At 61.5% G+C, this 51,456-nt stretch carries 46 protein-coding genes and 2 tRNA genes; 23 read left to right on the forward strand and 25 right to left on the reverse strand.

Annotation, left to right across the window (positions count from 1 at the left end; genetic code table 11):
- Window positions 1-8 precede the first annotated feature (8 nt).
- The 4 genes from MB824_RS00835 (at window position 9) to MB824_RS11605 (ending at window position 2,105) form a co-directional block, all read left to right on the forward strand.
- Window positions 9-85 (forward strand) — tRNA-Gln (locus tag MB824_RS00835).
- A gap of 199 nt (window positions 86-284) precedes the next feature.
- Window positions 285-1,271, forward strand: a complete 987-nt coding sequence (locus MB824_RS00840; protein ID WP_238745121.1) for a ribose-phosphate pyrophosphokinase — start codon at window positions 285-287, stop codon at window positions 1,269-1,271.
- A gap of 120 nt (window positions 1,272-1,391) precedes the next feature.
- A complete protein-coding gene (locus tag MB824_RS00845; protein ID WP_238745029.1) occupies window positions 1,392-1,964 on the forward strand; it encodes a 50S ribosomal protein L25/general stress protein Ctc in 573 nt (190 codons plus the stop codon).
- Between the two features lie 18 nt (window positions 1,965-1,982).
- On the forward strand, window positions 1,983-2,105 hold the full coding sequence (locus tag MB824_RS11605; RefSeq protein ID WP_255778155.1) for a hypothetical protein: 123 nt from the start codon (window positions 1,983-1,985) through the stop codon (window positions 2,103-2,105).
- 28 nt (window positions 2,106-2,133) lie between these two features.
- Here the strand turns inward: MB824_RS11605 and MB824_RS00850 are convergent, their stop codons facing one another.
- A complete protein-coding gene (locus MB824_RS00850; protein ID WP_238745031.1) occupies window positions 2,134-2,934 on the reverse strand; it encodes an SDR family NAD(P)-dependent oxidoreductase in 801 nt (266 codons plus the stop codon).
- A gap of 273 nt (window positions 2,935-3,207) precedes the next feature.
- Complete coding sequence (locus MB824_RS00855) at window positions 3,208-4,275, reverse strand: patatin-like phospholipase family protein (RefSeq protein ID WP_238745033.1); 1,068 nt, start codon at window positions 4,273-4,275, stop codon at window positions 3,208-3,210.
- A 149-nt stretch (window positions 4,276-4,424) separates the two neighbouring features.
- On the opposite strand from MB824_RS00855, the gene MB824_RS00860 reads away from it, so the two are divergent.
- Window positions 4,425-4,886, forward strand: coding sequence for a Fur family transcriptional regulator (locus MB824_RS00860; RefSeq protein WP_238745035.1), 462 nt, complete (start codon window positions 4,425-4,427; stop codon window positions 4,884-4,886).
- Window positions 4,877-5,821 carry a CobW family GTP-binding protein gene (locus MB824_RS00865; protein ID WP_238745037.1) on the forward strand — a complete coding sequence of 315 codons (945 nt, stop codon included), beginning with the start codon at window positions 4,877-4,879 and terminating at the stop codon, window positions 5,819-5,821. The genes MB824_RS00860 and MB824_RS00865 overlap by 10 nt, the downstream gene beginning before the upstream one ends.
- A 354-nt stretch (window positions 5,822-6,175) precedes the next feature.
- Here MB824_RS00865 and MB824_RS00870 read toward each other — a convergent pair whose 3' ends face one another.
- Window positions 6,176-6,631: a surface-adhesin E family protein gene (locus MB824_RS00870; RefSeq protein WP_238745039.1), complete on the reverse strand. Its 456-nt coding sequence runs from the start codon at window positions 6,629-6,631 to the stop codon at window positions 6,176-6,178.
- 112 nt (window positions 6,632-6,743) lie between these two features.
- On the opposite strand from MB824_RS00870, the gene recQ reads away from it, so the two are divergent.
- Entirely contained in the window at window positions 6,744-9,113 is a 2,370-nt protein-coding gene (recQ, locus tag MB824_RS00875; protein WP_238745040.1) for a DNA helicase RecQ, read from the forward strand.
- Between the two features lie 95 nt (window positions 9,114-9,208).
- On the opposite strand, the gene MB824_RS00880 is transcribed toward recQ, so the two are convergent.
- Window positions 9,209-10,630 carry an SLC13 family permease gene (locus MB824_RS00880; RefSeq protein ID WP_238745041.1) on the reverse strand — a complete coding sequence of 474 codons (1,422 nt, stop codon included), beginning with the start codon at window positions 10,628-10,630 and terminating at the stop codon, window positions 9,209-9,211.
- A gap of 319 nt (window positions 10,631-10,949) precedes the next feature.
- Here MB824_RS00880 and MB824_RS00885 point away from each other — a divergent pair, with 319 nt between their 5' ends.
- Window positions 10,950-11,657 (forward strand): hypothetical protein, encoded by a 708-nt coding sequence (locus tag MB824_RS00885; RefSeq protein ID WP_238745042.1) that lies wholly within the window; start codon window positions 10,950-10,952, stop codon window positions 11,655-11,657.
- A 66-nt stretch (window positions 11,658-11,723) separates the two neighbouring features.
- Here the strand turns inward: MB824_RS00885 and hemL are convergent, their stop codons facing one another.
- Window positions 11,724-13,007, reverse strand: coding sequence for a glutamate-1-semialdehyde 2,1-aminomutase (hemL, locus tag MB824_RS00890; protein ID WP_238745043.1), 1,284 nt, complete (start codon window positions 13,005-13,007; stop codon window positions 11,724-11,726).
- Between the two features lie 194 nt (window positions 13,008-13,201).
- Between hemL and MB824_RS00895 the strand changes: the two genes are divergently transcribed.
- On the forward strand, window positions 13,202-14,158 hold the full coding sequence (locus MB824_RS00895; RefSeq protein ID WP_238745044.1) for a LysR family transcriptional regulator: 957 nt from the start codon (window positions 13,202-13,204) through the stop codon (window positions 14,156-14,158).
- 67 nt (window positions 14,159-14,225) lie between these two features.
- Window positions 14,226-14,960, forward strand: coding sequence for an LOG family protein (locus MB824_RS00900; protein WP_238745046.1), 735 nt, complete (start codon window positions 14,226-14,228; stop codon window positions 14,958-14,960).
- A 105-nt stretch (window positions 14,961-15,065) separates the two neighbouring features.
- Here the strand turns inward: MB824_RS00900 and MB824_RS00905 are convergent, their stop codons facing one another.
- The 6 genes from MB824_RS00905 to MB824_RS00930 all read right to left on the reverse strand — a co-directional run bounded on the left by MB824_RS00905 (window position 15,066) and on the right by MB824_RS00930 (window position 21,641).
- Window positions 15,066-15,419 (reverse strand): hypothetical protein, encoded by a 354-nt coding sequence (locus MB824_RS00905; protein ID WP_238745048.1) that lies wholly within the window; start codon window positions 15,417-15,419, stop codon window positions 15,066-15,068.
- A gap of 81 nt (window positions 15,420-15,500) precedes the next feature.
- On the reverse strand, window positions 15,501-15,863 hold the full coding sequence (locus MB824_RS00910) for a hypothetical protein (protein WP_238745050.1): 363 nt from the start codon (window positions 15,861-15,863) through the stop codon (window positions 15,501-15,503).
- Between the two features lie 123 nt (window positions 15,864-15,986).
- Complete coding sequence (gene ppk1, locus MB824_RS00915) at window positions 15,987-18,044, reverse strand: polyphosphate kinase 1 (RefSeq protein ID WP_238745052.1); 2,058 nt, start codon at window positions 18,042-18,044, stop codon at window positions 15,987-15,989.
- 134 nt (window positions 18,045-18,178) lie between these two features.
- Window positions 18,179-19,441, reverse strand: coding sequence for a glutamate-5-semialdehyde dehydrogenase (locus MB824_RS00920; RefSeq protein ID WP_238745054.1), 1,263 nt, complete (start codon window positions 19,439-19,441; stop codon window positions 18,179-18,181).
- Window positions 19,442-19,526: 85 nt separating this feature from the next.
- A complete protein-coding gene (gene proB, locus MB824_RS00925) occupies window positions 19,527-20,639 on the reverse strand; it encodes a glutamate 5-kinase (RefSeq protein WP_238745056.1) in 1,113 nt (370 codons plus the stop codon).
- 99 nt (window positions 20,640-20,738) lie between these two features.
- Complete coding sequence (locus MB824_RS00930) at window positions 20,739-21,641, reverse strand: LysR family transcriptional regulator (RefSeq protein ID WP_238745058.1); 903 nt, start codon at window positions 21,639-21,641, stop codon at window positions 20,739-20,741.
- Window positions 21,642-21,759: 118 nt separating this feature from the next.
- Between MB824_RS00930 and MB824_RS00935 the strand changes: the two genes are divergently transcribed.
- The 3 genes from MB824_RS00935 to MB824_RS00945 all read left to right on the forward strand — a co-directional run bounded on the left by MB824_RS00935 (window position 21,760) and on the right by MB824_RS00945 (window position 23,862).
- The gene (locus tag MB824_RS00935; protein ID WP_238745060.1) at window positions 21,760-22,416 is read left to right on the forward strand and encodes an NAD(P)-dependent oxidoreductase; all 657 of its coding nucleotides are present in this window, start codon (window positions 21,760-21,762) and stop codon (window positions 22,414-22,416) included.
- Between the two features lie 76 nt (window positions 22,417-22,492).
- Window positions 22,493-22,948: a nuclear transport factor 2 family protein gene (locus MB824_RS00940; protein ID WP_238745062.1), complete on the forward strand. Its 456-nt coding sequence runs from the start codon at window positions 22,493-22,495 to the stop codon at window positions 22,946-22,948.
- Between the two features lie 275 nt (window positions 22,949-23,223).
- A complete protein-coding gene (locus tag MB824_RS00945; protein WP_238745064.1) occupies window positions 23,224-23,862 on the forward strand; it encodes a glutathione S-transferase family protein in 639 nt (212 codons plus the stop codon).
- 118 nt (window positions 23,863-23,980) lie between these two features.
- Here the strand turns inward: MB824_RS00945 and MB824_RS00950 are convergent, their stop codons facing one another.
- On the reverse strand, window positions 23,981-26,029 hold the full coding sequence (locus MB824_RS00950) for a M3 family metallopeptidase (RefSeq protein WP_238745123.1): 2,049 nt from the start codon (window positions 26,027-26,029) through the stop codon (window positions 23,981-23,983).
- A 234-nt stretch (window positions 26,030-26,263) separates the two neighbouring features.
- Here MB824_RS00950 and thiL point away from each other — a divergent pair, with 234 nt between their 5' ends.
- The 9 genes from thiL to MB824_RS00995 all read left to right on the forward strand — a co-directional run bounded on the left by thiL (window position 26,264) and on the right by MB824_RS00995 (window position 37,679).
- The gene (gene thiL, locus MB824_RS00955) at window positions 26,264-27,232 is read left to right on the forward strand and encodes a thiamine-phosphate kinase (RefSeq protein ID WP_238745066.1); all 969 of its coding nucleotides are present in this window, start codon (window positions 26,264-26,266) and stop codon (window positions 27,230-27,232) included.
- A 123-nt stretch (window positions 27,233-27,355) separates the two neighbouring features.
- Window positions 27,356-28,999 (forward strand): ABC transporter substrate-binding protein, encoded by a 1,644-nt coding sequence (locus MB824_RS00960; protein ID WP_238745068.1) that lies wholly within the window; start codon window positions 27,356-27,358, stop codon window positions 28,997-28,999.
- Between the two features lie 255 nt (window positions 29,000-29,254).
- Window positions 29,255-30,637, forward strand: a complete 1,383-nt coding sequence (locus MB824_RS00965) for an OmpP1/FadL family transporter (protein WP_238745070.1) — start codon at window positions 29,255-29,257, stop codon at window positions 30,635-30,637.
- A 265-nt stretch (window positions 30,638-30,902) separates the two neighbouring features.
- Window positions 30,903-32,147 (forward strand): lipid-A-disaccharide synthase, encoded by a 1,245-nt coding sequence (lpxB, locus tag MB824_RS00970; RefSeq protein ID WP_238745072.1) that lies wholly within the window; start codon window positions 30,903-30,905, stop codon window positions 32,145-32,147.
- A complete protein-coding gene (locus tag MB824_RS00975) occupies window positions 32,144-32,950 on the forward strand; it encodes a carbon-nitrogen hydrolase family protein (RefSeq protein ID WP_238745074.1) in 807 nt (268 codons plus the stop codon). Before lpxB ends, MB824_RS00975 begins: the two co-directional genes overlap by 4 nt.
- A gap of 73 nt (window positions 32,951-33,023) precedes the next feature.
- Window positions 33,024-34,100: a DNA polymerase IV gene (dinB, locus tag MB824_RS00980; protein WP_238745076.1), complete on the forward strand. Its 1,077-nt coding sequence runs from the start codon at window positions 33,024-33,026 to the stop codon at window positions 34,098-34,100.
- Window positions 34,101-34,178: 78 nt separating this feature from the next.
- Complete coding sequence (locus tag MB824_RS00985; RefSeq protein ID WP_238745078.1) at window positions 34,179-34,895, forward strand: tetratricopeptide repeat protein; 717 nt, start codon at window positions 34,179-34,181, stop codon at window positions 34,893-34,895.
- A 118-nt stretch (window positions 34,896-35,013) separates the two neighbouring features.
- On the forward strand, window positions 35,014-35,667 hold the full coding sequence (locus tag MB824_RS00990; RefSeq protein ID WP_238745080.1) for a tetratricopeptide repeat protein: 654 nt from the start codon (window positions 35,014-35,016) through the stop codon (window positions 35,665-35,667).
- Window positions 35,668-35,864: 197 nt separating this feature from the next.
- Window positions 35,865-37,679: a monovalent cation:proton antiporter-2 (CPA2) family protein gene (locus tag MB824_RS00995; protein ID WP_238745082.1), complete on the forward strand. Its 1,815-nt coding sequence runs from the start codon at window positions 35,865-35,867 to the stop codon at window positions 37,677-37,679.
- A 95-nt stretch (window positions 37,680-37,774) separates the two neighbouring features.
- Here MB824_RS00995 and nrdD read toward each other — a convergent pair whose 3' ends face one another.
- From nrdD to MB824_RS01045, 10 genes are all read right to left on the reverse strand, one after another.
- Complete coding sequence (nrdD, locus tag MB824_RS01000) at window positions 37,775-39,577, reverse strand: anaerobic ribonucleoside-triphosphate reductase (protein ID WP_238745084.1); 1,803 nt, start codon at window positions 39,575-39,577, stop codon at window positions 37,775-37,777.
- 90 nt (window positions 39,578-39,667) lie between these two features.
- Window positions 39,668-40,231: an anaerobic ribonucleoside-triphosphate reductase activating protein gene (gene nrdG / locus MB824_RS01005; protein ID WP_238745086.1), complete on the reverse strand. Its 564-nt coding sequence runs from the start codon at window positions 40,229-40,231 to the stop codon at window positions 39,668-39,670.
- 406 nt (window positions 40,232-40,637) lie between these two features.
- Complete coding sequence (locus tag MB824_RS01010) at window positions 40,638-41,183, reverse strand: thermonuclease family protein (RefSeq protein ID WP_238745088.1); 546 nt, start codon at window positions 41,181-41,183, stop codon at window positions 40,638-40,640.
- A gap of 103 nt (window positions 41,184-41,286) precedes the next feature.
- Window positions 41,287-41,871, reverse strand: a complete 585-nt coding sequence (gene ampD / locus MB824_RS01015) for a 1,6-anhydro-N-acetylmuramyl-L-alanine amidase AmpD (protein WP_238745090.1) — start codon at window positions 41,869-41,871, stop codon at window positions 41,287-41,289.
- A 68-nt stretch (window positions 41,872-41,939) separates the two neighbouring features.
- A complete protein-coding gene (locus MB824_RS01020) occupies window positions 41,940-43,682 on the reverse strand; it encodes a bifunctional alpha/beta hydrolase/class I SAM-dependent methyltransferase (RefSeq protein ID WP_238745092.1) in 1,743 nt (580 codons plus the stop codon).
- Window positions 43,683-43,784: 102 nt separating this feature from the next.
- Window positions 43,785-44,198: a hypothetical protein gene (locus MB824_RS01025; RefSeq protein ID WP_238745094.1), complete on the reverse strand. Its 414-nt coding sequence runs from the start codon at window positions 44,196-44,198 to the stop codon at window positions 43,785-43,787.
- A gap of 33 nt (window positions 44,199-44,231) precedes the next feature.
- Window positions 44,232-44,876: a DUF2238 domain-containing protein gene (locus MB824_RS01030; protein WP_238745096.1), complete on the reverse strand. Its 645-nt coding sequence runs from the start codon at window positions 44,874-44,876 to the stop codon at window positions 44,232-44,234.
- Between the two features lie 174 nt (window positions 44,877-45,050).
- Window positions 45,051-45,650 (reverse strand): CDP-alcohol phosphatidyltransferase family protein, encoded by a 600-nt coding sequence (locus tag MB824_RS01035; protein ID WP_238745098.1) that lies wholly within the window; start codon window positions 45,648-45,650, stop codon window positions 45,051-45,053.
- Between the two features lie 145 nt (window positions 45,651-45,795).
- The gene (locus MB824_RS01040) at window positions 45,796-46,797 is read right to left on the reverse strand and encodes a L,D-transpeptidase (RefSeq protein ID WP_238745100.1); all 1,002 of its coding nucleotides are present in this window, start codon (window positions 46,795-46,797) and stop codon (window positions 45,796-45,798) included.
- Window positions 46,798-47,185: 388 nt separating this feature from the next.
- On the reverse strand, window positions 47,186-47,485 hold the full coding sequence (locus MB824_RS01045) for a GIY-YIG nuclease family protein (protein WP_238745103.1): 300 nt from the start codon (window positions 47,483-47,485) through the stop codon (window positions 47,186-47,188).
- 97 nt (window positions 47,486-47,582) lie between these two features.
- On the opposite strand from MB824_RS01045, the gene MB824_RS01050 reads away from it, so the two are divergent.
- Window positions 47,583-48,266 (forward strand): 2,3-diphosphoglycerate-dependent phosphoglycerate mutase, encoded by a 684-nt coding sequence (locus tag MB824_RS01050; protein WP_238745105.1) that lies wholly within the window; start codon window positions 47,583-47,585, stop codon window positions 48,264-48,266.
- Between the two features lie 132 nt (window positions 48,267-48,398).
- On the opposite strand, the gene MB824_RS01055 is transcribed toward MB824_RS01050, so the two are convergent.
- From MB824_RS01055 to MB824_RS01065, 3 genes are all read right to left on the reverse strand, one after another.
- On the reverse strand, window positions 48,399-50,246 hold the full coding sequence (locus MB824_RS01055) for an ABC transporter ATP-binding protein (protein WP_238745125.1): 1,848 nt from the start codon (window positions 50,244-50,246) through the stop codon (window positions 48,399-48,401).
- A gap of 166 nt (window positions 50,247-50,412) precedes the next feature.
- Complete coding sequence (locus MB824_RS01060; protein ID WP_238745107.1) at window positions 50,413-51,204, reverse strand: class I SAM-dependent methyltransferase; 792 nt, start codon at window positions 51,202-51,204, stop codon at window positions 50,413-50,415.
- Between the two features lie 98 nt (window positions 51,205-51,302).
- A tRNA-Asp gene (locus MB824_RS01065) sits at window positions 51,303-51,379 on the reverse strand.
- Between the last annotated feature and the right edge of the window lie 77 nt (window positions 51,380-51,456).

The raw sequence follows: 51,456 nt of genomic DNA on the forward strand, positions 1-51,456 counted from the left end.
GCGTTTCTTGGGGATTCGCCAAGCTGGTTAAGGCATCGGACTCTGACTCCGACATTCGTAGGTTCGAATCCTACATCCCCAGCCAAACCTAAGCGCGTATGCAAGCCATACGCGCTTGTTTTATTGAAGCAAAACCGGCAAAATCCCTTTTCAGGCAGCCTGAAACTTTGCTTTGATGCGCCGCCGCTATCGGCGTATAATCCGCGGCTTTTGGGCGAGTGGCCCGCATAAGGCAAGGAAGCGGTATGTTTCCCCGAGTAAAATCCTTTTCAAGTGACGAAGACATGGCAGCACACGACAATCTGATGGTGTTTACCGGCAACGCCAATCCCGAACTGGCCTACCGCGTGGTCAAACATCTGGACACCACGCTGGGCAACGCTTCGGTAAACAAATTTTCCGACGGCGAAATCGCAATCGAGCTTCTGGAAAACGTGCGCGGCCGCGACGTCTTCATCCTGCAGCCCACCTGCGCGCCCACCAACGACAACCTGATGGAAGTGCTGACCATGGTCGATGCGCTCAAACGTGCTTCCGCCGGCCGCATCACCGCCGCCATCCCCTACTTCGGCTACGCCCGCCAAGACCGCCGCCCGCGTTCCGCCCGCGTGCCGATTTCCGCCAAGCTGGTGGCCAATATGCTGGTTTCCGCCGGCGTTGACCGCATTCTCACCGTCGATCTGCACGCCGACCAAATCCAGGGCTTTTTCGATATTCCGGTGGACAATATCTACGCCACGCCGATCCTGATTCACGACATCCAGCAGCAGCGTCTGGAAAACCTGACCGTGGTCAGCCCCGACATCGGCGGCGTCGTCCGCGCCCGCGCCGTTGCCAAAGTGCTCAACGCCGATCTGGCGATTATCGACAAGCGCCGCCCCAAAGCCAACGTTGCCGAAGTAATGAACGTCATCGGCGACATCCAAGGCCGCACCTGTATTCTGGTGGACGACATGATCGACACCGCCAACACCCTGTGCAAAGCCGCATCCGCCCTGAAAGAGCGCGGCGCCGAGCGCGTCCTGGCCTACGCCACCCATCCGGTTTTCTCCGGCGAAGCCATCAGCCGGCTGGGCGAATCTGATATCGACCAAGTAGTGGTAACCGACACCATCCCGCTCTCCGATGCCGCCAAAAACTGCGGCCGCATCCGCCAGGTAACCATTGCCGGCCTGCTGGCCGAAACCGTGCGCCGCATCAGCAACGAAGAATCGGTGTCCTATTTGTTTAACGAAGATTTGGTTCAGCCCGGCGCGCTGTTTCTGCCCTAGCCGAACCGAACAGGCAGCCTGAAAAGCGTTTTTGCCCTTTTCAGGCTGCCTGAACAGCCTGCCGCAGGGTTGGTCGCAGCCCGGAAGCGGTATTTTCATTTCCCACTTTAAGGAAAAACCATGTCTAACGAAATCCAAGCAACGATCCGCAGCGAACAAGGTACTGGTGCGAGCCGCCGCCTGCGCAAAAGCGGACAAGTTCCCGCCGTTGTTTACGGCGACAAACAAGAAGCCCAAGCCATCGCCGTAGACCACAAAGAAATGTTCTACGCGCTGGAAAAAGAGTCCTTCTTCAACCGCATTCTCACCCTGAACATCGACGGCAAAAGCCAAGACGTTATCGTGCGCGACTACCAGATGCACCCCTTCAAACGCCAAGTGCTGCACATCGACTTCCAAGCGGTAAACAGCAACGAACCCCTGCGCATGCGCCTGCCGGTTCACATCGTCAACGCCGAAAACTCACAGGCCGTGAAGCTGCAAAGCGGCCGCGTATCGCTGCTGAGCAACACCGTTGACGTGATTCTGGATCCGAAAAACATCCCCGAAGCACTGATTCTGGACTGCGCCAACGTCCAAGCCGGCGACATCCTGCACTTGTCCGACATCCAATACCCCGAAGGCGTGCAGAGCGTGGCGCTCAAACGCGACAGCAACCTGGCGATCGCTACCGTAACCGGTAAAAAACGCTAAACCGCCCGCAAAAACCGGATGCCCGCGCATCCGGTTTTTTTTTCAGGCTGCCTGCCCGCTCGCTACCCAGACGGCGGCAACAGGCAGCCTGAAAACGGCGAACAGCATGACAAACGCAAAAGCAGCCTGAAAACCGAATAATGGTTTTCAGGCTGCTTTTTTTGCGCCGCTATTGTTTGCCGCCGGCGGGCGGGCGGTGCAGCACTTTTTTATCGAGCTTGCGGCGCATCGCCCATGCCAGCAGCGGTTTGGGCAGCAGCGCGCATAGCGCCAGCAGCAGGCGCATGCGGCGGGGGAAGACCAGCGTGTCGCGGCCGGCGGAGAGTGCGGCGAGAATCTCGGCAACCGCCCGCTCTTCGCTGACCAGAAACGGCTTGTGGCGGGCGTCGCCGCCATTGAGCGCGCGCAGGGCGGCGGTATCGACATAGCCGGGGGCGACGGCCAGCACCCGTATGCTGAAAGGCGCAAGCGCGGTGCGGTAGGCATCGGCGCAGGCCAGCATCGCCCGCTTGCATTGGGCGTACAGGCTGGCATAGGGATAATCGAGCAGGCCGGCCGACGAAGCGATGCACACCATTTCGCCGCCGGCGCCGCCGTTTTGCAGATGCGCTGCCGCCCAGGCAAAGCTCTCGGCAAAAGCCTGCAGATTGACCGCCAGCAGCGCCGCGCTGTCGTCGCGGTTTAATGTAAACACCCGCTCGTTGAGATAGCGGCCGGCGGCATACACCACCCGCCGGTAGCGCAGGCCGGCGGCGTCGATGTCGGCAAGCAGCCGCTGCCTTGCTTCCGCATCGCGCAAGTCGGCAGCGAAAGTCTGCCACGCCGGAAACTCGGCGCGTATGCTCTCGAGCTTGGCGGCGCTGCTGCCGGCCACCGCCACCCGCCAGCCTTCGGCCGCGTGCCGCCGTGCCAGCGCCAGCCCGATGCCGCTGCTGCCGCCGATAATCAGAATGGCGGGTTGGGATTCCATATCGGCTCCTTTGCTGGGAACGGTTGAACGGGCAAGACAGCCTGAAAACGCGGCGCCCGCGGTAAAAACAGTGGCATTGTAGCGGAAAGCGCAAAGGCGTTTCAGGCTGCCCTACCCCTAAAAGCAGCCTGAAAGCCGTTCCAGGCTGTTTTTTTGCGTTTGAAGTGCCATCTGCCGTTTTCAGGCTGCTTTGCAAAATGCCCAAAGCAGCCTGAAAGCAATCAATGCCGCCATTCGGATAAGGTTCTGGCTTTGCCAAGCCTTTCAGGCTGCCTACTCCAGCATCTGCTGCGCCCGCCGGTAGCCGTAGTCCCACTGCGCGGCCATTTGCGCGGCGAAAGCGGCATACGGCACGGCCTGCGGTTCGATGCGGCCGCTGCGCAGGCTGAAGCGGCGGCTCGGGCAGTGCCCGCGCAGCGCGGTGCGGATGTCGGCAAACGGCAGGCGCAGGATGCGGCCGGCGGGGGCGGCAAAAGCGGCAGCCTGAAGGCGGCGCGCTTCGGCGTCGAAACCCAGCACGCGGGCGATGGCGGGCAGGGCAAGGGCGCGGCCGTAGGGCGGTTTGTGCTCGGCGTACACGGTGCCGGCCAGCGCCGCCGCCTGCTCGATAGGCAGCAGATCGACCACACCGCCCAGATACACGCCGCCCTCGGGCGCGGGCAGCGGCGCCAGATAATACATATCGCTGATGGTGGCATACAGCGCCGCCTGCCAATCCTGAAGCGGCCGTATTTCGACGGCAGCGGCAATCCGCGGCGACAGCGCGGCGGTGGCGCAGTCCGGCACCGCCGGCAGCGGCGCCTGAGCGCTCGGGGCGAACAGCAACTGGCGCAGCCGCGGCCGGCCGTTTTCGTTTTCCAGCCGCGCGGCAGAGATCAGCAGCGCGGGCGCATCCGCCCGAATGCCGCCGGCAGCCTGAAACAGCGGATCGAGCCAGTTGTGCGCGTTTTCGCCGTCGGCCAGCGCAAACAGCGCCAGCCGCGCCAGTTCGTCCGTCAGATGATCGAAGCCCTCCGCCGCCAGATAACGCGCCAGCCGCTGCGGCGAACGGTACAGATACCAGCGATAAGCAGCCTGAAAAAGCGTCTGCCGGCGCGGCGCCGACGATGCGCGCGCCAGCATCAGCACGCGGTGCATCGCCGGCGAACACAGCAGGCGGCGGGCATCTTCCGGCTGCGGCGCCAGCGCCACCGTGAGCGCGGCAAAACCGCCGCCGCAGGATGCCAGCAGCGCGTCGGGGCGGCGGCCGCGCTCGCACAAAGCGGCATAAGCGCCCAAATAGGCACCGAAGCGCATGCCGCCGCCGCACATCATCAAAAGCGAAGAAAAGGGCTGGTTCATCGTGTGTTGTTCCGGCTTTAAGGCAGCCTGAAAGGCTTTCAGGCTGCCGGCGGCACGCAGTATAGCGGCAAAACGCTGCCGCGGCCGCGGCAGCCTGAAAAGCCGCGCGTTTCCCTATATAATGGTGCATCTTTTTCAGGCAGCACATTATGGAAACCAAACAAAAAATCCTCGACCAATGCCGCAAAAGCGGCCTGCAGATTACCCCCCTGCGCGAGCAGGTGCTCGACATCGTGCTTGAGTTCGACGGCGTGATCAAAGCCTATACCGTGCTGGCGCAGATGCAGCGCAGCAGCGCCTCGGTAGTCGCCCCGCCCACCGCCTACCGCGCGCTCGACTTTTGGGCGGAACACGGCGTGCTGCACAAAATCCCCGCCGTCAACGGCTATGTGCTGTGCACCCACGCCCGCCACGACTGCGACAGCCACTGCCACGCCGGCGCCCAAGAACACAACAGCAGCTTCATTTTGGTCTGCACCGAATGCGGCGCGGTGGACGAGCAAAGCCTGACCGCCGAATGGGCGGCGCTGCGCTCGGCCGTTGCCGCCGGCGGCTTCAATCTCAACGAAGAACACGTCGTTCTCACCGGAATCTGCGCCAAATGTCATTAAAAACCAAAGTCCACCTGTTTTCCGGCTTTCTCGGCACCGGCAAAACCACCGCCCTGCGCCGCCTGCTGCAGCAAAAAAGCCCCGCCGAACAATGGCTGCTGATCGTCAACGAATTCGGCGAAATCGGCATCGACGGCGCGGTACTGGCCGACAACGGCATTCCGGTGGCCGAAATCTCCGGCGGCTGCCTGTGCTGCACCGCCGGCGGCCAGATGGGCGACACCGTGCGCAAAATGCTCGCCAAGCGCCGCCCCGAGCGCATCCTGATCGAAGCCAGCGGGCTGGCGCATGCCGCCGGCGTAATCGACGAACTCAAATCTCCCGAGTTTGCCGACGCGCTGGAAATCGCCGCCGTCTTCACCCTTGTCGATCCGCGCCAGTTCACCAATCCCGACTACGCCGCCAACCCGCTCTACAAAGACCAAGTCGGCGTGTGCGACGTTTTGGTCGCCAACAAAACCGACCTGTGCGATGCCGCCACGCTCGAGACCTTCCGCAAGCAGGCCGCCGCGCTGTTTCCGCCGAAAACGCTGGTGGCCGAAGTGCAAAACGCCGAAATCGACATCGCCTGGCTCGATCTGCCGGTGGCGGAAAAATCGCGCTACCGCGTCAAAGTGCTGCCGGAAAACACCCTCGGCTTCCAGTCGCAAGGCTACACCTTCCCCGCTGGCCGCAATTTCGACGGCGAGCGGCTCACCCGCTTTTTCGACGAACTGCCCGCGCTCGCCGACGGCCTGGTGCGCGCCAAAGGCGTATTCCAAGTGCTCGGCACCTGGGTCTGGCTCAACTGGACCGACGGCCAATGGGGCGCCAACCAAGTCGCCTGGCGCCGCGACAGCCGCTTCGAGCTGATCGCCAAATCCTTCGACGCCGACCGCATCGAAGCCGCCCTGCAGGCAGCGCTGGAAGACGAAGACGAAACGCCGGCAGCCTGAAAACCGCCGCCAAACGCAAAACGGTGCGCGGGGCGCACCCTACAGCAGGATTGCGGCGGGATGGCACAAGTAGGGTGCGCCCCGCGCACCAAAAACCAGCGCCGATTCCACCCCGTCCCAAATCCAAAAAGCAGCCTGAAAACCGATAACAAAGTTTTCAGGCTACCTTTATGCTGTTTTCAGCAGGATGTAGCTTGGGTTGCCAAACCCAACATCCGCAAGGGTGTTCTACCATGTTGGGTCTCGACCCAAGCTACAATACTGTACCGTTTCCACCCTATCCAAACCCCAAAAAGCAGCCTGAAAACCGCCAATACGGTTTTCAGGCTGCTTTTGCCTTTTTCAGACGGACATTTAAGAGCCGCAGGCCAGCTCGAGCTGTTTGAGTGCCGGGCTGTTGGGCACTACCGGGCGGGCAGGCGCTTGGGCGGCGGTGTATTTGCGGTGCGATACCAGTTTTTTGTTTTCGTCCCACAGGTGGATTTCCAGCAGGCGGAAGGTGCGTTTTTTGCAGTCCAATTCCCATTCGCCGATGGCGGTTTGGAAACGCGGCGTGTTGTGGTAGCTCTCTTTTTCCGGCTTGAGCACGATTTTGCGGTCGCGCAGGCGCACGGTGTCGCCGCTGCGTTTGATGCTGCCGGTGTCGTAGGCGGCGCGGATGTTTCCGTCGCGGATGTCGCCCAGGTCTTTCCAGATGCCGAGCGCTTTGGCGGCGGGGTCGTCGGGCAGTTTGGACTGTACCGGCCCGTCGCCCGCGCAGGCGGACAGCAGCAGGGCGGTGGCGAGAATGGCGGGCAGTAGTGGCTTCATGGGCGCTCTCCAGCGGTTGCGCTTTCAGGCAGCCTGAAAACAGCTTCTTCAGGCTGCCTGAAATGTTAAAATCGCGATTTTGCCACGAACCTGCCCCGAAGGTAAGCCCGCCATGCCCCATTCCAGCGCCCTGCAGATCCTGCGCGACGTTTTCGGCTATCCCGAATTCCGCGGCCGCCAGGCCGAGATTGTCGATACGCTTGCCGGCGGCGGCAGCGCGCTGGTGCTGATGCCCACCGGCGGCGGCAAGTCTCTGTGCTATCAGATTCCGGCGCTGCTGCGCGAAGGCACGGCGGTGGTGGTGTCGCCGCTGATTGCGCTGATGGACGACCAAGTAGCCGCGCTGCGTGCGGCCGGCGTGCATGCGGCGGCGGTGCACAGCGGCACGCCGCCGCAAACGGTGCGCGATCTGGCCGACGACATCCGCGAAGGCAGCCTGAAACTGCTGTACGTTGCCCCCGAGCGGCTGGTTTCCGAGCGTTTTCTGCGTTTTCTCGACCATACCGCCGTCAGCCTGTTTGCCATCGACGAAGCCCACTGCGTGAGCCAGTGGGGGCACGACTTTCGCCCCGAATACCGCGCATTGGGGCTACTGGCCGAGCGTTATCCGGCCGTGCCGCGCATCGCACTCACCGCCACCGCCGACGCCGAAACCCGCGCCGACATCAAACACTATCTGCACCTGCAGTCCGCCCCCGAGTTCGTCTCGAGCTTCGATCGGCCGAACATCTACTACCAAATCATCGAAAAAAACAACGGCAAAAAGCAGCTTTTGGACTTTCTCAAGCGCCGTCCCGCCGGCGACAGCGGCATCGTGTACTGCTTAAGCCGCAAAAGCGTGGAAGACGTGGCCGCCTTTCTCTGCGAAAACGGCTTCAACGCCCTGCCCTACCACGCCGGCCTGAGCATGGACACCCGCAGCGCCAACCAAAGCCGCTTTATCCGCGAAGACAGCATCATCATCGTCGCCACCGTCGCCTTCGGCATGGGCATCGACAAACCCGACGTGCGCTTTGTCTGCCATCTCGACATGCCGCAGAGCATCGAACACTTCTATCAGGAAAGCGGCCGCGCCGGCCGCGACGGCCTGCCCGCCGCCAGCTGGCTGTGCTACGGCATGAACAATCTCGTACTCCTGAAAGAGCGCATTCAGGAAAGCGGCGCCGACGACTGGCAAAAGCAAATCGAAATCCAAAAGCTCAACGCCATGTTCGACGTCTGCGAAACCGCCGGCTGCCGCCGCCAGCTCTTGCTGCGCCACTTCGGCGAAACGTCCGAACCCTGCGGCAACTGCGACAACTGCCTGCACCCGCCCGAGCGCTTCGACGCCACCGAAGACGTGCAAAAGCTGCTGAGCTGCGTGTACCGCGTCGGCCAGAGCTTTGCCGCCGGCTATGTGATCAACGTGCTGCGCGGCAAAGACGACGACTGGATCCGCCGCAACGGCCACCACACACTCTCCACCTTCGCCATCGGCGCCAAACGCAGCGACAAAGACTGGCGCGCCATCGTCCGCCAGTGCATCGGCCTGGGGCTGCTCGACAACGACACCGCCAACCACCAGGCACTGCTGCTCACCCCCGCCGCCCGCGCCGTACTCAAAGGCGAACAGCACGTGATGCTGCGCACGCTCAAACGCGAAAAATCCGCCACCCAAGTACCGCAAAAAAGCGAATGGCTGCGCACCGAGCGCGAAGAGCGGCTGTGGCAGGCGCTCAAACAATGGCGCAGCGAACGCGCCCGCGCCGACAACGTCCCCGCCTACATCATCTGCGGCGACAAAACCCTGCAAAGCATCGTCCAAACGCAGCCTGAAACCAGCGATGCCCTGCATCAGGTCTATGGCTTGGGCGACGCCAAAATCGACAAATTCGGCAGCGAAATTCTCGAAATCTGCCGCAGTATCGGCAGCGAAACCGATAGCGGCGGCAGCGCTTTCAGGCTGCCTGAAAGCCCCGCCAAGCAGTCTGAAAACCCCGAAGACGAATTTCTCCACAGCAGCCGCGACCGCGCCCTGTGGCAGGCGCTCACCCAATGGCGCGGCGAAACCGCCGATGCCGAAGGCTGCCCCGAGCACAGCATCTGCCCCGACGACAGCCTGCGCGACATGGTTGCCTTCACCCCCGAAACCGACGCCGACCTGGCCGCCGTTTACGGTCTCGGCGCCGTGCGCATCGCCAAATACGGCGCCGCCATACTCGAAGTCTGCCAACCCTACGCCCGCAGCCTGCCGCCCGAAGCCAAGCGCGAGCGCGCCACCATGCGCCGCCTGAACCGCTGGTGCGCCGACACCGCCCGCGCCCAAGAGCTGGCCGAACACCAAATACTCAGCAAAATCACCCTGCGCGCCCTCGCCGCCCGCCGCCCGCAAACCCTGCCCGAGCTGCAAACCGTGCACGGCATCAATGAAGAAAAAAGCGAACGCTACGGCGCCGAACTGCTGGCGCTGCTCGCCGAAGCGGAAGAAGCGGAAGCGGAATAAACGTTTTCAGGCTGCCTGCGGCACGGCAGGCAGCCTGAAAAAAGCAGCCTGAAACGGTTTTTCCCGTTTCAGGCTGCTTTTTTGCGCTTGGCAAGCTACATCAAAAAGAAATACGCCCACGCCGCCACCAGCGCGATTGAAAGCAGGTTCAGCACCATGCCCACTTTAAGCATATCGCGCTGGGTAACGATGCCGGTGCCGAACACAATCGCATTCGGCGGCGTCGCCACCGGCAGCATAAAGGCACAAGACGCGCCGATGCCGATGACCATCACCAGCACTTCCTTGGGCATGCCCATCTGCTCGGCAACGCTGGCAAACACCGGCACCAATAGCGCGGCGGAAGCGGTGTTGCTGGTGAACTCGGTAAGGAAAATGATAAAGGTCGATACCGCCAAAATCACAATAAACGGATGGGCGAGTACGAAAGTGCTGGCCATTTCCTGCCCCAGCGCGGCGGAAGCGCCCGATTTTTGCAGCAGCGTGCTCAGCGTGATGCCGCCGCCAAAGAGCAGCAGCACGCCCCAGTCGGTATTGCGCGCCACTTCGCGCCAGCGCACCACGCCGAACACCACCACCGCCACCGCCGCAGTCAATGCCACGAAAGTATCGGGGTTTTTGATGCCGAAACGCTCTTCAATCTGCTTGCCCAGCACCCACGCCACCGCAGCGGCCAGAAAAATCAGCAGCGCAATCACGCGGTGCAGCGTCCACGGAATGTCTTCGTGTTCCACCTGCACTTTGGCCGACAGATTGGGTTTGAGCACGATAAACAGCGAAAACAGCATCAGCGGCAAGAGCGCCAGCATCATCGGCAGGCCGAACTTCATCCAGCCGGCAAAATCCAAGCCCAGCGCCTTGGCGGCAATCGCGTTCGGCGGCGAGCCGACCACCGTACCCAAGCCGCCGATGCTGGCGCAGTAGGCGATGCCCAACAGTACGAATACGAAAGTATTGCGGTCTTTTTCCTTGTCCAGATGGCTCATCAGCCCCATTGCCAGCGGCAGCATCATCGCCGCCGTTGCCGTATTGCTGATCCACATCGACAGCACCGCCGTAACCAAAAACAAAAGATGCACTGCGACAAAAGTATTGCCGCGCGAAAGCGAAATCAGCCACACGGCGATTTTGCGGTCGAGCTTTTGCATATGCAGCGCCGTCGCCAGCGCGAAGCCGCCGAAAAACACATAGATAATCGGGTCGGCAAAGCCCGCCAGCGCCTGCTTGGTGCCCATTTCGGGAATCTGAAACAAGATAGCAAACAGCGGCACGATCAGCGCGGTTACGGTGATGTGCACCGCTTCGGTAAACCACATAATCGCCACAAAGGCCAAAATGCACAGCCCTTTATTGACATTGCTCTCGTAAGGCAGGATCTGATAGAGCGCCGCGCTTACCGCTGCCGCCACCAGCGCAATCAGCAGGCCGCGGAAATTGGTAATCGGTGCCTGCGCGCTCAAAAGCTCGACATTGTCCGGCTGGCGCTTGTCCGGCGCGGACGAAGTGGGATGATTCATAAATCTCTCCTAATGGTTTTTCTTGGTAACACGGCACCGCCATGCTGCGGCACCGGCATTAAGATAACACAAACCTACACAATACTAAAAAGCGTAAAGGCAGCCTGAAAAGTTTCAGGCTGCCCCAAACAGCGGCAGTTTGTAGCCGAAGATGCGAAATCCAAACGACAATCCGCCCCGTTTTGCGCCGCCGCACACAAAAACACGGCGCAAAAGACACACAAAAAGCAGCCTGAAAACGGCAAAACCGCTTTCAGGCTGCCCAATCGGGCATCGTGTGCTACATTCTGCAGACCCTAACACACAAAGGAACCCCCCCATGAAAAAAGCCCTTATCCCCACCCTTGCCGCCTGCCTGCTGCTGGGCGGCTGCATGACCGGCATCATGTGGGAGCGCATGGCCGGCGACCAGTACGAATTTGCCGCAGACGAGAGCGACAACATCACCGCCTTTGCCGTTGCCACTGCCGACAGCAGCCAGTTAAAAAAAGGCAGCCTGATACTGGTGGGCGAAAAATACTGGTACGTTTTAGACCAAGGAGAGGAAAACACGCGGCGTTTGGCACAACTGCGCGCGCAATTTCCCAAAGCCTTTTCTTTTAAAAGCAAAGGCAATCTTGAAGCAAACAAGCGCTACAAAAACAACACCTTTGTTTTAGAACGCCGCGAAGAAGAGAAAGGCTCGTTCCGCAGCGAATACTGCCTGGGCTACCAAACCGACAATCCCGCCGAAGCCAAGCAATTGGCCGCTTTGGGCTTTGACAAAAAACCGGACGGCTACGAAACCTGCAGCGCGGTTACCGGAAAAATGTACGCCGTCGGCAATTTGAAAGTTCCTGCCGAATACCGTTTCGAGAGCCGTCTGCCGGTGCAATTAGGCCGCTCTTACGGCAAATCCGCCCCCGCCGGCAATAAAGTCGCCGCCGCCCTGCTCACCCCATTGGCTCTGGCTGCCGATGCTGTTGCCACGGTCACGGTGTATCCGATCATGTTTCGTAAAGCCTGGTTCGGGGATACTTCGATGTAAAACATACAAAAGCAGCCTGAAAGCCGGTTTCCCGCTTTCAGGCTACTTTTTTGGCAGATTGTTTTTTCAGACGGCCATCGCCTTAAACACTTCTTTCGCGGCGGCGATGGTTTCGTCGATTAATTCAGTCGTATGCGCGGCGGAGACGAAACCGGCTTCGTAGGCTGAGGGGCCGAAGGCGACTTGTTTATCCAGCATGCCGTGGAAGAAGGTTTTGAAGCCGTCCACGTTGGAGCGTGCCATGTCGGCGTAGTTGCGCGGCAGGCCGTCGGCAAAATACAGGCCGAACATGCCGCCCACGCTGTCGGCACAGAATGCGACGCCTGCGGCTGCGGCGGCAGCCTGAAAGCCTTGCACCAGCTGTTCGGTACGCGCGGCCAGGTTTTCGTAGAACCCGGGGCGCTGGATGATTTCCAGCGTTTTCAAACCGGCGGCGACGGCGACGGGGTTGCCCGACAAAGTGCCGGCCTGATACACGCCGCCGAGCGGGGAGATGGCGGCCATAATGTCTTTGCGCCCACCAAACGCCGCCAGCGGCATACCGCCGCCGATCACTTTGCCCATGGTGGTCAAATCGGGCGTGATGCCGTGCAGCGACTGCGCGCCGCCGAGCGCGACACGAAATCCGGTCATCACTTCGTCGTAAATCAATACCGCGCCATGTTTGGCGGTGAGTTCGCGCAAGGCTTGGACAAAGCTTTCAGACGGCCTTACCAAGTTCATATTGCCCGCAAACGGCTCAACGATGACGCAGGCGATTTCGCCGCCGATTTGCGCGAAGGTTTCTTCAAGCTGGGCAACGTTGTTGTATTCCAGCACCAGCGTGTGCTTGGTGAAATCGGCAGGCACGCCGGCGGACGACGGGTTGCCGAAGGTGAGCAGGCCGCTGCCCGCTTTCACCAGCAGGCTGTCGGAATGGCCGTGGTAGCAGCCCTCGAATTTGATGATTTTGTCGCGGCCGGTAAAGCCGCGTGCCAGGCGGATGGCCGACATGGTGGCTTCTGTGCCCGAGCTGACCAGGCGCACTTGTTCGACGCTGGGCACGAGTTTGGCGATTTCTTCGGCAATCACGATTTCGCCCTCGGTGGGCGCGCCAAACGACAGCCCGCCCAAGGCCGCTTCGCGCACGGCTTCAATCACTTCGGGATGGGCGTGGCCGACAATCGCCGGCCCCCACGAGCCGACGTAGTCAATATAGCGCGTGCCGTCGGCATCCCACACATAGGCGCCCTCGGCCTTTTGGATGAAACGCGGCACGCCGCCGACACTGCCGAAGGCGCGCACGGGCGAATTGACGCCGCCGGGAATGATGTTTTTGGCGCGGGTGAAAAGTTGTTCGTTGCGGGTCATGGGGGTTTCCTTTCTGAATGGGGCAGCCTGAAAAACAAACGCGCGATGATACCGCACTTTCAGGCTGCCTTCGGCGGTGTAAAAGCAAAAGGCAGCCTGAAACGTGTAGAATGCGGCCGCAGGGCATCCGCCCGCGTTTGTTTTGCGCTTTGCTTCGTTTAATGCCGCACAGGCAGCCTGAAAAAATCCGCCTTATGGAATCGATAGTCGAACTGCGCCATCTGCGCACCCTAGTCGCCCTGCAGGAAACCGGCAGCGTGTCGCTGGCCGCCCAGCGGGTGTTTCTCACCCAGTCGGCGCTCTCGCACCAGATCCGGCTACTGGAAAACCATTTTGAAACGCCGCTGTTTGAGCGCAAGTCGGCTCCGCTGCGCTTTACGCCGGCCGGCGAGCGGCTGCTGAAGCTGGCACGCGAGCTGCTGCCGCGCGTGGCCGACGCCGAGCGCGACCTGATCCAGATTGTCCACGGCGAAGCGGGCGAGTTGCGGCTGGCGGTGGAATGCCATACCTGCTTCGACTGGCTGATGCCGGCGATGGGCGTGTTCCGCCCGCAATGGCCGCAGGTGGAATTGGACATTGTGTCCGGCTTCCAGGCCGATCCGGTCGGCCTGCTGCTGAGCCGCCGCGCCGACGTGGCGATTGTGTCCGAAGCGGTGCCGCAGGCAGACATCGCCTACGAGCCGCTGTTTGCCTACGAAATGGTCGGCATCTGCGCGCCCGACCATCCGCTGGCCGGCAAAGAAGTGTGGCAGGCGCAGGACTTTGCCGACGAAACCCTGATCAGCTATCCGGTGCCCGACGATATGCTCGATTTGCTGCGCAAAGTGCTGCTGCCGCAGGGCGTCAATCCGGCGCGCCGCCACAGCGAGCTGACCATCGCCATCGTGCAGCTGGTGGCCAGCCGCCGCGGGATTGCCGCGCTGCCGTATTGGTCGGTGATGCCCTATGTGGAGAAAAACTATATCGTTACCCGCCAAATCGGCGATACGCCGCTGCAGAGCGAACTGTATGCCGCCATCCGCAGCGAAGACGCCAAGCGTGTTTATCTGCGCGACTTCTGCCGCATCGTGCGCGAAGAAGGCTTTGCCAGCCTGCCCGGCTTAAGCCATCTGTCGCTGCCCGCAGAGCTGACCATCGGCGCGCGCGGCTAGCCGTTTTTCCCGTCTTTCAGGCTGCCTTTGCCCCGCAGGCAGCCTGAAAAAACCATCGGAGCCAAGCATGACCCTGCAACACAAACTGCCGCAGCCGATGCTGCCGGAAACCCAGCGCCGCGAAATCGGCGCGCGCGAAAGCTACCACCTGCTGAAAATCCTGTCCGAATTCGTCCAGGCCGGCGAAGAATTGCGCGCGGTGCAGCCGGCGGTGAGCATCTACGGCAGCGCCCGCCTTGCCGCCGACCATCCCGACTGCCTGTTTGCCGAAAGCCTGGCGCGCAAGTTGTCCGACGCCGGTTTCGCCGTGATTTCCGGCGGCGGTCCCGGCATTATGGAAGCCGCCAACAAAGGCGCGCACGCCGGCCGCAGCCCCGCCGTCGGCCTCAACATCGTGCTGCCGCACGAGCAGCACGCCAATCCCTATCAGGATTTGTCGGTAACCTTCCAGCATTTTTTCCCGCGCAAAGTGATGTTTGTCAAACACGCGCTGGCCTATATCGTGATGCCCGGCGGCTTCGGCACGCTCGACGAATTTTTTGAAAGCCTGACGCTGGTGCAAACCGGCAAAATCCCGCAGCGGCCGATTATTCTCGTCGGCAGCGCATTCTGGCGCGGCCTGCTCGAGTGGATGCAGCAGCAGCTCGCCGAGCGCGGCCTGATCGGCAAAGACGACATGCAGCTTATCCGCCTGTGCGACAGCGAAGACGAAGTGATCGACGCGGTCTTCCGCTACTACGAAAACTGCCACGACGACTTCTGCGTCGAACCCGACGTCGGCAACTGGGATTTGGGGCTGTAAGCAGCCGGTTTCCCATTGGCAAAAAAGCAGCCTGAAAGCCGGATTTCGGTTTTCAGGCTGCTTTTTTTGGGGACGGCCTGCCCGCTCCCTGCCAAACGGCAGGGCTTAGTTGGCGGCGTTGACGCAGATGCGTTTGACGGTACCGCTTTTACTTACGCTGAAGGTGTAGCGGCCTTTGTTCAGTTCGACAAACCGGAATGCGGCGCCGCTGTCGCCGTCGTGGCCGAGCTCGGAGGGCAGGCGGCGGCCTTTGGCGTTGCGTACGGCAAAGCCGGCATCGCCGTCCACGGTGAGCAGGGCATCGTCGGAGCGGCTGTCGATGCGGTAGCGCTGGCCGCTTTTCAGTTTCAGGTTTTCGGCGCAGCCGGTATCGTCCAGCGGCAGGCTCTTCAGGCTGCCGGCGTGGGCAGCGCCAGCCAGCAGCAGCAAGGCGGTGAGAAGGGCGAAACGGGATTTCATGGGATTTCCTTTCTGTTAAGGGAGGGAGAAAGCAGCCTGAAAGGCTTTCAGGCTGCCTTTTGGCGGCGGCAAAACCCGCGTTCAGCCGTCGGCATGAACGCAGATAAGCGAAGCGGTGCCGCTTTGGGTGATGTTTAAGACAAAACGCCCTTTTTTCAGGCGCGCGGCGCGGACGGAATCAAAGGGCGGGCCGTTGTCCATCACATGGCGGGTTTCGACGGGCAGCGGTTTACCGCCCAAAGTGTGCACGCTGAAACCGACCTTCTCGGAGATGACCAGCAGGACGTCCTTGGCGCGGCCGTTGATGCGGTAGCGCTCGCCGCGCTGCAGTTCCAGATTTTTCGCGCAGCCGGCATCGTCCAGCGGCAGGCTTTTCAGGCTGCCGGCGTGGGCGGTACCGGCCAGCAGCAGCGCGGCGGCAAGGGCGGTTAGACGGGGTTTCATGGGTTTCCTTTCGGTTCGGTAAAAACGGGGGAATCAGGCAGCCTGAAAGGGGGGTTTCAGGCTGCTTTTGCTTTTTCAGGCTGCCCTGCGTATCGTCGGGCAGCCTGAAAACGGCTGGGGGCGTCAGCAGGCGTATTCGGCCAGCAGGGTTTCCTGTACGCCGGCGGGGGCTTCGCCGGCGGCGGGGCGGATGCGTTCGTAGTGGCCGCTGCCGTCCATCTGCCAGGCTTTGGCGGTGTCGGCGAGCGCCAGTTGCAGGCCTTCGCGGATGACACGCGCTTTGAGCGCGGGGTCGAGCACGGGGGTGGCGGTTTCGATGCGGTTGAAGAAGTTGCGCCCCATCCAGTCGGCGCTGGCGATGTACACGTCTTCGGCGCCGCCGTTGTAAAAGTAATAGACGCGGGCGTGTTCGAGCAGGCGGCCGATTACCGAGCGCACGCGGATGTTGTCGGACAGGCCGGGCACGCCGGGGCGCAGGGCGCACATGCCGCGCACGATCAGGTCGATTTCGACGCCGGCGGCGCTGGCGCGGTAGAGCGCTTCGATAACCTGCGGCTCGATCAGCGAATTCATTTTGGCGATGATGCGGGCGGGGCGGCCGGCTGCGGCGTTGGCGGTTTCGCGCTCGATGGCGTCCATCACCATTTTGTGCAGGGTAAACGGGCTTTGGTACACTTTTTTCAGCTTGGTGGCCTGGCCTAAGCCGGTGATTTCCATAAAAAGTGCGTTGACATCACGGGTGATGGCGGTGTCGGCGGTGAACAGGCCGAAATCGGTGTAGATGCGCGACGTGCCCTGGTGGTAGTTGCCGGTGCCCAGGTGGGCGTAGCTTTTCAGGCTGCCGTTTTCGCGGCGGATGACCAGCGCCATTTTGGCGTGGACTTTGTAGCCGAACACGCCGTACACCACGTGGGCGCCGGCTTCTTCCAGCCTGCCCGCCCAGTTCACATTATTGGCTTCGTCAAAACGCGCCATCAGCTCCACCACCACCGTTACCTGCTTGCCGGCAAGCGCGGCGGCCATCAGCGCGCGCGCCAGCTCGGAATGGGTGCTGGTGCGGTAGATGGTCATTTTGATGGCGACAACGTCGGGATCGCGCACGGCGTCGTGCACAAACTGGATCACGGGATCGAAAGACTGGTAGGGGTGGTGCAGCAGAATATCGCGCGCGGCGATTTGGTCGAACATTGATTCGTTGGGATTCAGATCGGCGGGAAACTGCGGCGTATAAGGGGCAAAGCGCAGATCGGGGCGGTCGATCATATCGGGCACCGCCATCAGCCGCACCAGATTCACCGGCCCGTCCACGCGGTAAAGGTCGCTGCGCGCCAGCCCGAAATGCGCCAGCAGAAAATCGGAAAGATGCTCGGGGCAGCCTTCGGCCACTTCCAGCCGCACGCCGTCGCCGAATTCGCGGTCGTGTAACTCGTTTTTGATGGCGGTGCGCAGGTTGCGCAGGTCTTCTTCGTCCACCATCAGCGCGCTGTCGCGGGTCAGGCGGAACTGGTGGCAGCCTTCAACCGCCATGCCGCGAAAGAGTTTGTACACATATTCGTGCAGTATCGACGACAAAAACACAAAGGCTTCGCTGCCGCCGCTGATGTCTTCAGGCAGCCGCACCACGCGCGGCAAAATGCGCGGCGCCTGCACCACCGCCATGCCCGAAGCGCGGCCGAAAGCGTCTTTGCCGCTGAGTTCGACCAGAAAATTGAGCGATTTGTTGAGCGGGCGCGGGAAAGGGTGGGAAGCGTCCAGACCGATGGGCGTGAGAATGGGCAGCAGCTCGCGGTTGAAATAGCCTTCGATCCAGGCGCGCTGCTCCGGCGTCCAGTCTTTGCGGCGCACAAAGCGGATGTTTTCGCGCTCCAGCGCCGGCACCAGCACGTCGTTAAACAGGCGGTACTGCTCGCCGATCAGCTTTTTCGCTTCTTCGCCCACTGCGGCGATGGTCTGTGCCGGCGTCAGGCCGGAATCAAACAGGATATCCGGCTGCTCGCGCTCTTGGCGCTTGAGCCGCGCCATGCGTACTTCAAAAAATTCGTCGAGATTGGACGACACGATGCACAGAAAACGCAGCCGCTCCAAAAGCGGCAGGCTCTCGTCCCACGCCTGCGCCAAAACGCGGCGGTTAAAGGCCAGCAGGCTGGTTTCGCGGCACAGAATGCGGTTGGATTCGGGCATAGTCGTTTCCTTTGCGTTTGGCGTGTCTAACAGGCAGATTATAGCGCGGCAGCAGGCTTTCAGGCTGCTTTGGCGCAGGCAGCCTGAAAGCAAAAAAGCAGCCTGAAAACCTTTCAGGCTGCCTGCGGGCGGCTTTAACGTATCTGGCCGCTGCCTTCGACGATGTATTTGTAAGTCGTCATCTCTTCGAGCCCCATCGGGCCGCGGGCGTGGAGTTTTTGCGTGGAAATGCCCATTTCGCAGCCGAGTCCGAACTCGCCGCCGTCGGTGAAGCGGGTGGACGCGTTAATGTACACGGCGGCGCTGTCCACTTGGGCGGCGAAATAGCGGGCGGTGTCGGCATTGGCGGTAACGATGGCATCGGAGTGGCGGGTGCTGTGTGCGTCGATATGGGCAACGGCCGCTTCAACCGAATCCACGATTTTCACCGCCAAAATATAGTCGGAAAACTCGGTATCGAAATCCGCATCGGTTGCAGCCTGCCCGCTAATCCATTGCCGCGCAGCATCGTCCAAACGCAATGCCACCGGTGTCAAACCCTGCGCCTGCCGTTCGGCTACCAAACGCTGCTGCAAGCGCGGCAGTAAAACGGCGGCGGTGTCGCGGTGTACCAAACACACTTCGGCCGAATTGCACACCGAAGGGCGGCTGGTTTTGGCGTTGTCGATGATGTTTAAGGCCATGTCCAAATCGGCGTCGCGGTCGATGTACACATGGCAGATGCCGGTGCCGGTTTCGATAACCGGCACATGCGCGTTTTCCACTACCGCACGAATCAGCCCCGCGCCGCCGCGCGGAATCAGCAAATCCAAGTAGCCCACGGCTTTCATCATCGCGTGGGCGCTGTCGCGGCTGGTGTCTTCCACAAGCTGGATGCACTCGGGCGAAATGCCGTCTGAACCGGCCAGCGCGCTTTTGAGCGCGGCGACAATCGCGGCGGAGGAGTGGTAGGCTTCTTTGCCGCTGCGCAACACCACCGCATTGCCGCTTTTGAGCGCCAGCGCGGCGGCATCGGACGTAACATTCGGCCGGCTCTCGTAAATAATGCCGACCACGCCCAGCGGCACGCGGATTTTGCGGATGGCCAAGCCGTTTTCCAGCGTGCGCGTATCGAGCGTTGCGCCCACGGGGTCGGGCAACGGCACCAGCGCGCGGATGCCCTCGGCCATCGCCGCAATCCGCGCTTCGTCCAGGCGCAAACGGTCAAGCATGGCGGGGGAAAGATGCGCGGCGGCGGCTTCCATATCGGCGCGGTTGGCCGTCAAAATATCGTCCGTAGCCGCCAGCAGCGCATCGGCCATCGCCGCCAAAGCGCGGTTTTTGGCGGCGGTATCGGCGGTGTTCACCGATTTTTTCGCGCGTTTGACTTGCTCGAACAGGGTTTGGGTGGGGGTCATTTTTTTCTCCTTTGTGTTTGTTTTGGGGATAGGGAAAGGCAGCCTGAAAAGCGGGGTTGTCGGATACGAGTATCCGACCTACGGCTCAAATCTCATGCAAAAACAATTCCAATTCGGGGGTAACGGTAATCCAGTCGTCGCGGTGGATGACCACGCCTTTGGGTTTGGGCGCGGCAAGCAGCGTGTTCAGACGGCCTGCATCGGTTTTTACCCGCCCTTTGCCGATGATGCGCGTGCCGTCGGCGTTGCACACCGTAACCACCTCGCCCTCGGCAAACTGCCCCTGCGCCGCTGTGATGCCCGAAGCGAGCAGGCTTTTTCCCTCGTTTACCAACGCATTTTCTGCGCCCGCGTCCACGCGCAAAGTACCACGGCTTACAGCGTAAAAGGCCAGCCATTGCTTTTGCGTTTTCATGGTTTTTTGCGCGGCAAACAGCGTGCCTTTGTCCTGCGCGGCGGCAGCCTGAAGCAGCGCTTCGCCTTGCAGCGACGAGCAGATGTACACCGGCACGCCGGCGTGGGTGGCGAGCGTGGCAGCTTTGATTTTGGTGAGCATGCCGCCTGTGCCGTTGGCGCTGCCCGCGCCGCCTGCCATCGCAATCAAATCGGGGCTGATTTGCGCCACTTTTTCGATGCGGCGGGCGGCGGGGTCGCGCTGCGGATGGCCGGTATAGAGGCCGTCCACATCGGTGAGCAATACCAGCAAATCGGCCTGCATCATGCCCGCCACTTGGGCGCTTAGGGTGTCGTTGTCGCCTACTTTGATTTCGGCCACGGCCACCGCGTCGTTTTCATTGATGATGGGAATGGCGCGGCGGGCGAGCAGTACGCTCATGGCCTGAAAGGCGTTTTGATAGCGGCGCTTGTCGGCAAAGTCGCCGCGCGTGAGCAGGATTTGCGCCGAAACGATATTTTTAAGCAGCAGATTCGATGTGTATTCTTCCATCAGCAGGCTCTGCCCCACCGCCGCTGCGGCCTGTTTGTCGGCGATTTGGGTCGGCCGTTTTTTAAAACCGAGCGAGCCGAAGCCCGCCGCAATCGCGCCCGAGGACACCAACACCAACTCATGCCCCGCCGCGTGCAACACCGCCAGCTGGCGCGTGATGTTGTGCAGCTTGCTGCGGTTGAGACTGCCGTCTGGATGGGTCAGCGAGCTGGTGCCTACTTTGAAAACGATGCGTTTGCTGCCCTCTGCCATAATGGTTTCTCCTTATGTTTGTTGTTTTTCAGGCTGCCTGAAAGCGGCCGCCTGGTGCTTTATACCACAGCATTCTGCGTTTTCAGGCTGCCTGATCTTTCAGGCAGCCTGAAAATTTTGGGCGTCGGCGGCGAAGCACTCCTGCAGGATACGCAGCACCGCTTCGGTTTTGGCCGACTGCACGCGCACCGACGTTACCGCGTACAAATCGACCGCGCCCAGCGTCCAATCGGCCAGCAGCGGCTGCAGCAGGCCGCGGTCGGTCAGTTCGCGCACTTCGCCTTCGAGCTGCAGCGACAGCCCCAGGCCGCCCAAAGTCAGGCTACGCACCGTGGCCAGCTGGCGGCAGGCGGTGTGGCCGGCGCCGTCGAACAGATAACGCTCGCTGCCGCGCGTCATTTCAAAGCGCAGCGGCAGGCAGTAAATCCAGCGGTGGCGGTGCAGATCGTCCGGCTGCTGCGGCGTGCCGTGCCGCGCCAGATAATCGGGCGCGGCGCAAATCTGCCAGCGCCACGAAGCCAGCGGGCGGGCGATCAGATCGGGCGCTTCCAGCGCGGTAAGGCCGCCGCGCAGGGCGATGTCGATCGGCTCGCGCTGCAAGTCGGCCAGTGCGTCTTCGGCGTGCAGCACCGGCAGGATATTGGGATATTCCTGCCGCAGCCGCTGCAGGGCAACCTGAAACGGCGGCGCGTCGGCCAATACCGATGCCAGCGCGATATGCACTTCGCCCGCAGCTTCGGTTTTCAGGTTTTCCAGCGCCTGATGCGCATCGGCCAGCGTGTGCAGCAGGCGCGCGCAATGGATGCCGAGACTGCGGCCGGCATCGGTGGGCGACAGGCGGCGCGTACTGCGGTGGAGCAGCTTCACCCCGTGCAGCGCCTCCAGCCGCGAAATATGCTGGCTGACCGCCGAAGGCGTCATCCCCAGCGCGGCGGCGGCGGCGTTCATGCTGCCGTGTTCGAGTACGGCGGCGAAGACCAAAAGCGGTTTGGTGTCTTGCATTTCAGGCTGCTTTTGTTAAGTTCGGCTTCACAATATAAACAGCCGGCGGCGGATTATCAAGCGGCCGGCGGCGGCCTATACTGCGCCTGTTTTCACAAACTTCACGAAAGGAAATCCCATGAAAATCGCAGTAATCGGCGCAACAGGCCTGGTCGGCAATGCCGTGGTACAGGAATTGGCTTCACGCGGCCACGACGTTACCGCCTTTGCCCGCAACAGCGCCAAAGTGTTTCAGGCTGCCAATGTCCGTGCCGTGTCCGCCGACGTCAATGCGCCGGATTTTGCCGCGCAGCTTAAAGGCTTCGACGCCGTAGTCAGCGCCTTCAACCCCGGCTGGGACAACCCCAATCTGGCCGCCGATTTCACGCGCGGCGCCGACAACATCATTGCCGCCGCGCAGGCCGCCGAAGTGCCCTATCTGCTGGTAATCGGCGGCGCGGGCAGCCTGAACGTCGCGCCCGGTCTGCAACTGGTGGACACGCCCGATTTTCCCGCCGACGTCTATCCCGGCGCCAACGCCGCCCGCGAATTGCTTAACCGCCTGCGCGAACGCCGCGACGTCAACTGGGCTTTCCTCTCACCCGCCGCCATGTTCGCCGTCAATCCGGTAAAGTTTGAAAAAACCGGCCGCTACCGCACCGGCGCCGACGACGTGCTGCTCAACGCCGACGGCAGCCCCGCCGACATCGCCCTGCCCGACCTGGCTGCCGCGATTGCCGACGATGCCGAAAACCGCGCCCACCTGTTTGAGCGCTTTACCGTGGCCGAAGCGTAAGCGCAGGCAGCCTGAAAGCAATAAATCCACTGCCGCCACCGGCAAACTCCATTTCACGCCATCGAAAGGAAAACCCATGAAAAAAACCATCGCCCTGCTGCTCACCGCCGCCGCGCTCGGCACCACCGCCGTCCACGCCGCGCCCAAAGCCAAAGCTACCCCCGCCAAAGCCAACGCGCTGGCGTTTTACGAAATGGCCTTCAACAAACACCGCGTGCAGGAAGCCGCCGATCGTTACATCGGCAAAACCTATATCCAGCACAACCCCGGCGTCGCCGACGGCGCACAGGCTTTTGTCGATGCGTTTGTGCCGTTTTTAAAAGAAAACCCCCAATCCCGCGCTGAGATCAAGCGCGTGATGGCCGACGGCGATTTGGTGATGCTGCACGTCCTCAGCCGCACCTCGCCGCAAGACAAAGGCGAAGCCGTGGTCGATATTTTCCGCTTTGACAAAGCCGGCAAAATCGTCGAACACTGGGACGTGATCCAAGCCGTACCCGACAAAACCGCCAGCGGCCGCTCAATGTTTTAAACGCCGCCCGCAGACGGGCAAAAGGCAGCCTGAAACCCAAACAAAGCAGCCTGAAAACCTTGTTAGCGGTTTTCAGGCTGCTTTTAGCATGGCTGACGCCCGCCCGCCGTCATTCCTGCCGCGCCCCTTGCTCCCTCCCCCGTTTTGACGGGAGAGGGAGTGCCGTTTGCAGGCAATTTGGCGCTTTCAGGCTGCCTTTGCCGCCAAACGCTGCTGACAGAAACTGTCGCAGCGCCGTGCTATCATCGCCGCTTTCCCACCACACACAGGAGCGCATGATGCCTACCCCCGAACTCACCCTTTACACCACTCCCTTTTCGCGCGGCACCTATGCCGTGTGGATGCTCAAAGAATGCGCCGCGCCGTGCAATATTGTGGCGCTGTCCTCCGCCAAGCTGCATGAAGCGGACTATCTGGCCGTCAATCCCTTGGGCAAAGTGCCCGCACTCAAAGCCGGCGGCACCATACTCACCGAAACCATTGCCATCATCACCTATCTGGCCGAGCAGTTTCCCGAAAAAAACCTGATTCCCGCCGCCGGAAGCATCGAGCGCGGCGAATACTACCGCTGGCTGTGCTTCAGCATCCAGCTCGAATACGCCTGCATGGACAAATTCTTCGACCGCCCGTCGGACCACCCGAGATTCCACAGCGGCATCGGCTACGGCAGCTTCGAGGAAGCCTTCGGCGTGCTGCGCAAGCATTTGTCCGAACACGACTATATCGTCGGCGGCCGCTTTAGCGCACTCGATTTGTACTATGCCGCCCTCCTGCTGCACTTTTCCCGCAACATGCAGGTGCTCGATGCCGCCGACCCCATTTTCTCCGCTTATATCGAGCGCCACACCGCCCGTCCTGCCTTCGCCGAAACCATGGCCTGGGCGCAGCAGGCGGCGGCAGAGTTGGGCGAATAAACCCGCAACGGCTTGCGGTTTTGCTGCAAAGGCAGCCTGAAAGCCCAAACAAAGCAGCCTGAAAACCCTCGGCACGGGTTTTCAGGCTACTTTTTCGTTTTCAGGCTGCCGGATGGTTTCAGGCTGCTTCGGCAAAGCCGCTGTGGCGCAGGAGTGCGTCGATGCTCGGTTCGCGGCCGCGGAAGGCTTTGAAGGACTCGGCGGCGGGGCGCGAGCCGCCGACGGCGAGCACTTCCTGCCAGAAGCGTTGGCCGGTGGCGGCAACGTCGCTGCTTTCTTCAAAGGCGGCGTAGGCGTCGGCGCTCAATACTTCGGCCCAGGCGTAGCTGTAGTAGCCGGCCGAGTAGCCGCCGGCGAAGATGTGGCCGAAGCTGTTGGCAAAGCGGTTGTAGGGCGCGGGCGGCACCACGGCTACTTCGCGGCGCACGGCATCGAGCACCTGCGGCCAGTTTTTCAGGCTGCCTTCGTCGGTTTCGCTGTAAATGCGCATATCAAACAGGGCAAATTCCATCTGCCGCACCATAAACATGCCGCGCTGGAAGTTTTTGGCGGCGGTCATTTTGTCGAACAATTCGCGCGGCAGCGGCTCGCCGTTGTCTTCGTGGCTGGACATCGCCGCCAGCACGTCGTACTCCCACACGAAGTTTTCCATAAACTGGCTGGGCAATTCGACTGCGTCCCACTCGACGCCGTTGATGCCGGAAACAGCCAATTCGTCCACTTGGGTGAGCAGGTGGTGCAGGCAGTGGCCGGTTTCGTGGAACAGGGTGATGATTTCGTTGTGGCTTAAGCGCGCCTGTTTGCCGCCGACGGGCGGGGTGAAGTTGCACACCAGATAGGCGGTGGGCAGCTGCAGCGTGCCGGCTTTGTCGCCGTCGGCAAAGCGGCGGCGGCCTTTGTAGTCGTTCATCCACGCGCCGCCGCGTTTGCCTTCGCGGGCGTACAGGTCCATATAGACGCTGCCGATGGTTGCGCCGTCTTTTTGCAGCTCGAAATGGCGCACGTCGGCATGCCACACCGGCACGGGTTTTTCGGCAAGGCTGACGCCGTAGAGCCGGCTGATTTGGGCAAACAGGCCGGCGAGCACTTTATCGATGGGGAAGTATTTTTTGACTTCGGTTTCGCTGAAGGAATACTTGGCCTGGCGCAGTTTTTCCGAAGCGTAGGTCAGATCCCAGGGCTGGGCGTCGGCAATGCCCAGCTCAGACGCGGCAAAGGCGCGCACTTCGGCCAGGTCGCGCTCGGCAAAGGGCTTGGCGCGGCGGGCAAGGCCGTTGAGAAACTCGAGCACTTGGGCGGGGGTGTCGGCCATTTTGGTGGCGAGCGAAAGTTCGGCGTAGTTGGCATAGCCCAGCAGCCGCGCTTCTTTCAGGGCGATTTCCAGGCGGCGGGTGATGTTGGCGCTGTTGTCGAATTTGCCGTCGTTGTCCAATTCGCTGGCGCGGGTAAGGTAGGCGCGGTAAATCTGTTCGCGCAGCTCGCGGCGCTCGGCATACTGCATCACGGCGATGTAGTGCGGCATCTGCAGGCCGACTTTGTAGCCGCTTTTGCCTTCGGCCTGGGCGGCAGCCTGAAACATCGCCAGCGCGTCTTCAGGAATGCCGGCGAGCGGCTCGGCGCTGTCGAAATACAGGGCGAAGGCATCGGTGGCATCGAGTACGTTTTGCGAAAACTGGGCGGCCAGCTGGGCGCCTTCGGTTTGCAGCGCGGCAAACTCGGCCTGTTGCTCTGGCGGCAGTTCGGCGCCGCTCAAGACGAAATCGCGCAAATCGTGGGCGAGTTTGGTTTGCTGCGCCGGCGACAAGACGGCGTATTCGGGCGAGTTTTTAATCGCTTTGAAGCGCGCGTAAAGTTCGATGTCCTGGCCGATTTCGGTGAAGAACACGGTTACTTCCGGCATCAGCTCGTTGTAAACCGCGCGCAATTCGAGGGTGTCGGCCACCGCGTTCAGATGGGAAACCACGCCCCAGATGCGGCCGACGCGCTCGGTGGCGTCGGTCAGGCGCTCGACGGTGTTGAGCCAGGTGGTTTCAGGCTGCGCCTTAACGGCGGCAATCGCAGCGCGGGCATCGGCAATGGCGCTTTGCATAGCGGGGCGGACGTCTTCGGCGCGGATGCGGTCGAAACGCGGCTCGCTGCCAAGGTGAAGAAGGGCGTTTTCCATAATCGGTCTTTCGTAAATAAACAGGTTTTCGTAAACGGCCGGCGGTTTTCAGGCTGCCTGAAAGCTGCTTGCACAGGCAGCCTGAAACGGGCAGACGGACGGGATATGGCGCGCTGTTGCCGTTTTCCAAGAGCCGGCGATTATAACCGCAAGCACCGAAGCGGCAGCGATGGCGCGGATAGCCGGCGTTTATCGCCTATAATCCGCGCCGTTTTCCCGCTTTTCAGGCTGCCTGCCATGAATGAATTTGACTTTATCCGCCGCTATCTGGCCGCCCACAAGCAGCCTGAAAACGGCGTGGCGCTCGGCATTGGCGACGATGCCGCGATTGTCCGCCCCGGCGCAGGCTGCGATCTGCACATCAGCTGCGACATGCTGGTGTGCGGCCGCCATTTTTTCGCCGACCACCCGCCTGACGCGCTGGCGCACAAAATCGTGGCGGTAAACGTGTCCGACATGGCGGCGATGGGCGCAAAGCCGCGCTGGATGCTGCTGGCCGCCGCGCTACCCGAATTGGACGAAAACTGGCTGGCCGCCTTTTGCGACAGCCTGTTTGCCCAGGCGCGGCGCTACGGCATCAGCCTGATCGGCGGCGACACCACCCGCGGCGATTTGTGCTTCAGCCTGACCATCGCCGGCGAAACCCCGCGCAACCAGGCGCTGCGCCGCAGCGGCGCGCAGGATGGCGACGACATCTGGGTGTCCGGCCGCATCGGCCTGGCCGCCGCCGCGCTGCGCCACCGTCTCGGCGCTTTCAGGCTGCCTGAAAGCCTGCTTGCCGCGTGCCAAGAGCGGCTGCTGCGCCCCGAGCCGCGCCCCAAACTCGGATCCCGCCTGCTGGGCACCGCCCACGCCGCGCAGGACATATCCGACGGGCTGGCGCAGGATTTGTGCCACATCCTGCGCGCTTCCAAGCTTGCCGCCGAAATCGACGCCGCCGCGCTGCCAAGTTCGCCCGAACTCAAACGGCTGCTGCCCTATGCCGACTGGCTATCCTGCGTGCTCGACGGCGGCGACGATTACGAACTGCTGTTCACCGCCCCGCCCGCCGCGCGGTTGCGCATCGAGCAAATCGGGCGCGACTGCGCAGTCCCGCTCAGCCGCATCGGCCGCACGCAGCCTGAAAACGGCGCCGATAGGCTGTGGCTGCGCGAAAACGGCCACCTTCGCCCCTATGCCGCGCAGGGCTTTGACCATTTCGCCTGAAGCGCTTTCAGGCTGCCTGCCCCGCCCTTGCCGCAAACTGCTTGACAGAAACCGAAACTTTCTTAATATAGCGCCCTTTTTTGCCGTCCGCCGGCCTTGCTTTCGATAGATTAGGAACCGCCTATGCACACCCCGAAATCCGCGCGCAAAACCGCCGCCCTTCTGACCGTTTTCGCCCTGGCGCTGGGCGTTTGCGCTTGTAGCGGCAGCCAAGAAAACCACGGCGATGCCGCACCCAAACAGCCCAAAGACGGCCTGACCATCAACAATGCCGCCGAGCCGACCACCCTAGACCCGCAACGAAACGCCGACACCGGCGGTTCCGCCATCATCCGCCAGCTCCTAATCGGCCTGGTCGCCACCGATGCCGAAGGCAACACCGTGCCGGCGCTGGCCGAGAGCTGGGAGCACAAAGACCAGAAAATCTGGACCTTCCACCTGCGCGAAGCCAAATGGAGCAACGGCGACCCGATTACCGCCGACGACGTGGTGTACAGCCTTCGCCGTCTGACCGACCCCGCCACCGCCGCGCCCTACGGCACCTATCTGGCCGATGCCAAAGTGGAAAACGCCGAAGCCATCGCCACCGGCAACGGCAAGCCCGAAACGCTGGGCGTCAAAGCGCTGGATGCCAAAACCGTGCAGATTACCCTTACCGCGCCGGTGCCCTATTTCCCCGACATGCTGACGCTGTCGGCCACCTATCCGGTCAACCGCAAGGCCATCGAGCAATACGGCGACAAATGGACGCTACCGGGCCACTACATTTCCAGCGGCGCCTACCTGCTCAAAGACTGGGTGGTAAACAGCCACGTCAAACTCGAGCGCAACCCCGGCTATTACGACAACGAGCGCACCGCCATCGAGCGCATCACCTTCCTGCCGATAAGCGATGCCACCGCTGAGCTGAACCGCTACAAAGCCGGCGAAATCGACATTACCTACGGCATCCCGGTCGACGAGTACAAACAAATCAAACGCACGCTGGCCGATCAGCTGAGAAATTCCGACACCCTGTGCTCGTGGTATTACGAGCCCAACCACGACAAAGCGCCGTTTAACAATCCCAAAGTGCGCCGCGCCCTAAGCTTGGCGCTCGACCGTGAAATCCTTGCCTACAAAGTGCAGGCCAAAGGCGAGCAGCCGGCCTACCAGCTCACGCCCACCAATACCCAGGGCATGAAAAACAACATGCCCGACTGGCACGACTGGACGCAGGAACACCGCGCCAAAGAAGCGGAAAAACTGCTGCGCGAAGCCGGTTACAACGAAGAAAAACCGCTGAAATTCGAGCTGCTGTACCCCACCAGCCCTGCGGCCAAACGCATCGCCACCGCCACCGCCGCCCTGTGGCGCCAGGCCGTGGGCTTTATCCAGGTCGAGCCGATCAACCAGGAATTCAAAACCTTCCAAGACACCCGCAACAGCGGCAACTTCCAAATCGCCTACGCCGGCTGGTGCGCCGACTACAACGAGCCTTCGGCCTTTTTGAACATGCTCAAGTCCAACAACGGCAACAACACCTTCCGCTACCGCAGCCACAGCTACGACAAGCTGCTCAATGAGACCCTGTCGGCCGATGCCACAGCCGCCAAGCGCGCCGAGCTCTACCGGCAGGCCGAAGCCGAGTTGGATAAAGACTCCGCGCTGATCCCGCTGTTTTACAGCGTGCGCCTGCAGCTGGTGAAACCCGGCGTCAGCGGCTTCTCCACAAAAGACCCGCTGGCCAACTGGCAGGTGAAAGACTGGACTTTCAAACAAAAATAAACCCAAAGCCCAAGCAGCCTGAAAAGCGCCCACCGGCTTTTCAGGCTGCTTTTTCAGGCTGCCTTGCCTGCCCACCGCGCAGGTAAAGACGCTGGCTGCTTACAAAAATTTACTTTAGAATAGATACCCGAATTTGCTGCCGCCGGATTGTCCGGCGGCAGCGTTTTGGCAAACCGCCGCGAAAACGCTTTTCAGGCTGCCTATTGTCTCAGGCAGCCTGAAAAACGGTTTGCCCGCTTTGAATAAGGAAACACCATGTCTGCACGACTACTCAAACCGCTTGCACTCTTAACCCTGGCCGCGCTGGCACAGCAGGCCGCCGCTTCGGGCTACCATTTCGGCACCCAGTCGGTTACCGCGCAGGGCACCGCCAATGCCGCCGCCGCCGAAGCCGACGACGCTTCCACCCTGTTTTACAACACCGCCGGCCTTACTAAACTGGAAAACCACGAAATCAGTGTCGCCGCCAATATGGTGCTGCCCACCATCAAATACAGCGACGCCGCCGCCAAATACTACGACGGCAGCACCCAGGTGGCCGGCAGCAACAGCGGCAAAATCACCGACAGCACGGTGTTCGCCCCCCACGTTTACGGCGCCTACCGCCTGAACGAGCGCACCACGCTGGGCTTGGGCGTGTACGTGCCCTTCGGCTCGTCCACCACCTACCGCGAAGACTCGGTGCTGCGCTTTCATCTGAACAAACTGGGTCTGAAAACCATCGCCGTCGAGCCGGCGGTGGCGTTTAAGATTAACGACAAACACGCCGTCGGCGTCGGCGTCATCGCCCAATACGCCGAAGCCAAGCTGCGCAAATCGGCCGACTGGAGTTCGAGCATGCCCGCCGTGCCGCCCGCACTCGGCGGCCGCCCCGCCTTTGAAGCCCATGCCGACGTGAAAGGCAAAGACTGGGCGGCAGGCTTCCAGCTTTCCTGGCTGTACGACATCAACGAGCGCGCCCGCATCGGCGTCAATTACCGCTCGCACGTCAGCCACACCCTGCGCGGCACCGCCGAATGGACGGCCGACGGTGCCGTCGCCAAAGCCCAGCGCGCCGCTTTCGCCGCCAACGGCTATGTCGCCAGCGAAGACGCGCAAGTCAAAATCGTTACCCCCGAAATGCTGTCGGTGCACGGCATGTTTAAAGCCAACAGCAGGCTGAAACTGTTTGCCGACGTGAGCTGGACGCGCCACAGCCGCTTCAAAACCGCCGAGCTGAAATTCGAGCACGCCAAAGCCACCGCCACCACGCCCGCCACCGGCCGCCGCTCCGATTCCACCACCATCAGCCCCAACTGGCGCAATACCTTTAAAGTAGGGCTCGGCGGCGCCTACCAGCTGAGCGAACCGCTGCAGCTGCGCGCCGGCATCGCCTTCGACCAAAGTCCGGTGCGCGGCGCCGATTCGCGGCTCAACACCCTGCCCGACGGCAACCGCATCTGGTTCTCCGCCGGCGTCAAATACGCCTTCAATAAAAACCACGTGCTTGATGTGGCCTACACCCACGTCCACATCAACGACACCGAGTTCAAAGGCGCGCGCGCCAGCGGCAGCGATGTGGACAGCAAAGGCGAAGCCCGCGCCAAGTTCAACAACTACGCCAACATCTTCGGCGTGCAGTACAGCTACAAATTCTGATACGGCACAAAGCAGCCTGAAAACCGTGATTGCGGCTTTCAGGCTGCTTTTGTTTTGTCCGGCCGACTGCGGGCGCGGGTGCGGCACAGCCTGCCGAGCGCCGTGCCGTCCAAGCAAGCCGCCCGCAGCGATACAGGCAGCCTGAAAAGTTTCAGGCTGCCTGTTTTTATTGCCGCCGCCGCGCTTTTCAGGCTGCCTGAAAAGCAGGCCGTCCGCTATAATCGCCGCCTTGTCCCGCCAGCCTTTTTCCTGCGAAATCCCCGCCATGAACAACCCGTCCCCCTTAATTGCCCTGTGTGCCGGCGAAGCGTCCGGCGATCTGCTCGGCGCGCACCTGATCCGCGCCATCCGCGAGCGCTGCCCCCAAGCGCGTTTTACCGGCATCGGCGGGCCGCGCATGGCGGCCGAAGGCTTCGAGAGCCTGTTTGACCAGGAAAAACTGGCGGTGCGCGGCTATGCCGAAGTGCTGAAAAAACTGCCGGAAATCCTGCGTATCCGCCGCGGCCTGGCCGAAGAGCTGAAGCAGCGGCGCCCCGATGTCTTCGTCGGCATCGACGCGCCGGACTTTAATCTGTGGGTGGCCGAACAGCTCAAAGCCGCGGGCATCGCCACCATGCATTACGTCAGCCCGTCGGTGTGGGCATGGAAGCGCGGGCGGGTAAAGAAAATCGTCCGCCAGGTAAACGAAGTGCTGTGCCTGTTTCCGATGGAGCCGCCGCTCTACCGCGAAGCCGGCGGGCGGGCGCGCTTTGTCGGCCATCCGCTGGCGCAGTCGCTGCCGCTGGAAGCGGACAAAAACGCGGCGCGCGAACGGCTGAAGCTGGCGCAGGACATTCCGGTGTTTGCCCTGCTGCCCGGCAGCCGCGTCAGCGAAATCGACTATATGGCGCCGCTGTTTTTCCGCGCCGCCGCGCTGATGCTGCGCGAGCTGCCCGAAGCGCGCTTTCTGCTGCCCTATCCCACCGCTGCCGCCCGCGAGCGCCTGCAGCACTATCTGAAGCAGAAAGAGTTTGAAAAACTGCCGATCCGCCTGCAGGCGGCGAAAACCGATCTGGCCTGCACCGCCGCCGATGCGGTGCTGGTGGCCAGCGGCACCGCCACGCTGGAAGTGGCGCTGTGCAAGCGGCCGATGGTAATCAGCTACCGCATTTCTCCTTTGACTTACGCGCTGGTGCGCCACCGCATCAAAGTGCCGCACGTCGGCCTGCCCAATATTCTGCTCGGCCGCGAAGCGGTGCCGGAGTTGCTGCAGCGCCGCGCCAAGCCCAAGCTGCTGGCCGAAGCAATGCTCGACTGGTACCGGCAGCCTGAAAAAAGCGCCGAGCTGGCGCAGGCGTTTACCGAGCTGCACCAGCTGCTGCGCCGCGACAGCGGCCGGATAGCCGCCGAAGCGGTGCTGGCCGAAGCCGGCTGCCCGGTTGCCGACCCGCTGCCGGACGATGACGGCAACAACGACAGCGGACAAGAAACCACGGCCGCCGCGCCGCCCGATACGGGAGAGACAACATGAATACAGGCAGCCTGAAAGCCGCCGTGGTGCAGATGGTGTCCGGCAGCGACCCCGCCGCCAATATCCAAACCATGCGCCGCCTGGTGCGCCAAGCTGCCGATCAGGGCGCGCAATGGGTGCTGCTGCCCGAATACTGGCCGCAGATGGGGCAGGAGCGCGACAAGCTCGCCCTTGCCGAGCCTTTCGGCAGCGGCCGTTTTCAGGCTGCTTTGGGCGAAACCGCCGCCGAATGCGGCGTGGTGCTGTTTGGCGGCAGCATTCCGCTTGCGAGCGGGCAGCCTGAAAAAGTGTTCAACAGCCTGCTGGTGTACGACGAAAACGGCCGCTGCCTGAGCCGCTACGACAAAGCCCATCTGTTCGGTTTCGACAACGGCCGCGAACACTACGCCGAAGCCGATACCATCTCCGCCGGCAGCGGCGTGCCGCGCTTGGAAATCGGCGGGCACGGCATCGGCCAGGGCATCTGCTACGATTTGCGCTTTCCCGAATTGTTCCGCGCCCAAGCGCCTTTTGACGTGCTGATGCTGCCGGCCGCCTTCACCTACACCACCGGCAGCGCCCATTGGCAATTGCTGCTGCGCGCCCGCGCCGTCGAAAACCAATGCTATCTGCTCGCCGCCGCGCAGGGCGGCCGCCACGACAACGGCCGGCGCACCTACGGCCACAGCATGATTATCGACCCCTGGGGCGACATCATCGCCTGCCTGCCCGAAGGCGAAGGCGTGCTGTGCGCCGATCTCGATTTTGAAAAACTGCAATCGGTACGCCGCCGCCTGCCCGCGCTGGCGCACCGCCGTTTCTGAACCCAAACCGTCCCACCCATTTTCAGGCAGCCTGAAAACGGTTTTTCCGGCTTTCAGGCTGCTTTTGCCGCTTATGACCGACCCCACCACTCGCAAAATCATCCACATCGACATGGACGCCTTCTACGCTTCGGTCGAACTGCGCGAGCGCCCCGAGCTGCGCGGCCGGCCGCTGGTGGTGGCGTGGGAAGGCGCGCGCTCGGTGGTGTGCGCCGCGTCCTACGAAGCGCGCCGCTGGGGGCTGCATTCGGCGATGTCGTCTGCCACCGCCCGCCGCCGCTGCCCGCAGGCGGTGTTTGTGCCGCCGCGCTTTGATTTGTACCGCAGCGTGTCGCAGCAGATTCATGAAGTGTTCGCCCGCTACAGCGATGTGGTCGAACCGCTGTCGCTGGATGAAGCCTATCTTGACGTCAGCGCCAACAAACTCGGCCTAGCCACCGCCGGCGCCACCGCCCGCCAAATCCGCGCCGACATTCTCGATGCCACCGGCCTGACCGCTTCGGCCGGCGTCGCTCCCAACAAATTCCTGGCCAAAATCGCCTCCGACTGGCGCAAGCCGAACGGCCAGTTTGTGCTGCCGCCGCACAAAGTCGATGCCTTTCTCGCCGTGCTGCCTTTGGGCAAAATCCCCGGCGTCGGCCGCGTAACCCTCAACAAACTGCACGCACTCAACCTTTACACCTGCGGCGATTTGCGGCGCCTGGCGCGCGGCGAACTGGCCAACCTGTTCGGCCGCTACGGCCACCGCCTTTACGATCTGGCGCGCGGCCACGACAGCCGGCCGGTGCGCCCCAACCGCGAGCGCCTGCAGATTTCCACCGAAACCACGCTAGCAAACGATCTGCCGCTGGAGCAGGCCGCCGCCCTGCTGCCGCAGCTGGTCGCCGATTTGTGGCGGCAGATGGCACGCAAAAACGTGCAGGCACGCAGCCTGACGCTAAAACTGAAAACCGCCGATTTCCGCATCATCACCCGCTCGCTCACCTATTCCGCCGCCCTGCCCGACGAAACCGCGCTGCTGGCCGCCGCCCGCGCCCTTGCTGGCCGCATCCCGCCGCAAGACACCGCCTTCCGCCTGATCGGCATCGGCGTCGCCCAACTTCAGCCCGCCGGACGGCAGCAGGATTTAGCCTTTAACGACGGCACATAAGGCAGCCTGAAAGCCGTTTTTGCCGTTTTCAGGCTGCCTTGACGATGAATTGTTTAAGAAACTACCCAAAGGAAACCCATGAGCAAACCCCATCTTTTTAAAACAGCCGCAGCCGTGCTGTTGGCTCTCTGCCTGCCTGTGGCGCAGGCCGCGCCGGACAACAGTCCGGATAACGGCCGGCAGCTGGCCGCAGGGCTGGCCGCCTATATGAAGCAGGATTACCGTCAGGCGCTGGCGGTATTGCGGCCGCTGGCCGAAGCCGGCGATGCCCGAGCGCAGGCGCTGATGGCAACGATGTACGGCAAAGGTGAGGGCGTGGTGCAGGATATGGCCGAATCGATCAAATGGCTGCGCCGCGCGGCAGAACAGGGTGACGCCCGCGCCCAATATTATCTGGGGCTGCTGTATTGGGGCGGAAGCAGCGTGGAAAAAGACAGCGTGCAGGCTGTCGATTGGTGGCGCAAAGCCGCACAGCAAGGCTTGGCTGATGCCCAAATGGGCTTGGCGCTGCTGTATGCCGAAGGAAAAGACGTGCCGCAAGACTATGCCGAGGCGGCCAAGTGGTACCGCAAGGCGGCAGAAGCGGGCGATGCCAAAGCGCAGCTTTTTCTCGCCGATATGTATCGGGACGGCAAGGGCGTGCCCAAGGATTTGCGCCAAGCGGAAAAATGGTATCGGCAGTCGGCCAAGCAGGGACAATCCGAAGCGTGCATGATGTTGGATCTCATCCGCTTGAAAACGGGCGGCACGGCGGAAGAATGCGAACCGGGCCCGAAAACCCTGTTGCAGGATTGAACGCACGGCCAAGCAACGATGCCCCGCAGGCACATAAGGCAGCATGAAAGCCGTTTTTGCCGTTTTCAGGCTGCCTGTGCCGCACCAAGCAGTCAAACCAAACAACAGGAAAACCGCGATGAAAACCAAACTTGCCCAAACCGCTGCCACCCTGCTGCTCGCACTCAGCCTGACGCAGGCGCAGGCCGATGTGGTATTTGAAGACCCGCCTTGGAATCAGTTCAACCAAGGCGTAAACGCCTATACCGACCGCGACTACCGCCGCGCGCTGGAACTATTGCTGCCGCTGGCTCAGAGCAGCAATTACGCCGTGCGCTCGGTGGCCGAGCCTTATGTCGCACGGATTTACGCCATCGGTCCGGAGGGCGTGAAAAACCTGCGCGAAGCCGCGTACTGGATGCACAGGGCGGCCGAAGACGGCGATATGAGCACGCAATATTATCTGGGCACGCTTTATCTGTGGGGATACAAGGATTTGGGCATCCGCCGCGATGCGCGGCAAGCGGCAAAATGGTTTGAGCAGTCGGCACGGCAGGGGCACGAAAAAGCGGCGGCAGAGCTGGCGCTGCTGTATCAGGAAGGCGCAGACGGCCTGCCGCAGGATATGGCGGCAGCGGCCAAATGGTACGAAAAAGCCGCCGAAGCCGGCGACAGCCGTGCGGCGGCGATGCTCTCGCAGATGTACGCCCAGGGCATCGGCGTCAAACGGGACATGAAAAAAGCGGAAAAATGGCGCAAGCGCTCGGAGCAGGATCAGCCGGCAGACAAATAGCGCCAGGCAGCCTGAAAGATAGCGCACCCCTATTTTGCGCGCAGGCAGGCGTGGCTTTTGCCTGAGCGGACTGGGCAAAAGTTTTCAGGCTGCCTTACGGTATAATCGCGCCTTTTTTCAGGCAGCCTGAAAGCAAGAAACCGTTTTCAGGCTGCCTATCCCTTACACAAAACAACAATCATCAGGAGCAACACATCATGTCTGCAACACAACACGGCATGGACATCCCCCACGTTGTCGCGCTATTGGGCGCGGCGGTGGTGGGCGTGCCATTGTTCAAACGGCTGGGCTTGGGCTCGGTGCTGGGCTATCTGGCGGCGGGGCTGGTGATCGGGCCGTTCGGCTTGGGGCTGTTTTCGGACGGGCATACCATTTTGCACGTCGCCGAATTGGGCGTGGTCATTTTCCTGTTTGTGATTGGCTTGGAAATGAAACCGTCGCACCTGTGGCATTTGCGCAAGCAGATTTTCGGGCTGGGCAGCATGCAGGTGGTGGTGGCCGCCATTTTGCTGACCATTGTGGGGATGCTGTTCGGCTTTTCGTGGCAGATTTCCTTTATCAGCGCATCGGGCTTCGTGCTCACCTCCACCGCGATTGTGATGTCGGTGCTGGGCGAGCGGGGCGAAATCGACAGCCCGGGCGGGCAGAAAATGGTGTCGATTCTGTTGTTTGAAGACCTGCTGATTGTGCCGCTGTTGGCGATTGTTGCTTTTCTTTCGCCCACGCACACCGAAAGCGGGCAGCCGCTGTGGCAGAGCATCGGCATTGCGCTGGGCTGCGTGGTCGCGCTGGTGGCGGCGGGGCGCTGGCTGCTGAACCCGCTTTTCAGGCTGCTGGCGCGCAGCAAAGCCCGCGAAGTGATGACCGCCGCCGCGCTGTTGGTGGTGCTGGGCGCAGGCGTGTTAATGGAAAAAGGCGGGCTGTCGATGGCGATGGGCGCGTTTTTGGCGGGCGTGATGCTGTCCGAATCCAGCTTCCGCTACCAGCTCGAAGCTGATGTGGAACCCTTCCGCGGGCTGCTTCTGGGCTTGTTTTTCCTTGCCGTGGGCATGTCGCTGGATTTGCACGTGGTGGCGCAAAACTGGAAGCTGATTCTTTCGGGCGTGTTCGCGCTGATGGCGGCGAAGGCCGTCTGCATTTACGCCGTGGCGCGGCTGGCCAAAAGCAGCCACGATGAAGCCTTGGAGCGGGCGGTGCTGATGGCGCAGGGCGGCGAGTTTGCCTTTGTGCTGTTTTCTTCTGCCTTCTCGAAAAAGGTAATCAGCGACACCATCAACGCCAATATGACCGCGATTGTGGTGCTGTCGATGGTGCTCACGCCGCTGTTTATGATTCTGCACGGCAAGCTGCCGAAAAAAGCCGCCGCCGCCCGTGCGGATGATGCCATTGACGAGCAGCATTCGGTTTTGCAGGTCGGCCTCGGCCGCTTCGGGCAGATTGTCTATTACATCCTCAGCTCGGCCGGCTATCCGATGACCATCATCGACAAAGACGAAAAAACCGTGGCGGGCATGAACAAATACGGCGTGAAAACCTATTTCGGCGACGCCTCGCGCCCCGAGCTGCTGCGCACCGCCGGCATTGAAAAGGCCAGCCTGCTAGTGGTGGCGATCGACAATCCCGAGCAGGCCGAACAGATTGTCCGCTTCGCCCGCGAAACCAGTCCCAACATCAAAATCCTCGCCCGCGCCTACGACCGCATCCATACCTTCAAGCTCTTCCAGGCCGGTGCCGACCAAATCGTGCGCGAGACCTTCGATTCCGGCATCCGCGCCGGCAAACGCGCCCTCGAAATGCTCGGCCAGCCGCAGGAAACCGCCGAAAAAGCGGGCGATTTGTTCTTCCGCATGGATAGAAACGGCATGGGCAAAATGGCGGTGCTGTACAACCCCGAGCTGCATACCTTTGAAAACCAGGCGATGTTGGAAGAAGGCCTGCGCCAAGACCGCCTTATCGCCGAAGCCGTACAGGCGCTGCTGCGGGGCGAAGAAGAGATAGACGAGAGCGTGTAGGCAGCCTGAAACCATACGGCAACGGCATAGCGCCACAAAAAAGCAGCCTGAAAACCGGTTTTCCGGTTTTCAGGCTGCTTTTTCCATTGCCTAAATCAGGCTGCTTCGCGCTCTTGCTCAGCATTTTGGCGGTGGTAATGCCTGAGCGCGTGCTCTTTGCGCCGGCCGCTGCTGAAAGCGGAAACGCGTTTGAGATAACCGATGACGCGGGTGCCGTAGTCGATGTCGTGCGAGCCACAGCCGCTGCAGGCTTGCAGGGTGCGTTTGTCGATATGGCCGCAGTCGTTGCAGATGGTGATGCGCACGTTGACGCAGAAGTAGTTGCAGCCGGTGCGTGCGGCAATGTCGAGCAACGAGCGGTAGCCGGCTTCGGGCAGGGCTTCGTCGAGATTCAGGTGCAGCGCCGAGCCGCCGTCGAGCCAGTCCACCAGCTCTTTGCCGTGCAGCAGGAATTTGTCGAGCGCGTTGATTTGCTCGTCTTCCACCACGTAGAAATAGGAGTTGTAGCAGTCGCGGCTGACTTTGTAGCCGTCGGCTTTGTCCCATTTGGCGTTTTTCACGCCGAGATTTTCGGCGGGCACGAATTCGGTGTTGAATTTCACGCCGTAGTGGCGGCTGGCGGCCTGGTTGGCGTCGAAAATCACTTTCAGACGGCTTTGGACAAACTGGATGTAGTCGTCGTTGTAGCCGACGGTGATGCCGTTGGCTTCGGCGGCTTCGGCCATGCCGTTGATGCCGATGGTCAGGAATTGTTTGTCCAGCGTGATAAAGCCGGCGTCGTACACGGGCAGCATACCGGCGGCTTGGTACTCTTCCATCAGCTTGCGGTAGGCGTATTGATATTTGTGGATTTTGGCAACTTCGGCGGCCAAATCGCGGCCGTCTTGTTCCAAGCGGTTCATATTGATGGTAATCACGTTAATCGAACCGGTGGCCACGCCGCCCGCGCCGAGCGTGTAGCTGAAGGTGCGGTCTTCGATGGCGTTGCGCAGGCGGCAGCAGGACGCGAGCGAATCGGGGTTGTCCGACAAATACACGAAAAACGAGTTGCCCTCGGACAATTCCTTAGCCATTTGGTCGGCAAACACGCCGTCTTTGCACTTGCCGCCGTCGGTGAGCATGGCGGCGGTTACCACGGGGAAGGTCAATACAGCTTTGGTGCGCTCTTGGTTAAACCATTTCAGGAAAAAGTTTTGCAGCTTGGCAACGCTTTCCCACACCGGTTTTTCAAAATCGGGGAAGACGAAATCACCGAACATGGCTTCAAAATAGTATTGGTCGTAAACCGAAATATTCCAAAACACGCTCTGATAGCCGCGTGCGGCGGCAGGCTGGTTGATGCTGTACACCACTTGCTGCAGATGGTTGGCGACTTCGGCGGCGTGGGTTTCGAGATAGTTGTCGCCGTAGTCTTTGCGGGCGAAGTAGTCGAAATAAGTGAGAAATTCCACGGTGGCCACCGCGCCGGCAAACTGGGCGCTGATGGCAAACACCAGATTGATAAACGAGCCGCAGAACGACGCCAGATGCTTGGGCGCTTTCGATTCGCCGCCGAGCTTGGTTAAGCCGTCGAGCAAAAACGGATACAGCGTTACCGACACGCAATAGGGTTTCAGGCTGGTTTCGTCGTGCACATAGATTTCGTGCGCCTCGATTTGGCGGATGTATTCGCGTGCGGTGTCTTCGTCGAAAATCTCGGCGATTTTGCGCGACACTTGGGCGCGGTTCATCTGCACGAAAAAGTCTTTCATGATTTCCGCTTCCATCGTGGCGATGTTTTTCTGCGTGACGTTGGCGTTGGCGTCCATCTTCGAGCCGTCGGCCGCGTTGTGCGCGGAAATATAGTCGTGCATGAATTGCAGTTTGCCGTTTAACTGTTCGGGATGCAGCCGAATCATGTTAAATCCTCCTAAAGTTGGGTTGGAATGGTTTCAGGCTGCCTTTGCGGGTTTCAGACGGCAGCCTGAAAACGGGGGAAAACAGACGATTCAGGCCGTCTGAAGAAGGGCTTCGCGGTTCTCCGCCAAGCCTGCCGCTGCCGCCGCGGGGGCGGCAATCGGAATCACTTTGGGCGCGGGTTTGTCTTTGACGAACAAATGGTTGAGCACCTCACCCGTGCGCAAATCGGTAAATTTCTGGTTGGTCGTCGGGCTGTCGAGCCCGCCCAGTTCCATCACCCAGCGGCCGGTTTTCAGATAAGTCAAAAGCGGGATGATGCACTCGGATACCGCTTCCAATTCATCGCGCTCCAAGCCGGTGTACAAACACGTTTTCAAGCCTGCCGCCGCCACGGCGCGCAGCATTTTTTCCAGCTCATCGGGCACCCATTCGCCGCCCATAAACAATACGCAGCTGATCAAGCCCGCATAGCGCTGCAGACGGCCTTCGAGATATTCAAGGGTCAATTCCTGCCCCAAACCCACTTTCCAAGTATCCGCGCTGTGGCAGCCCTTGCAGCGCAGCTGGCAGCCTGAAAACAAAAACGCCAGCGACACTTCGCCCGGCACTTCCTGCCAGACAATCTGCTCGATGGTGAATTTCAGGGTCTGCATCGGGGCTATCCTTGGATTTTCGCGTTAAAAAGCAGCGTAAAGACACAATTTCCAATCAGCAATGTTACTGATTGGAAACGTAAAACTGTGGCGATACTAGCCCGCCTTGCGCCGCTTGGCAAATCAGATAAATTATCAACAAAAAATAAATTCCTTTAAAATTATAAACATGAAATCCACAGATTTATCCACAATTTTGCTGCAGCTCCGATGGGCAAAGGGCTGCGAGCATTATTAAAATTTTTCAACTTGATTTGGCCGGCATCAACTTTTTCTCACTTTTGGCCGCCGTTTTCCACAGGCGGCCAAGCAGCCGCCCGCAAGATTGTTTCAGGCTGCCTGTACGCGGCAATCGGGCGCAAAAAAACCGCTTTCAGGCAGCCTGAAAGCGGTAGCGGCAAACGGTTTATTCGGCATGGTTGTCGTGATGCCGTTCACGGCGGCGGTAGTCCCACGGGGCTTCGGCGCCGCTATTGCGCCACAGGCCGCTGCGGGTTTTGCGGGCGTTTTGCTCGGCTTCGGCGTAGCGCGCGTAGTCGGCTTTATCCTGCCGGCGGCGGGCGATGCTGCGGTAGTGCCAGGCGTGGCCGTTTGCCAACTGGGCGAGATTGACATCGCGGCCGGACAGGCTGATGCGGGCGACTTCGCGGCGGTATTGGTCGGTATCGAACACTTCGACGCGCACTTTCTGCCCGAGCACGGCTTGGCGCAGGGCGTCGCGGCTGGCGATGCCGCCGGCCTGGCTCATCTCAGGCGCGTCGATATAGGCAAGCCGCACGCGGCGGCTGCGGCCATGGCTGTCGCTCACGCGCACGGTGTCGCCGTCTGCAACGGCGGTTACCGTGGCGGCATAGCCCGCTTCTTCGGCGCCGGCGGCCGGCTCGGCCAGACAGGCGGCGGTAAACAGGGTGGCGGCAAACAGCGCGGCCAAACGGGGAAACATGGGTTTCATGGGGCGGGTCTCCGAATGTATTGTGTGTGTGAACAAAACGGGTTTGGACAACGGACTTCTTGCAGGCAGCCTGAAAAGGCCAAAAGCCCGTACGGCAGCGTTTTCAGGCTGCCGGATCGGCATAAACGCCGTCGGCGCCGTTGCGATCGACGGGAAAGCCGGTGCGGATCAGGCGCGGCCAGTCGAAAAAATGGCCGGGGTCGGTTTTGCGCTGCGGGGCGATGTCCTGATGGCCGGTAACGGCGCGGATGGGATAGGCGCGCATTAGGGCGGCGAGCAGGGTTTCCAGCGCGGCGTACTGCGCTTCGGTAAAAGGTTCGAAATCGCAGCCTTCGATTTCGATGCCGACCGAAAAGCCGTTGCATTTGTCGCGGCCGCGAAAGGACGACACGCCGGCATGGTAGGCGGCATCATCGCAGGATACGAACTGCTGCACGCGGCCGCTGCGGGCGATGAAAAAATGGCTGGACACGCGCAGGCCGGAAATCTGGGCGAAAAAGGGATGGGCAGCCGGGTCGATGCGGTTGGTAAACAGCCTTTGCACCGCGTCGCTGCCGTATTCGAAAGGCGGCAGCGAGATGTTGTGCAGCACCACCAGGCTCACTTCGCTGCCGGCTTCGCGCGGGGAAAAATTGGGCGAATCAAGCTGTTCGGCGCCCTGCCAGCGGCCTTGCTGCCATTCGTGCATAGGGGGATTCCTGAAACGGTTGCGGGGGTTTGGGGCGGGCAGGCAGCCTGAAAACTTTTCAGGCTGCCTTATTCTTTAACCGCCAGGCTGACGGTGAAAATGCCGTCTTCGTCTATCCACTGGCGGATTTTGCGGAAACCGGCGGCCGCGGCAAGCTGGTCGCTTTCGGCCTGGCTGCGGCGGCGCATCACCCAGTTGGGGCTGCCGGCTTTGTGGCTGGTGAGCGCGCGGGCGATCATTTCCAGCTGCGGATGCCAGGGCTGGCCGGTGTAAACCAGCAGGCTGCCCGCTTCGAGCGCATCGCCGATGCCGCGCAGCGATTCGAGCACCAAATCATTGTCGGCAAACAATTCGTGCAGGCCGGAAACGATGGCCAGCGTGGGGCGCGGCTCAAGGTTTTGGTAGTTGGCGCGTTTGAAGGCATCGACTTCGTCGAAAGTGGCGATTTCACCCAGACCGCGCTCGGCGATCAGGCGGCGGCCGGCGGCGACGTTGAGCGGGCTGTAGTCGCGCAGGCGCACGGAATCGGGAGCGTCGATACCGGCAAAGGCATCAAGCACATAGCGGCCGTGGCCGGAAGCGATGTCGAGCACATGCACCGGCCGCCCTTCGGCGCGCAGCTTTTCGCAGGCAGCCTGAACGGCATGGGCGATGTGGATTTTGCGCTGGCGGATGCCGCGCCAGCCGACGGCATTCAGATACTGGCGGTCAGCCCAGCGGCCGAAGGCGTTGCTGCCCTGCGCCTGGTTGCGGTAAACATAATCGAGCGTGCTGCCGGAATCGAAGCCGGTTTCCTGCCCGAGTTTCAGCCCCGCGCTCCAGCGGGCGCCGAGTTTGAGCAGGGCGCGGTAGCCGCGCCAAAACAGGCCGCGCGCGCCAAATGCCGGCAGCGGCGTTGCCAGCTCGTCGGCTTCGCGGCGGCTCTCGCCGTGCAGATGGGCATCCAGCAGCTCAGATCGCTCGGGCGTGGCGGCGAAACGCTCGCGGATAAAGCGGCGCATTTGATCAAACACGGCTTCGCGGCCGCTTTCGCCGAAGGTGTCGTGATAAAAACCGGGCAGCACATGGCGCTCTTTGATGCGGCTGCCCAGCCGGTTGTAAAACGCGTGCTGCGGCGCGTGGTGCACCACCCAGTCGCTGCCGGATATGAACAGCTGCACCGGCACGCCGATCGCCTGCGCGTCGGCCACCACGCGCTCGGCGGTATCGTACAGACCGAGCAGAATGCGCACAGAAATGGCGCGGGCAATCAGCGGGTCGCTGTCGTAACTTTGCTGGCGCTCGCGGTTGTGGCTCAGATAGTGCGATTTGACGTAGCTGTTGACGAAAAAATTGCCGCGCCATTTGTAAAGCAGGCGCAGGCCGCTGCGGGCAAAGGGCACGTAGAGTTTGACTTTGAAGGCCGGCGACGCGAGCACGGCGCAGCGGATATCCGGCGCGTAATCGTGCAGCCAGGCCGACACCAACACCGCGCCCACGCTTTGCGCCACCACGCAGATGTTTTGCGGCGCGATGCCGTAGGCGCTGCCGATGTGGCGGATAAAGGCATCGACATCGGCCACCGAAGTGCCGATGCTCGGGCTGTCGCCGCGCGCGCCCGGGCTCATGCCGTGGCCGCGTGCGTCCCAAGCGAAGCAGGCAAAATCGTCCAAGCCCAGCTCGTCGGCCACAAACATCATGCGGCCGGAATGCTCGTGGCCGCGGTGAAACAAAACCAGCGCTTTGCCGCTGCTGCCGTCGGCAGCGGGGCGGTAGCGGTAAAACAATTCGGTGCCGTCGTCGGCGCGGAAGGTTTTTTGCTGCTCCTGCATGGGGAATCCTTTGTGTTGGTGCGAACGGTGTTTTCAGGCTGCCTGAACATTTCAAGGCAGCCTGAAAAGCGGTTTTGGCCTTTCAGGCTGCCTTTGGGCAGGCTATTGCATTGCTACCGGCGGCAGCTGCCATTGGGCGAGCAGTTCATTTAATTTTTTGAGCTTGCGCGCACGTACCGGCTTGGCAAACAGGCCGGGCGCATTCAGGGCGAAACGGTTGATTCCGAATAAAAAGTTCACGCACTCGCGCACTTCCATCCGGCCGCCGTCAAAACGGATTTCGCTAAAGCTGGTCAGCATGCCGGTGCCTTTGACCCATTGCCCGTCTTTGGCTTTGAAACCGTTTTTCTGCGCCCATGCCTGCCACTCGGGCGACGATTCGGCGTTTTGCGGCACGGTGATGGTAAGCACCGGATGGCTGGCCGCCATTTTTTGCGACATCACTTTCAGCACCAGTATCGAAATACCGCCGCCGATTATGCCGCCGACAACGGCGGATACCAGGGTTGCAGACATTTATTGGTAACTCCTTATTACATATTGGAAAAATCAGTTAACCCGTTTGCTGGCATAGCGGCCGCTGCGGTCGGGGCGCACCAGCACAAACAGCGCCAGCGCCGCCAGCGCGCCCAGGGTGTCGGCCAGCATGTCTTTTTGCGCGTCCCACACATCGCCCTGCGAGCCGAGAAACTCGATGCCGGCGCTGCCGCCTTCGCGCACCGCGTACTGCCATTCAATGATTTCGTAGGCCGCGGCCACCGACATCACGAAAAACAGCGAGAAACACAGCGCCAGCACCGTGCCGCACAAACGCCGGCGCAGCAGCCATTCGGCCATCGGGAAGCTGTAAAAACCGATGATGAAATGCCCCAGCCGGTCGTAATGGTTGCGCCCCTCGCCCAACAGCGGCGCCAGCAGGCGGTTGCCGGCTTCAAAGGGCACGTTGGCAAACGTGTAGTGGGCGCCGACCATATGCAGCAGCATCCACATGCTCATCAGCACATAGGCGGTGTTGCTGAAACGAAAGCGGCGGTAGATCGCTACCAGCACGATGAAAACAGCGAAAATCGGCACCGTTTCGGCGTACCACACCGCGCGGTCAACCGGCGCGATACCCGACCACAGCGATACCGCGGAAAAAACCGCAGCCAGCAGCAGCGGCAGTTTGTCGGCAGTTTTTTGCGAAATATGCATAGTCTCTCCGTGGGTGGCGTTTCCCTTTGCGGCCGCAGCGGCGATCAGGCAGCCTGAAAACCGTTTGGGCTTAAGGGTTTGGCTGAAGATGCCGTGCAAACGCGCGAAAACAAAGCTGCGGTTTTACGGCTTTTACGCGGCAAAGGCAAGCGCGGCGGCGATTTTTTCCCGCTTTCAGGCTGCCTGCAAACCGTTGCGGATGCGCCGCCAACAGGTAAACGCCAGCGCCGCGCAGGCAAGCCACATCAGCCAGTACCACGCGCCGTGCAGCGAGCCGTTCCACGCATAGCAGACGGCGGCCAGGCCGATAAAAAACGCGCGGTCGCTCTTGCCCATCGGCCCGTCGTAACGGCGGCCGCTGCCGTACACCTGCGCCAGCACGCCGCACAATTCGCTCAAGGCCGAGAGCCAGATAAAGCAGGCAGCCTGAAAGCCGGAAAACGGCGCAACAAAGGCCAAGGGCAGATACAGCGCGGCATCGGCGGCAACGTCGGTCAGCTCGTTCAGGCAGCCGCCAAGTGCCGACTGCTGGCCAAACTCGCGCGCCAGCATGCCGTCGGCCGCGTTCATCGCCATGCGCACAAACAGCCACAGCGGCAGCAGCCAAAACAGCGCCGGTACATCGGCACAAGCCGTCAGCAGCGCGCCCAGCAGCAGCGACAATCCACAGGCCGCCAGCGTAACCTGGTTGGCGCTGATGCCGCGGCGGTAAAGACGCACCACCAGCGGCCGCAGCAGGTTTTGGAATTTGGGTTTAAGGGCGTAGATACTCATGGGAAAAGAAAAAACAGAAAACGAAAATAGAAAAAAGCAGCCTGAAACACCATACCGCCGACAGCGTATGCGCGACGGCGCGCAACAGCCGCAGATATTTTTTCAGGCTGCCTGAAACCGTGTTCGGGCAGCCTGAAAGGGCAGTTTATGGTTTGTTCACCGGCGTGAGCGGTTTTTCGCCGGGCTCGAATACGCTGATCGGCTGTTCGTCGTCGAATACCGAAGTCGCTTTGTAGGCGCTGCCGTGTTTGCCGCCGCTGCGCTGCGGTTTCAACGGGATTTCGTTTTCGCCGGTATCGACTTCGATGCTGCTGCCTTCGGGCAGTACCTGGTCTTGGGTCGGACGCGGCGAAACGTTGGCTTTGGCGGCGGTCAGTTTTGCCGAACCGCTGTGCCAGGCCAGCGAGTGCAGATTGCCCTGGATTTTGGCGGCGCCGCTGCAGCTGATGCACACCGGCGTGCCGCGGCGGGCTTTGAGCACCTGATCGACTTTGGCGCTGCTGACGTTGCGGCCGTTACTCTGCGCCCAAGCGGCGATGCTTTGCTTCAGCGCGGCGGTTTTCAGATTGTTTTTGCGGTAGGGGTCGCCAAAGGCCGCCAGCCACAGATTGCCGCCGTCGTCCACGTTCAGCGCCGCCATTTCGTACACCACCGATGCCGGCGAGCCGGAAGTGATGGTTTTGGCAAACTGCAGCGCGTCGGGCGACTTCATGCGCACGCAGCCGTGGCTGCGCACACCGGGCACGCTGGAAGGATTGCTGGTGCCGTGGATGCCGAGACCGAGTTTGGGCTCGCCCAAACGCACGAACACCGGCCCCAGCGGATTGCTCGGGCCGGGCGGAACGCTGGTTACGCCGTCGCCGCGCTCGCGCTGGATGGATTTGGGAATGTGCCAGGTCGGATTAAAAGCCTTGGCGCCGATGCGGTGCTCGCCGAGCACGGTTTGGGTGTGCGCCTTGCCCACCGCCACCGGATAAGCCTTCTGCAGCTTGCCGTTGGAATACAGAAACAGCCGCTGCTGCGGGATGTTGATAACAACGTGCCAGCCCTGGGCGGACGGCGAAACGTCGGGAACGGGGGTGGTCTGGGCGGCCAGCGCGGCCTGGCCGGCAGCCAGCGCCAACAGGCCGATAAGCAGTTTGTTCATCTTGCTTGGGGTACTCGTACTACAAAAATAAAAGACGCGCATCATACCGTAAAACCGCCGCCCGCCAGCGCATTTGTACGCGCCCCGCCGGCAGCGCCGGGTGGCGGAAAGCAGCCTGAAAACGGCCAAACGGCAAGGCAGCCGCGCGCAACGCGCCGCCGGCAGGCGGCAGCCTGAAAAACGTGGGCAAAGCGCTGCGGCGGCATACTGTAGGCTTTGTGCAACAGTTCGGAAAACCTGTTTCGACAGCGGCGCCATCGCCGCCTGGTTTTATCTAAAAATGTCCACTTGGCAAAACGCCGAAAGCAGCCTGAAAACCCCAATCCGGTTTTCGGGCTGCTTTTAACGGCGAAGCGCCGGACGGATGCAAAAACACAGAAAACGGCTTTCAGGCTGCCGCCACCGCCCTACTCTCTGCCGCCGCCCACAAGGCCAGCTTGGCTTGGCGCGGCAGTTTTTTTACCCGCGCTTCGGCACGCAGCGCGGCGGAGCGGTCGAAGCAGCAGCCGATCAGGCGCATTTCGCCGGCACCGCGGCTGCGGGTGTAGCGCGCGCCGCGGCCGCTGCGGTGTTCGCCCAGCCGCCGTGCGGGGTCGGTGCAGATGCCGCAGTAGAGCGAGCCGTCGCCGCAGGCAAGCAGGTAGAGAAACCAGCGGCCGCAGCCCGAAACCGTGTCTGTCGTGTTCATGCCTTCCTTTCAGGCTGCCTGAAACCCTGCCGCGCTGGCAAAAACGGGCGTTTTTTGCTATAAACCGCCGCGTTTTCCCCCAACCCTAGGAACAATGATGGAACTTGTATTTATCCGCCACGGCCAAAGCGAATGGAACGCCAAAAACCTGTTTACCGGCTGGCGCGACGTCAATCTGAGCGAAAAAGGCGTTGCCGAAGCGCAGGCGGCGGGGCAGAAGCTCGCCGCTGCCGGCTACGAATTCGACCAGGCGTTCACGTCGGTGCTGACCCGCGCCATCAAAACCTGCAACATCGTGCTGGAAGAAAGCGGCCAGCTGTGGGTGCCGCAAACCAAAAGCTGGCGCCTGAACGAGCGCCACTACGGCGCGCTGCAGGGTTTGGACAAGCAGCAGACCGCGGAAAAATACGGCGCCGACCAGGTGCACATCTGGCGCCGCAGCTACGACACCCTGCCGCCGCTCTTGCCTGAAGACGACGAGTTTTCCGCGCGCAAAGACCGCCGCTACGCCCATCTGGCCGCCGACACCGTGCCCGACGGCGAAAACCTGAAAATCACGCTGGAGCGGGTGCTGCCGCTGTGGCAGGACGAAATCGCCCCCGCCATTCTCGCCGGCAAGCGCGTTTTGGTGGCGGCGCACGGCAATTCGCTGCGCGCGCTGGCCAAGCACATCGAAGGCATCGGCGACGACGAAATCATGAAGCTGGAAATCCCCACCGGCCAGCCTTTGGTTTACCGCTTGGACGGCAGCCTGAAAGTACTGGAAAAATTCTATCTGTAAACAGCCGCCGCGCGGCTTAAATACAGCGGCACCGCACAGCGCCTGCGGTGCCGTTTTTTGCTTTCAGGCTGCCTGAAAGCGTAGAAAAAGGCAGCCTGAAAAACCGTTTGGCTTTTTTCAGGCTGCCTGTGCTTAATGCTCGACGTGCTGCGGCAGGAAGCCGCCGCTCTGGTGCGCCCACAGTTTGGCGTAGAGCCCGCCTTTGGCCAGCAGCTCTTCGTGCTTGCCTTCTTCGACGATGCGGCCTTTGTCGAGCACGATCAGCCGGTCCATAGCGGCGATGGTGGACAGGCGGTGGGCGATGGCGATCACGGTTTTGCCGTCCATCATTTTGTCCAGGCTCTCTTGGATGGCGGCTTCGACTTCGGAATCGAGCGCGCTGGTGGCTTCGTCCAAAAGCAGAATCGGCGCGTCTTTGAGCATCACGCGGGCGATGGCGATGCGCTGGCGCTGGCCGCCGGAGAGTTTGACGCCGCGCTCGCCGACGTGGGCATCGTAGCCGCGCCGGCCTTTGGCGTCGGACAAATTGGGGATGAAGTCGGCGGCTTCGGCGCGCTCGGCAGCCTGAAACATTTCTTCGTCGCCGGCGTCGGGGCGGCCGTACAGGATGTTGTCGCGCACGGAGCGGTGCAGCAGGCTGGTGTCTTGGGTAACCAGGCCGATTTGCGCGCGCAGCGATTCCTGGGTGATGTCGTTGATGTTTTGGCCGTCGATCAGAATGTCGCCGCTTTGCGGCTCGTAAAAGCGCAACAGCAGGTTGACGATGGTGGATTTACCCGCGCCGCTGCGGCCGATCAGCCCGACTTTTTCGCCGGCTTTGATGTGCAGGTTGAAGCCGTTGAGCAGGGGCTTGCCGGATTCGTAGGAGAAATCGAGATGCTCGAAGCGGATGTCGCCGTGCTTGACTTCCAGGGCGCGGGCCTTGGGTTTGTCCAAAATGGTTTGCGGCTTGGAGAGCGTGCCCATGCCGTCGGTTACCGTGCCGATGTTTTCAAACAGCATCGCCGATTCCCACATGATGTACTGCGACAAACCGTTTACGCGCAGTGCCATGGTGGTGGCGACGGCCACCGCGCCGACGCCGACTTCGCCGCGTATCCACAGCCAGATGCCCAGCGCGGTGGTGCTGAAAATCAACAGTGCGTTTACGGCGAAAGACAAGGTGCTCAGCAGGCTGGCCAGCCGCATCTGGGCGTGAACGGTCTGCATGAATTCTTCCATCGACTCTTTGGCGTAGCGGGCTTCGCGCGCGCCGTGGGAAAAGAGTTTGACGGTGGCGATATTGGAATAGGCGTCGGTGATGCGGCCGGTCATTATGCTGCGGGCGTCGGCCTGTCGCTGGGCGGTTTTGGCCAGGCGCGGAATCAGGAGTTTCATCAGCAGGAAAAACAGCACCGTCCAGCCGATAAAGGGCGCCAGCAGCCAACGGTCGAGCGTGGCGAGAATCACGCCGCTGGTCAGGAAATACACCAGCACATACACCACCATATCGGCGATGGTCATTACCGTTTCGCGCACCGCCAGCGCGGTCTGCATCACTTTGGCGGACACGCGGCCGGCAAATTCGTCCTGATAAAAACCGAGCGACTGGTTGAGCATCTGGCGGTGGAAATTCCAGCGCAAACGCATCGGGAACACGCCCTGCAGGGTTTGCAGGCGCACGTTGGACGCGAAAAAGCGCCAAACGATGAAAAACGCCAGCAGCAAGCCCATGGCGGTGAGCGCCGCGCCTTTCTCCGCCAGCAGGGTCTCTGGGCTGTATTTGCCCAGCCAGTCCACCACTTCGCCAACGAATTGGAACAGCACGGCTTCGAGTATGCCGATAACGGCGGAACACACCGCCAGCACCAGTATCCAGCCGCGCACGCCGTCGATGCAGCTCCAAATAAAGCGGAACAGCCCGGCATCGGGCGTGGGCGGAACATGTTCGGGATAGGGGTCGATGCGGTTTTCAAACCAGCTGAAAATCGAATCCAACAGTTTCATGTGCGAATCCTTTGCCCGACGCGCTTTCAGGCAGCCTGAAAACGCAGCGGCGGTAAAAACGGGAAATTATAAACAACAAGACCAATCAGGCATCCTGAAAGGCGGAAACGGGGTTTCAGGCTGCCTTTCACTATTCTGCCCCCAGGCAGCCTGAAACGGCTCAGGCTTTGCCGCCTTTTGGGAAAAACTGCACCAGGTTTTCGCCCTGCGGCAGCACCAGTTTTTTCACGGCGTGGCCGAACACCGTTTCCAGCGTAATCCGCGCCAAACGGCCGTCGGCCACCGCCTGCTCGGCCAAACGGCGGGCGGCGCTTTCGTTTTCAGGCTGCAATGCCTGCCACAGCGCGAGCGTATCCATATCGCGGCGGAAACTCTCGGCGCTTTGGTATTCCAGCACCAGCTTGGCCGAATCCATTACCGGATCGTAAAAACCGTGATCGGCGAGCATGTCGCCCAAATCGTGCATATCAATCAGCGCGCTCGCGGCGCAGGCAATGCCGTTTTCGGCCAGCAGCGCGCGCACTTCGGGCAGGCTGTCGATACCGAAATGGCTGAAAAACAGCAGGCCGTCGGTTTTCAAACCGCCCGCCCAGGCATCGAATACCGGCAGCGGGTCGCTTTCGGTGGCCAGCGCCAGATTCGACCACAGCATATCGGCCTGCATCGGCGGCAGCGGGTCGCGCAGGCTCTGGCAGTGCTGTGCCGGCGCCGTTTTGCCTGCCAAGCGCGACAGCCAGCCGCTTTTGCGGCCGGCGGCGGCTTCAGCGAGAAACTCCGACCGCGGGTCGTATTCGCCGAACACGGCCTGCGGATAACGCGCCGCCAGCAGGCGCCGGCTGTGGTCGCCGTCGGCACCGGCCAGCACGATGCGCTGCGGCGTGCGGGTCAGAATCTGCAGGCGGCCGTCCATTTCGGCGGCCAGATGGCGGTGGATAAACCAGCGGTCGTCCATAATCCTTCCTTGGCGAACCTGCCGCAGGCAGCCTGAAAAAGGCCGCGGCAGGCGCATAGCAAAAAACCGCATCCGGCAGGATACGGTTTTTCAAATTCTGGCGCGGCGGACGGGGCTCGAACCCGCGACCCCCGGCGTGACAGGCCGGTACTCTAACCAACTGAGCTACCACCGCGCGTTTGGTGGTGGGTGATGACGGAGTCGAACCGCCGACATTCTGCTTGTAAGGCAGACGCTCTACCAACTGAGCTA

The organism is Kingella pumchi, assembly GCF_022288825.1.
GTDB lineage: Bacteria > Pseudomonadota > Gammaproteobacteria > Burkholderiales > Neisseriaceae > Kingella_D > Kingella_D pumchi.

Excerpts from the sequence above, each read along its gene's own strand:
- MB824_RS00840 (WP_238745121.1), top strand. The coding sequence starts at position 285 with ATGGCAGCACACGACAATCTGATGGTGTTTACCGGCAACGCCAATCCC.
- MB824_RS00845 (WP_238745029.1), top strand. The coding sequence starts at position 1,392 with ATGTCTAACGAAATCCAAGCAACGATCCGCAGCGAACAAGGTACTGGT.
- MB824_RS11605 (WP_255778155.1), top strand. The coding sequence starts at position 1,983 with ATGCCCGCGCATCCGGTTTTTTTTTCAGGCTGCCTGCCCGCTCGCTAC.
- MB824_RS00850 (WP_238745031.1), bottom strand. The coding sequence starts at position 2,934 with ATGGAATCCCAACCCGCCATTCTGATTATCGGCGGCAGCAGCGGCATC.
- MB824_RS00855 (WP_238745033.1), bottom strand. The coding sequence starts at position 4,275 with ATGAACCAGCCCTTTTCTTCGCTTTTGATGATGTGCGGCGGCGGCATG.
- MB824_RS00860 (WP_238745035.1), top strand. The coding sequence starts at position 4,425 with ATGGAAACCAAACAAAAAATCCTCGACCAATGCCGCAAAAGCGGCCTG.
- MB824_RS00865 (WP_238745037.1), top strand. The coding sequence starts at position 4,877 with ATGTCATTAAAAACCAAAGTCCACCTGTTTTCCGGCTTTCTCGGCACC.
- MB824_RS00870 (WP_238745039.1), bottom strand. The coding sequence starts at position 6,631 with ATGAAGCCACTACTGCCCGCCATTCTCGCCACCGCCCTGCTGCTGTCC.
- recQ (WP_238745040.1), top strand. The coding sequence starts at position 6,744 with ATGCCCCATTCCAGCGCCCTGCAGATCCTGCGCGACGTTTTCGGCTAT.
- MB824_RS00880 (WP_238745041.1), bottom strand. The coding sequence starts at position 10,630 with ATGAATCATCCCACTTCGTCCGCGCCGGACAAGCGCCAGCCGGACAAT.
- MB824_RS00885 (WP_238745042.1), top strand. The coding sequence starts at position 10,950 with ATGAAAAAAGCCCTTATCCCCACCCTTGCCGCCTGCCTGCTGCTGGGC.
- hemL (WP_238745043.1), bottom strand. The coding sequence starts at position 13,007 with ATGACCCGCAACGAACAACTTTTCACCCGCGCCAAAAACATCATTCCC.
- MB824_RS00895 (WP_238745044.1), top strand. The coding sequence starts at position 13,202 with ATGGAATCGATAGTCGAACTGCGCCATCTGCGCACCCTAGTCGCCCTG.
- MB824_RS00900 (WP_238745046.1), top strand. The coding sequence starts at position 14,226 with ATGACCCTGCAACACAAACTGCCGCAGCCGATGCTGCCGGAAACCCAG.
- MB824_RS00905 (WP_238745048.1), bottom strand. The coding sequence starts at position 15,419 with ATGAAATCCCGTTTCGCCCTTCTCACCGCCTTGCTGCTGCTGGCTGGC.
- MB824_RS00910 (WP_238745050.1), bottom strand. The coding sequence starts at position 15,863 with ATGAAACCCCGTCTAACCGCCCTTGCCGCCGCGCTGCTGCTGGCCGGT.
- ppk1 (WP_238745052.1), bottom strand. The coding sequence starts at position 18,044 with ATGCCCGAATCCAACCGCATTCTGTGCCGCGAAACCAGCCTGCTGGCC.
- MB824_RS00920 (WP_238745054.1), bottom strand. The coding sequence starts at position 19,441 with ATGACCCCCACCCAAACCCTGTTCGAGCAAGTCAAACGCGCGAAAAAA.
- proB (WP_238745056.1), bottom strand. The coding sequence starts at position 20,639 with ATGGCAGAGGGCAGCAAACGCATCGTTTTCAAAGTAGGCACCAGCTCG.
- MB824_RS00930 (WP_238745058.1), bottom strand. The coding sequence starts at position 21,641 with ATGCAAGACACCAAACCGCTTTTGGTCTTCGCCGCCGTACTCGAACAC.
- MB824_RS00935 (WP_238745060.1), top strand. The coding sequence starts at position 21,760 with ATGAAAATCGCAGTAATCGGCGCAACAGGCCTGGTCGGCAATGCCGTG.
- MB824_RS00940 (WP_238745062.1), top strand. The coding sequence starts at position 22,493 with ATGAAAAAAACCATCGCCCTGCTGCTCACCGCCGCCGCGCTCGGCACC.
- MB824_RS00945 (WP_238745064.1), top strand. The coding sequence starts at position 23,224 with ATGATGCCTACCCCCGAACTCACCCTTTACACCACTCCCTTTTCGCGC.
- thiL (WP_238745066.1), top strand. The coding sequence starts at position 26,264 with ATGAATGAATTTGACTTTATCCGCCGCTATCTGGCCGCCCACAAGCAG.
- MB824_RS00960 (WP_238745068.1), top strand. The coding sequence starts at position 27,356 with ATGCACACCCCGAAATCCGCGCGCAAAACCGCCGCCCTTCTGACCGTT.
- MB824_RS00965 (WP_238745070.1), top strand. The coding sequence starts at position 29,255 with ATGTCTGCACGACTACTCAAACCGCTTGCACTCTTAACCCTGGCCGCG.
- lpxB (WP_238745072.1), top strand. The coding sequence starts at position 30,903 with ATGAACAACCCGTCCCCCTTAATTGCCCTGTGTGCCGGCGAAGCGTCC.
- MB824_RS00975 (WP_238745074.1), top strand. The coding sequence starts at position 32,144 with ATGAATACAGGCAGCCTGAAAGCCGCCGTGGTGCAGATGGTGTCCGGC.
- dinB (WP_238745076.1), top strand. The coding sequence starts at position 33,024 with ATGACCGACCCCACCACTCGCAAAATCATCCACATCGACATGGACGCC.
- MB824_RS00985 (WP_238745078.1), top strand. The coding sequence starts at position 34,179 with ATGAGCAAACCCCATCTTTTTAAAACAGCCGCAGCCGTGCTGTTGGCT.
- MB824_RS00990 (WP_238745080.1), top strand. The coding sequence starts at position 35,014 with ATGAAAACCAAACTTGCCCAAACCGCTGCCACCCTGCTGCTCGCACTC.
- MB824_RS00995 (WP_238745082.1), top strand. The coding sequence starts at position 35,865 with ATGTCTGCAACACAACACGGCATGGACATCCCCCACGTTGTCGCGCTA.
- nrdD (WP_238745084.1), bottom strand. The coding sequence starts at position 39,577 with ATGATTCGGCTGCATCCCGAACAGTTAAACGGCAAACTGCAATTCATG.
- nrdG (WP_238745086.1), bottom strand. The coding sequence starts at position 40,231 with ATGCAGACCCTGAAATTCACCATCGAGCAGATTGTCTGGCAGGAAGTG.
- MB824_RS01010 (WP_238745088.1), bottom strand. The coding sequence starts at position 41,183 with ATGAAACCCATGTTTCCCCGTTTGGCCGCGCTGTTTGCCGCCACCCTG.
- ampD (WP_238745090.1), bottom strand. The coding sequence starts at position 41,871 with ATGCACGAATGGCAGCAAGGCCGCTGGCAGGGCGCCGAACAGCTTGAT.
- MB824_RS01020 (WP_238745092.1), bottom strand. The coding sequence starts at position 43,682 with ATGCAGGAGCAGCAAAAAACCTTCCGCGCCGACGACGGCACCGAATTG.
- MB824_RS01025 (WP_238745094.1), bottom strand. The coding sequence starts at position 44,198 with ATGTCTGCAACCCTGGTATCCGCCGTTGTCGGCGGCATAATCGGCGGC.
- MB824_RS01030 (WP_238745096.1), bottom strand. The coding sequence starts at position 44,876 with ATGCATATTTCGCAAAAAACTGCCGACAAACTGCCGCTGCTGCTGGCT.
- MB824_RS01035 (WP_238745098.1), bottom strand. The coding sequence starts at position 45,650 with ATGAGTATCTACGCCCTTAAACCCAAATTCCAAAACCTGCTGCGGCCG.
- MB824_RS01040 (WP_238745100.1), bottom strand. The coding sequence starts at position 46,797 with ATGAACAAACTGCTTATCGGCCTGTTGGCGCTGGCTGCCGGCCAGGCC.
- MB824_RS01045 (WP_238745103.1), bottom strand. The coding sequence starts at position 47,485 with ATGAACACGACAGACACGGTTTCGGGCTGCGGCCGCTGGTTTCTCTAC.
- MB824_RS01050 (WP_238745105.1), top strand. The coding sequence starts at position 47,583 with ATGGAACTTGTATTTATCCGCCACGGCCAAAGCGAATGGAACGCCAAA.
- MB824_RS01060 (WP_238745107.1), bottom strand. The coding sequence starts at position 51,204 with ATGGACGACCGCTGGTTTATCCACCGCCATCTGGCCGCCGAAATGGAC.